The organism is Sulfitobacter sp. 1A13679 (assembly GCF_043557115.1).
Classification (GTDB): Bacteria; Pseudomonadota; Alphaproteobacteria; order Rhodobacterales; family Rhodobacteraceae; genus Sulfitobacter; species Sulfitobacter faviae.
Genome location: NZ_JBIFFO010000015.1, coordinates 54,261 through 107,271, shown reverse-complemented (window position 1 = coordinate 107,271; position 53,011 = coordinate 54,261). Strand labels below are relative to the sequence as shown.

The window sequence follows — 53,011 nt, the reverse complement described above, 5'->3', positions numbered from 1 at the left end:
GGCGGCCAGCGCTTCTGGCTCTACCGCGAGGGCGTGATCCACGATGGCCGCGGGGCCGAGCCGCGCTGGTTCCTGCACGGGATGTTCGCCTGATGCCGCAGCAGGAGGGACATAAGCGCCGCACCTTGGGCGAGGACGGTTTCGCCGCCCCCGCCCGCGCAGAATATGTGGAGTTCGGGCTGGCCAGTTGCTTTTCCTTCCTGCGCGCCGCCTCGGACGCCGTCGATCTGGTCGAGACGGCGCATCACCACGGCTACGACAGTCTCGGCATCGCGGATCACAACACGCTGGCGGGCGTGGTGCGGCTGCATGTAGAGGCCGAAAAGGCGCATATCCGCCCCCTGATCGGCGCGCGTCTGGTGCTGCTCTGCGGGACCGAGATCCTCGCCTACCCGCAGGACCGCGCCGCCTATGCGCGGCTCTCGACGCTTCTGTCGGCGGGCAAGATGCAATCGGTCGACGGCGAATGGCAGCAAAAGGGCGAGACCCATCTGACGCTGGAAATGCTAGCGCAACACGCCGAAGGGCTGCATCTGATCGTCATGCCGCCCGAAAACCTCGACGTCTTTGCCGCCGGCCTGCCGCGGCTGGTCAAGGCCCTGCCTGACATGCGCCATGTGGGCGCGAGCTTCCTCTACCGCGGCGATGATCGGGCGCGGATCAACCGGCTGGATGCACTGGCCCGCGCCCATGGGCTGAAGCTTCTCGCCACCAACGACGTGCTCTACCATGCCCGCCACCGGCGGCCCTTGCAGGACGTGATGGTGGCGATCCGCGAGGGCGTGATCGTGCCCAAGGCGGGCTACCTGCTGGCCGCCAATGCCGAGCGGCATCTGAAATCGCCCGAGGCGATGATGCGCCTCTTCGCCGACTGGCCCCATGCCATCGCCGAGACGCGCCGCCTTGCCGACCGGATCGAATTTCGCCTCACCGATCTGGCCTATGAATACCCGCATGAGATCGTCCCCGAGGGCCGCAGCCCGATGGAGGAACTGGCCCGCCTGACATGGGAAGGCGCCGCCCGGCGCTACCCCGAAGGCGTGCCCGAAGCGGTGAAAAAGACCATCGAGAAGGAATTCGCCCTGATCTCCTCCAAGAGGATCGCGCGTTATTTCCTGACCATCTACGACATCGTCCGCTTCGCCCGCGAGGAGGCCGAGCCGCCGATCCTCTGCCAAGGGCGCGGCTCGGCGGCCAATTCCGCCGTCTGTTTCTGCCTCGGCATCACCTCCGTCGATCCGGCGGTGCATGACCTGCTCTTCGAGCGGTTCCTCAGCGAGGAACGCGACGAGCCGCCCGATATCGACGTCGATTTCGAGCATGAGCGGCGCGAGGAAGTCATCCAGTACATGTACGGCAAATACGGCCGCCACCGCGCCGGGCTCTGCGCCACGGTGATCCACTACCGCCCGCGCTCGGCCATCCGCGAGGTCGGCAAGGCGATGGGGCTTTCCGAAGACGTGACCTCGAAACTCGCCGGCACCGTCTGGGGCAGTTTCGAGGGTGAGATGGATGATGCCCGCGCCCGCGAGGCGGGGCTGGACCTGTCGGACCCCTACCTGCGCATGGTGCTGAAACTCGCCTCCCAGATGATCGGCATGCCGCGGCACCTGAGCCAGCACGTCGGCGGCTTCATTCTGACCGAACGCCCCCTGACCGAGATCGTGCCCATCGGCAACGGCGCCATGCCCGAGCGCAGTTTCATCGAATGGGACAAGGACGACATCGACGCTTTGCAGATCTTCAAGGTCGATATCCTCGCGCTCGGCATGCTGACCTGCATCGCCAAGTGCTTCGACCTGATCGAGGCGCATTACGACCGCCCGCTGGAACTGGCCACGGTGCCGGTGGAGGATCACGAGGACGACGCCACGGGGCGACCGACCTACGACATGCTCTGCCGCGGCGACAGCCTTGGTGTCTTTCAGGTGGAAAGCCGCGCGCAGATGGCCATGCTGCCAAAACTGCGCCCCCGCGTCTTCTATGATCTGGTGATCGAAGTCGCCATCGTCCGCCCCGGCCCCATTCAGGGCGACATGGTCCACCCCTACCTGCGCCGCCGTCAGGGGTTGGAGAGCGTCGTCTACCCCGCCCCCGGCCCGGCCTATCCGCAGGACGAGTTGTTCAGCATCCTCAGCCGGACGCTGGGCGTGCCGATCTTTCAGGAACAGGCGATGAAAATCTCCATCGACGCGGCGCGGTTCTCCCCCGCCGAGGCCAACGAGCTGCGCAAGGCCATGGCCACCTTCCGCTCGCGCGGGACGATCGAGAAGCTGCAGGACAAGATGGTGGGCCGCATGACCAAACGCGGCTACGATCCGGTCTTCGCGCAGCGCTGTTTCGACCAGATCAAGGGCTTCGGCGAATACGGCTTTCCCGAGAGCCATGCCGCAAGCTTCGCCAAGCTGGTCTATGTCTCAAGTTGGATGAAATGCCACTACCCGGCGGCCTTTGCCTGCGCGCTCTTGAACTCGCAGCCGATGGGCTTCTACGCGCCGGCGCAGATCGTGCGCGACGCCCGCGAGCATCAGGTCGAGGTGCGCGATGTCGACGTGAACCTCTCGGACTGGAACTGCACGCTGGAGCCTTGTGGGGACGGTTTCGCCCTGCGGCTGGGGCTGCGCATGGTAGACGGGCTGCAGGAAAAGGCCGGCGCGCGGATCATGGACCGGCGCGACGCGCCTTACGCGGATGTCGAAGATCTCAAGACCCGCGCAGGCCTCGATGCCAAGGCGATCCGCCAGCTTGCCGCCGCCGACACGATGCGCAGCATGGGGATCGACCGGCGCCAAGCGCTCTGGCAGGCCCAAGGGCTGCGCGACGCGCCCGCCTTGCCGATCTTCGACCATGTCGAAGCCTCGGCCCGCGGCCCGGAGCCGGAGGTGCATCTGCCGGTGATGCCGAAGGCCGAGCAGGTGGTCGCCGATTACCAGACGCTGCGCCTGTCGCTGAAGGCGCATCCGATGTCCTTCTACCGCGGGAGCCTCGCCGCGCAGGGGTTCTCCTCGGCCCGGGACCTTTCGCGCATGGGCCACGGGCGGCGGGTAAAGCTGGCGGGGCTGGTGCTGGTGCGCCAGAAACCCGGCAGCGCCAAGGGGGTCTGTTTCATCACGCTGGAGGATGAGTTTGGCGTCGCCAACCTCGTGATCTGGCCAAACATGTTCAAGCTCTACCGCCCCACGATCATGTCGTCGCGGCTTCTGGTCGTGGAGGGGCGCGTGCAGACCGACGGGCGGGTGATACACGTGGTGGCCGAGCGGCTTGAGAACCGCTCTGACCGGCTGGCGGCGCTGTCGGAGGCACCGATGCCCGGCATCACGACGCGCGGCGATCACCCGACCCATCCGCTGCCCGGTCAGGTGGCCATGCACGGCCACCCGCGCGATGCCAAGGTGATCCCCAAATCGCGGGATTTTCATTAACAAATCCTCATGCAATGCATGAGATACGCGCCGCAACTAAATGATATAAAACGCAAACCAATAAATAAACGATCCCCTGTTGACCCTATGAACGCCCCTCGCTAGCCTGCCGGAAATCCGTTGGGGTGCCGCAAGGCTGAGAGGTGAAAACCGACCCATCGAACCTGATCCGGGTCGTACCGGCGTAGGGAACGGAAGCAAGCATCAGCCCCATCTGGGCGCTCGTTTACCCCGTATCTCCATGCCCTCGACCCATCTAACGAATGGGGGGCCGAATGGCGTTTCAAGCACTGACGATTGCGGGCTCCGACAGCGGCGGCGGAGCGGGGATTCAGGCCGATCTCAAGACCTTTAGCGCGCTTGGCGTCTATGGGGCCAGCGTGCTCACCGCCGTAACCGCCCAGAACACCCGCGCCGTCACCGCGGTCGCCATGATCGCTCCTGCGATGATCCGCGCGCAGATGGCGGCGGTCTTTGACGATCTGGCCATCGGCGCGGTTAAGATCGGCATGTTGGGCGACCCGGCCACGATCTCCGCCGTGGCCGAGGGGTTGGCAGACTGCCCCGCGCCCGTTGTGCTCGACCCGGTGATGGTGGCGAAATCCGGCGATGCGCTGCTCTCTGCCGAAGCGGTGGAAACCCTGCGCGACCGGATGCTGCCCCGCGCCCATGTGCTGACACCGAACCTGCCCGAGGCCGCACGGCTGCTGGACACAGAAGAAGCCACCGACGAGGCCACCATGCTCGTGCAGGGCCGCGCGCTGCTGTCGCTCGGCCCCCGCGCGGTGCTGATGAAGGGCGGCCATGGCAAGGGCGAGACCTGCGTCGATCTGCTGATTTCCGAGGCCGACACCCTCCGCCTTTCCGCGCCCCGCCAGCAGACGGCGAACACCCACGGCACCGGCTGCACGCTCTCTGCCGCCATTGCCGCCGGTCTGGCGCGGGGCCAGCCGCTGCCGCAGGCGGTGGAGGCCGCCCATAGCTATCTGCAACGCGCCATTGCCGCGGCGGACGCCCTCAACATCGGCCATGGCCACGGGCCGGTCCATCATTTTCACGGCGTTTGGCCCCATGAGTGATGTCACCATCATCGGCGCGGGCGTGGCAGGGCTTTGGGCCGCGCGGGCCTGTCTGGCGCAGGGGCTGCGGGCCCGGCTCGTCGACCGCAAAGGCCCACCCGGGCCGCATGGCTGTTCGTGGTGGGCGGGCGGCATGCTCGCCCCCTTTTGCGAAGGCGCGCTGAGCGAGCCTGCTGTGGTGACCCATGGGCGGCGTGCCGCGGCGCTATGGGGGGAGATCACGGAAGTCACCCATCGGGGCACGCTGGTCCTCGCCCCCGAGCGGGACCGCGCGGAATTGCAGCGTTTCGCCGCCCGCACCGAAGGCCACAGCGACTGCGACGCCGAAGCCATCGCGGCCTGTGAGCCGGACCTCGCCGGGCGCCATCGCCGCGGGTTGTTCTTTGCCGAGGAAGCGCATCTGAACCCGCGCCAAGCGCTGCAAGACCTGACCCATGCGCTGGCCGCCGAGGGCGTGACGGTTGAGACCACGGCCCTCACCCCTTCGGAGGTCACAGGCCCGGTGATCGACTGCCGCGGCATGGTGGCCCGCGACGCTCTGCCCGGTTTGCGTGCCGTGCGCGGCGAGATGATCCTGCTGCGCGCCCCTGATGTCACCCTCACCCGCCCGATCCGCCTGCTGCACCCGCGCCACCCGCTTTACGTCGTGCCGCGCGGGCAAGGCATCTACATGCTGGGCGCGACCCAGATCGAAAGCGCCAGCCGCAGCGGCATGACCGCCCGCTCGGCGCTGGAACTGCTCTCAGCCGCCTATGCGCTCGACCCGCGCTTTGCCGAGGGCGAGATCATCGAGATGGGCGCCGACCTGCGCCCGGCTTTCGCCGACAACCTGCCCGGCATCGTACAGCGCGGGGCGGTGCTGCATCTGAACGGATTGTTCCGGCACGGCTTTCTCATGGCGCCCGCCTTGGCCGAACAGGCCGCGGGCTTTCTGGCAACAGCGACAACGGGGGATTTATTCCGTGAAGATTGAAGTGAACGGCGAGACGCGTGAGGTCGCGGCCTCCCAGCTTGACGCGGCATTGGCAGAGCTGGGCTGGGGCGAGGCAAAAGTCGCCACCGCCCTCAACGGCAGTTTCGTTCCCGCAGGCGCGCGGGGCGAGACCATGCTGAGCGACGGCGACCGGCTCGAAGTGCTCAGCGCCATGCAGGGGGGCTGAGTGATGCGCGATTTCTACGGCACCACCCTGCCCCTGCCGCTGATGCTGGGCACCGCGCGCTACCCCTCGCCCGCGGTGATGGAGGCCGCCTTTCGCCAAAGCGCCGCGCCGGTCGCCACGGTTTCGCTGCGCCGCGAACAAGGCGCGGGACAGGCGTTTTGGGACATGGTGCGCGGCTTGGGCGTGCATCTGCTGCCCAACACCGCCGGCTGCCATTCGGCGCGCGAGGCGATCACCACGGCGCAGATGGCGCGGGAGTATTTCGGCACCAATTGGATCAAGCTCGAGGTCATCGGCCATGCCGACACGCTGCAACCTGACCCCTTCGGGCTGGTCGAGGCTGCCGAGGCGCTCTGCGCCGATGGGTTCGAGGTCTTCCCCTATACCACCGAGGATCAGGTGCTGGCCGCGCGGCTGGTCGATGCGGGCTGCCGGGTGCTGATGCCATGGGGCGCGCCGATTGGCTCGGGGCTGGGGCTGAACAACCTGCACGGGCTGCGCAGCCTGCGGGCGGCCTTTCCCGATGTGGCGATGGTGATCGATGCAGGTCTCGGCCTGCCCAGCCATGCGGCACAGGCGTTGGAGATGGGGTTCGACGCGGTACTGCTGAACACCGCCGTGGCCGAGGCCGCAGACCCCGCCGCCATGGCCGAAGCCTTTGCACTGGCCTGCCGCGCGGGCGCGCTTGCCGCCGCCTCCGGCCCCATGGGCCAGCGCGACATGGCCGTGCCCTCCACCCCCGTGATCGGAAAGGCTTGGCTATGAGCTTGCCGCGTTTCTACCCCGTCTTCGATAGTGCCGCATGGGTCGCGCGGGCCGTGCCCCTGGGCGTGAAGCTGGTGCAACTGCGCGTCAAGGACGCGCCCGAAGAGGTGCTGCGGGCCGAGATCATCACCGCGCTCAACCTCTGCCGCCAGCACGGCGCACTGCTGGTGGTGAATGACCACTGGCAACTGGCGATTGAACTGGGGGCCGATTGGCTGCATCTGGGGCAAGAGGATTTGGACAGTGCCGACATCCCCGCGATCCGCGCCGCCGGGCTGAAACTGGGCCTGTCGACCCATGACCATGCCGAGCTTGACCGCGCGCTGGCCCTCGCCCCCGATTACATCGCCCTCGGCCCCGTCTATCCGACCATTCTGAAAAAGCTGAAATGGACCGAACAGGGCCTCGACCGTTTGACGGAATGGAAGGCGCGGATCGGGGATATCCCGCTTTGCGCCATTGGCGGCATGTCTGTCGCCCGCGCGCCGGGGGCCTTTGCCGCCGGGGCCGATACGGTGGCGGCGGTCACGGATATCACGCTGAACGCAGACCCCGAAGCGCGGATGCGCGAATGGCTCGAGGTGACGGCATGAGCCGCTATGTCCGCCAGACGGTTCTGCCGCAGGTCGGTGCCGAGGGGCAAGCGCGGCTCAAGGCGGCGCATGTGCTGGTCGTCGGGGCCGGAGCGCTGGCGATGCCTGTGCTGCAATATCTTGTCGGGGCCGGTGTCGGGCGGATCACATTGGTGGACGGCGATCAGGTGGCCTTGAGCAATCTGCACCGCCAACCGCTCTACCGGATGGACGGTATCGGCAGGCCCAAGGTTCGTGCCGCCGCCGAGGCGATGGCGGCGCTGAACCCCGAGGTGACGCTTATCCCGCGTGCCGAATGGCTCACCCCCGCCAATGCGCCCGCCCTGCTGGCGGACTGCGATATTGCGCTCGACTGCGCCGACACTTTCGCCGCCAGCCTGACCCTGTCGGACGAAGCCCGCGCGCAGGGCAAACCGCTAATTTCAGCCTCGGCCCTTGGGCTGTCGGGCTATGCCGGCGGTTTCTGCGGGGGTGCCCCCTCGCTCCGCGCTGTTTTCCCTGACCTGCCCCAGACGGCAGCGACATGTGACACGGCGGGGGTCTTGGGGCCCGTGGTCGGGATGATCGGCGCGGCACAGGCGCAGATGGCGCTCTCGGTCCTGCTGGGTCTCACGCCCTCCCCGCTGGGGCAACTCTTGATCTGGGACGCCGCGCAATGGCGCATGTCGGGCTTTCGTTTCGACAGCGCGCCCGAGACTGCGCGCGCCGCGGGTTTCATCGCCGAAAGCCAGATCACCCCGCGCGATATGGTCATCGACCTGCGCGCCGAAGCGCCCACGCCTTTCTCACCCCAAGCGCGCCATGTCCCGCCCGAGGCGCTGCCGGACTTGCCGTTGCCAGCCGATGCACCCCGCATCGTGCTTGCCTGCCGCACCGGCCTACGCGCGCATCACGCGGCCAACACCCTCCGCCCCCGCTGGCCGGGCGAGATCGCCCTGCTCGCCCTCCCGGGCGCCTGACCCTTTTCCCGCATAAACGATATATTGGAGACCCTTCGTGAAAAACATCCTCGCCCCCCTTGCCCTGACGCTGATCGCGGCCCCGGCCTTGGCCCAAGACAAGATGACCGTCATGCTCGACTGGTTCGTGAACCCCGATCACGGGCCGATCATTCTAGCGCAGGAAAAGGGCTATTTCACCGATGCGGGGCTGGAGGTCGAACTCGTCTCCCCCGCCGACCCGAATGAGCCGCCGCGCATGGTGGCGGCGGGCCGGGTCGATCTTGCGGTCTCCTATCAACCGGAACTGCATCTCGCCCAGCGCGAGGGGTTGGACCTGCGCCGTGTGGGCACGCTGGTCGAAACCCCGCTCACCTGCCTCGTGGTCCGCGCCGACGGGCCGGTGCAGGAGATGGCGGACCTGAAGGGCCGAAAGGTGGGTTTCGCCGTGGCCGGCGTGCAAGAGATGCTGCTGGATGCGATGCTGAGCCACAATGGCGTGGCGCCTGCCGAGGTCGAGCAAATCAACATCGGCTGGTCAATCTCGCCCGCGCTAATGTCGGGACAAGTCGACGGGGTGATCGGCGCCTTCCGCAATTTCGAACTGAACCAAATGGAAATCGAAGGCCATGAAGGCCGCTGTTTCTATCCCGAAGCCGAAGGCGTCCCCGCCTATGACGAGTTGATCTATGTCGCCCATGCCGAAGAGATGGACCGCGGCATGATTGCCCGCTTTCTGCGCGCGACCGAACGCGCGGCCGCCGATATCGTCAACGATCCGGCGGCCAGCGGAGAGGTTTTCTTTGCCTCCGATGCCGAGTTGCGCAACGAGTTGAACACCCGCGCATGGGAAGACACATGGCCGCGCTTCGCCACCCGCCCCGCCGCGGTGGACCACGGGCGCTATGACCGGTTCGAGACCTTCATGCAGGAAAGCGGCGTGGTGGAAACCGTGATCCCCGCCGCCGATCTGGTGGTCGACGTCACAGCGCAGGCGAAACCATGACGGCGCCCGATTATGGCAAGGCCTTCGCAGCTTGGCGCGATGGTGCCGGAGAGTCATGGCGGGCCTATACCCGCCATGACTTTGTCGAACAGCTGGGCGACGGCAATCTGCCACAGGCCAGCTATCTGCATTACCTGCGGCAGGACTATGTTTTCCTGATTCACTTCGCCCGCGCTTGGGCCCTTGCCGCGGCCAAGGCGGAAACGCTGGATGAAATGGCCGCCGCGAGTGCAACGGTCCATGCGCTCGTGCATGTGGAGATGCCCCTCCATGTGGAAACCTGCGCAGGCCATGGCATCGACCGCGCCTCGCTTGAGGCCACGGCAGAGGCTCCCGGCAACCTCGCCTATACGCGCTATGTTCTGGAAGCGGGCTATTCCGGGGACTTCCTTGACCTGATGGCCGCCCTCGCCCCCTGCGTACTGGGCTATGGTGAGATTGGGTTGGCCCTGCGGGGCAATGACGGCCCCTATGCCGATTGGTGCGCGGTCTATGGCGGCGAGGAGTATCAAGCACTGTGCCGCGATGTCGGAGCGCTGATCGACGGCGCGCTAGAGCGGCGTCTGGGTGCGGATTGGCAAACCCTGCCCCGAGCCAAGACCTTGCAAGAGCGTTTCAACACGGCCACGGCGCTAGAGGTCGGCTTTTGGGACATGGCCCTGTCGCCCGCGGCAGCATGACCGCCCCTGCGGTGCATCTATCGGGCGCGCTTCACGGCGCTGCGGGCCCTTTGATCGACCATTTTGATCTTACCCTCAAGGCCGGGCAATGGAACGTCTTGCTCGGCCCCTCGGGTGTGGGGAAAACGTCGCTGCTGCGTCTGCTTGCGGGTCTGCCCACTGTGGCCCGGCTGGAGGGCCGTATTGCCGCCGATGACGACCGTCCCCTCGCCGCCCGCGTCGCGATGATGGCGCAGGACGATCAACTTCTGCCTTGGGCCAGCGCGGTTGAGAATGTCACCATCCCCGCCCGGCTGCGCGGAGAACGGGCGGACCCTGCCCGCGCCGCAGCGCTTTTGGCCGAGGTCGGGCTTCGCGCGGAGCTGCGCCGCAAACCTGCCCAGCTTTCCGCCGGTCAGCGCCAGCGCGTCACCCTTGCCCGCACGCTGTATGAAGACCGCCCCGTGGTCTTGCTGGACGAACCGTTCTCGGCCCTCGATGTGGTAACCCGCCTTAAAATGCAGGATCTAGCGGCGCGGCTGCTTTGTGGGCGAACCGTCGTGTTGATCACCCATGACCCGGCGGAGGCCCTGAGGCTCGCCGATTACGCTTGGATCGTGAGCCGCCATGGGGCCGCCCCCTGCCCCCTGCCCAAAACGCCGCCACCACGCCGGATCGACGCCCCCGAGACCCTCGCCGCTCAAGCCGATCTGCTGCGCCGCATGGGGCTGGCCTCACCCGCGCAGGTCGCCTGATGGTATCTACGCTGCATAAATTATGGCGCGGCATGGTCTGCTTCGCGCTCGCCGTCGCGATATGGCAGCTTGTCGTCATCCTCAGCGGCGTGCCGCGTTTCATCCTGCCAGGGCCTTGGCTTGTCTTGCAGGCGCTGGGCGGGAATGCCGCGCTGCTCTGGCAAAATGCGCTATGGTCGGCGGGCAATCTTGCGCTGGGCCTAAGTTTAGGCATTTTCCTCGGCATTGAGACCGCGCTGTTGCTGACCCTCTCGCGCCGCGCGCGCTGGCTGCTGCGCCCGATGCTGGTGGTGGCTCAGGCCGTGCCTGTCTTCGCCCTCGCCCCGGTCATCACCCTTTGGCTTGGCTACGGGATGCCCTCCAAGATCGTAACCATCGCGCTGGTCACCTATTTTCCCATCGCCTCGGCCCTCTTCGACCGGCTGATGGCGCTGCCCCCGGGCCTGCGCGATCTGGCGCATCTCTCGGGCGCCAACCGCTGGCGCGAAACACTGCTGCTGCGCCTGCCCCACGCCGTGCCGGGGCTGATCTCGGGCCTGCGGTTGGCCGTGGTCTACGGCCCCCTTGCGGTGCTGATCGGCGAATGGGTCGGCTCATCCCGCGGTCTGGGGCATCTGATGCTGATGGCCAATGGCCGCGGCCAAACCGCGCTCATGTTTGCGGCCCTGATCGTGCTCGCGGCGCTGTCGCTGCTGCTTTGGTCCGCGGTCGAAGCGCTCGCCCGCTGGACGGCACGCCGGTTTTAGGTGCCTTGGAACCCCATGGTCAGCGTGATGCCCTGATGCCGCACGGCATGGTAATCCGCGCCCCAGCGTCCAAGGATATCCGGTCACAGCCAAAGTTATCGGCTATGTGAAATGGATAATCGATGAAACCGACCCCATCGGGCGCGGGTTCACCATCACCTAAAAGCAAAGACGTGAAAATTGGCCGCCGGAAGATTACGCATGCCCCTCTCGAATTTCTTGGTCAGTTCAACGACAGCTGCGCGACACATTCGGCTCCGCGGCAACGTATCTCTCCCCCTTCTTCGATGCAGAGCTTTTTGATCGCGATATTGCTGCGTAAGAAGTTCACATCCACCGTCTCAATATTTCTCGCACGCGCTTCGGCCAGACCACGATGGAAGAGCCTCCGGCCATAGCCGCGCCCTTGATAAGCGTCCTCAACCGAAAGCCCGATCTCCGCATGGGTGCTGTCGATGCAATGAAGCTCCAGTATCGCACGCAAAGCATCATCGCATTCGACGCCGAGCGTCAGGTCGGGGTTGGAGCCCCGAACCACGCGCAGCAAGGCATCATCGTTAAGCTGGCCCATGAATCTCAGCTCTCGCGAGGCGGGGCTAAGTCTTTGGTAATGTTCGCATAGGGTCTGCTTTAGAAGCGGGAGGGGAACGGAAAGAGGTTCTGGAACGGCGGTGTGCATGATGTCTCCAATCTCAATTCCAAGATGGGAGTCCGATCCGCCCGGAGTAGATATCGAACAGGGCAGGAGAAATGCGCTGCTTGCATAGGTTGCCGGCACGTTTGCTAATCCAGCCTGTGGCGCGCGCCGCGAGAATAACGCGCTGCTGCCCTCGCCATCCTGTCGTCCTTCGTGCAGTTCCGGGAAACCGCAGGCGCGGCGTGCATCAATCCCTCGACGGCCTATACCGCCCCCTCCGCTTCCGCACTCAGCCGCTGCGCTGCCCCGCCGGGGGCGGCACCCAAGACGGCGATCCAGCGGTAGAAGATCGGTGTCAGAAAGAGCGTAAAAACCTTAGCAAAGCCCAAGCCGCCGACGATCACCCAACGGACGGCAATGCGCAATTTTTCCGTCCGAATTGATCCAGCGCAAAGACCGCAGAACGGCGGCCACCTAAACCGGTGCCATGGAACAGATACAGATGCTCGAGGCTCTCGGCCTCTTCGACGCGCGCGTGCCGCGCTACACCTCCTATCCCACCGCGGCGGCCTTCACCCCCGCGGTCGGCGCCGCGTTTCAGCGCTCAGCGCTTGGCGCGTTGGACCCCGGCGCGCCGGTCTCGGTCTATGTCCACATCCCCTTTTGCGAGCGGCTGTGCTATTTCTGCGCCTGCCACACGCAGGGCACCAAGACGCTCAGCCCTGTCGAGCGCTATATCGAAGCTCTTGAGGCCGAGCTTGAGCTTCTGCGCGCCGCGATGCCTGCGGGCATGCGGATGGGGCGGATGCATTGGGGTGGCGGGACACCGACCATCCTACCGCCTACCCTCATCGAACGCCTGAACCGCGCCCTTCATCAGATCTTCACCCCGACCGAGGATTTCGAGTTCTCCGTCGAGATCGACCCCACCCAGATCGACCCCGCCAAAATCGCCGCCCTGCGCGCCGCGGGCCTCACACGGGCCTCTATCGGCATTCAGGATTTCGACCCTGAGGTGCAGCAGGCCATCGGGCGCCTCCAGTCCTTCGAGGTCACGCGCCGCTGTGTCGACCAGTTGCGCGCCGAAGGGGTCACCTCGCTCAATACTGACTTGGTTTACGGTCTGCCTCATCAGACTATGGCGCGGCTGGAGGATACGATTGACAAGACCCTGTCCCTTGCCCCGGATCGCGTGGCGCTTTTCGGCTATGCGCATGTGCCATGGGTCGCGAAACGGCAGAAACTCATCCGCGAGGCGACACTGCCCGACGCGGTCGCACGCTATCACTTCGCCGAGAAGGCCGCGGCACGCTTTGCCGCTTCGGGCATGGAGGCAATCGGCATCGATCATTTCGCCACGCCGCAGGATGGGCTGACCCAAGCAAAAAACAACCGCCGCCTGCGCCGGAATTTCCAAGGCTACACCGATGACAATTGCCAAACCTTGATCGGCCTCGGCGCCTCGTCAATCTCGCGTTTTCCGGGGGGCTACGTACAGAACGCCCCCGCGACGGCGGCCTACACCGCGCGCATCGCCGATGGCGACTTGCCCGGTACGCGCGGCTACGCCTTGGACGATACGGACCGCCTGACCGCGCGGGCGATCGAATGTCTGATGTGCGACTTTACCCTTGACCTGAACGCCTTGGCAGAAACCTTCGGCGCGCGGGCCTTCGATCTCGCGCCCGAGTTGAAGGCCATCGCGACCCGCTTCACGCCATTCGTGCGCTTGTCCGGAACGCGCCTCGACATCCTGCCCGAAGGTCGCGCCCTGACCCGCATGATCGCATCACTGCTGGACCGAGAAGTGCCGGAGGGCATGCGCTATTCGCAAGCTTCCTGAGCTTTATCCGGCCCGCCCGAGGCGCGGGCTGTTCGGACACTGACAAGCCGACGGCAGACCGATCGGCGCGCGCCTCGCCGACCGTGGCGGACCGCTGTGACCCTTGGGAACAAAGCGAGCGCGGGCCGGTTTCTTCCCAGTATTGGATTGGGAAAGAAAATGTCTTCATCGAAATCGAAGGACGAAATCTGGGACGAGTGGCGCGATCTGGTCAACATGGCACCGGCGGAGCTGGCGGACTGGCTGGAGACCGAGGACTCCAAGTCTGTGGGCGACAGCGGAAGCGGTGAAAGCACCGGGCACAAGTCCGGCCGCCGGATCGTCAAGATCAAACGCACCAACAAGGACGACCTGACCGACGATCAGTGGGATCACATGGCGACCGTCGTTGGCTATATCAAACGGCATCTCTCCCAAGGCGGGCCGAAGGATGACGTTAAAGACTCGAAATGGCGCTATTCGCTGATGAACTGGGGCCATGATCCTCTGAAGGGCGATAGCTGACGAACTGCGTCTTGCCCGAGTGATAAGGGTATGGACCTTTGATCGGGCTTCGACCTTGGCGGAGGAGCGCAGACAGTTGCGCTTCTTCGCAACTCAAGCGTCGATATCTCTCGCCCCCTATGGTCTCCGATCCGCGCATCGCAGAACTGGTTTCGGGACGCAGCGAACCTGCCGCCTCTGCCCTCTTCGCCCCCGCGAGGCCGAAACGGCCCACCGTATTGCTCTGCAAGAGCCACCAAACAGCGAAACCCCATTCTCGACAATGCCGTAGTGTGCTGCCACAAAGTCACCCAAAGGCAGTCCCGCACATGTTTCGCCGGGAGAACGTTGGCCTTGCGCTTGGAGGAGGAAAAACCATGAATGCGTTGAGACAAACTATTTGCGCGGCACTGGCCCTAGGGCTTGTGGGGGGCGCCGCAAGCGCCGAGACCCGTGTGACCTATAAGTCGGCCAAATCGGGCTCGTCCTACTATCAAATGGGCGTGGAGCTTGCCGAAGCCATGAAAGCGGGCAGCGGCGGAGACATCTCGGTTACCGTGGAAGAGAGCCAAGGATCGGTTCAGAACGTCATGGAAGTCCGCGCGCGCGGGGCCGACTATGTCTTCACCACCCCGCCCTCGCTCGTTGGTCTGGCCCAGAACGGCAAGGCCATGTTCGAAGGCAAGACCGCACCTGCTTTCGATGAGATTCGCGCGCTCTTCCCGATCCCATCGCTGACCATGCATTTCGTGATGTCTCGGGACAGCGGCGCCACCGCGCTCGCGGATTTGGAAGGCAAGAGCATCCTGCTGGGCAAAGGGTCTTTCGGCGCGACCGAAGGCGCGAAGTATCTGGATATGTTCGGGCTGGCAGACAGTGTGGAGATCGCGGATGCGGAATTGAGCAACGCCGTGGCCGCTTTGAAGAACGGGCAGATTGACGGCTTTGTCACCGCGGGTTCATTCCCGGCGCCAAATGTCGTCGAAGCCGCCGCTTCCACCCCCGTTACCGTTGTCCCGTTGTCGGACGAGCAGATCACCCAATCCAAACGGACCCGCATTGTCATTCCGGCGGGCACCTATGCGGGCCAAGAACAGGATGTGACCACAACGTCCCTGCCCGTCGCCGCTTTCACGACAACCAAGATGGACGATGAAACGGCTTATCAGCTGACAAAGACCTATTGGGAAAACAAGGCCAAGATGGCCGATACTTCGCCTTGGTGGGGCAATGTCACGCCTAAGTTGATGGCCAATATCACCACTGAACTGCACCCCGGCGCGCTGCGCTATTACGAAGAAGCTGGGATCGCGACAGAGACCTCGCAATAAAAGGACGCGCGGCGCGGGTTTTCCGCGCCGCGCTTGCCCAGCCAAAGCCGGACCCCCATAGATGACAAACCTCCCCGAAAGCCGATTGGCGGCGAGTTTCTGGATCGCGCTGGCCATCGCGCTGGTTGGCTATCACTTGGCTCTGGTGTTTTCGGGTCTGGTGCCGAACCTGATCAGCAGGCCGCTGCATATGGCCTTCATCCTGCCCTTCGCATTGGTCTTTGACGCGCAGACCCCGCTGCGCCGGATCACTGGCAGCATCTTGGCCGCATTGGGCATCGCCGCAGCGCTTTGGGTGGCCTTCAACAGTGATGCGCTTGGCGATCAATACGGGTTCATCGAAAGCAACTTCCAGCTCGCCGTGTCGGTAACGCTGCTCTTGGTGGTGCTGGAAACGGCGCGGCGCGTGATCGGTTGGCCCTTGCCACTGGTTGCGGCACTCGCCCTGCTCTACGGCCTGTTCGGGCAGCATATTCCCGGCGAGTTCGGCCATTCCGGCACGCCGATCGAAAGCTATTTCGGAACACTAACCATCGCCGAGGGCGGCATCTGGGGAACGCTCACCGGTGTCTCCGTCTCTGTCGTGGCGATCTTTGTCATCTTCGGCGCTGTTCTGAACGCTGGCGAAGCGGGGCAAGGCTTCATGAATGTCGCCGCCGCCGCCGCGGGGCGGCTGAAAGGCGGCGCGGCGAAGGTTTCTGTTTTGTCGTCGGCGCTCTTTGGGTCGATCTCTGGCTCAGCCTCCGCAAATGTCGCTTCCACCGGCGCGATCACCCTGCCCGCGATGACCAAGCTTGGCTACCCCAAACGCCTCGCCGCCGCGGTCGAGGCCGTGGCCTCCTCGGGCGGACAGATCATGCCGCCCCTGATGGGCGCAGGCGCTTTCGTGATGGTCGAACTGACCGGCGTGCCCTACACTGGCATCATGGCTGCCGCCGCGCTTCCGGCGGTGCTTTACTTTGTGGCGGTCTGGGTTGGCATCAACGCCTACGCGCAGCGCTTCGCCCTCAAAGGGATCGCAGAAGCGGATCGCCCTGCAATGCGCGACGTGGTTGTCACATCGCTCTTCTTTCTCGTCCCCTTCTCGGTCCTGCTATGGGGGATGTTCGTCGCGCAGTTCACGCCGGAATATGCGGCGGCTATGGCGATCCTCGCAGCGGCGCTGCTCTTGTTCTTCAACGCGCAGCTCACTTTCGAGCCGCGCCAGATCGCCACGCGAATGGCAAGTGCAGTTCTCAATGCCGCGCGGCAGGTTGCCCTGATCGCCTCCATCATCCTTTGCGCCTCAATCATCATCGGTGTGCTGTCGATCACCGGGCTTGGCGTAAAAATCACCTCTCTCATTCTGGCGGGGTCCGGGGGGCTTCTTTGGCCGTCCCTGCTGCTCACGGCGCTTGCCTGCCTCATCCTGGGCATGGAGGTGCCCACCACGGCGGCCTATGTGATTTGCGTCTCCGTCGCCGGGCCTGCGCTCATTGAACTGGGTCTTTCGCCGCTTCAAGCGCATCTCTTTGTCTTTTGGTTCGCGCTTCTCTCGACAATCACGCCCCCGGTCTGCGGCGCTGTTTTTATCGCCGCGGGAATGATTGGCGAGAATTGGTTGAAGGTCGCTCTGACAGCGATGGCGCTTGGCATTGGGCTCTACATCATCCCGCTGGGCATGGTCGCGAACCAGGATATGCTGACCCTTTCGGACACCCCATTGGCAGCTCTCTTGGCGGCTGGTCGTGTCGCATTGGGGCTGACCCTGCTTTCATACGGTTTGATCGGCGCACGACGCCCCTTGCCGACGCTCGCGCTTTGCGCAGGTGGGCTGGCTGTTGTGTTTTCTGGCCTGTGGATTTGAGCGCGCGGCGTTAGAACAGGCGATTAGTCATGTTGATGGTTGGCAGCAGACGCGCGAATTAATTTGGGCTCTATTGGAGGCGTGACCTGCGCCTGAACTTTCATCCAGCCGCGCCCGGAGCCCGATTAGTCTTTACACCAGATGGTGCAGCTTGAGCGAGTCAGGGTTCGCCGTAATCAACCGGGGTCAGGTAGCCCAATGCCGAATGCCGGCGTTCAAACATGGTCTCATTAAGCAATTCACCCCGCTTCCCTCCGTTGATACTCTCTAAGGAAGCCGTTCTGTATCCGCTAGCCGGGCGCGATATAGCGCCATGCGACCCTTTGGTCTGATCAGTTATCTTGGCGCCAAATACTCATCTCTTAGGAGCCTCTTGTGCAGCTTCCCCGTCTCTGTCCGGGGCAACCTCTTGCGGAACTCGATACTCCGTGGGCATTTGATCGAAGACAGCTTTGTTCGGCAAAATTCAAACAAGGCGTCACGCAGTTCATCTGAAGCGTCGACATCTGGCAGCAACTGCACGACAGCATGAACAGCTTCACCAAAATCCTCATGTGGAATGCCGATAACGGCTGCGTCGAGCACGGCCGGATGGTTTAGCAGCGTATCTTCAGTCTCTTGCGGATAAACGTTCACTCCGCCCGAAATGATCATGAAAGATTTGCGATCCGTCAGGTAAAGATAACCTTCCGCGTCGACCCGACCGATATCCCCGAGGGTTGTCCAGCCTTTTTCATTAGTGGCACGCCGGGTTTTTTCCGGGTCTTTATGATAAGCGAACTGATGGCCATTCTCGAAAAAAATCTCTCCTTCTTGTCCAACTGGAAGCTCTTCTCCAGTCTCGCCGCAGATATGGATGACCCCCAGTTTGGCCCGGCCCACTGAACCGGGATGCCCCCGCCACTCACGGCTTGTTATCGCAGTGAAACCGTTATTCTCCGTACCAGCATAATACTCGTGGATAATATCCCCCCACCACGCCAGCATCTCGTGCTTGACCTCAATCGGACAGGGAGCCGCGGCATGTACAGCCATCTGCATGGAGGAAAGGTCGTATTTCTCACGTACCTCCTGAGGTAGTTTCAACAGGCGCACGAACATGGTTGGCACCCATTGGCTGTGGGTAATGCGATGTTCTTCAATAAGTCTTAGCGCCTCTTCGGCGTCAAAGCGGTCCATGACAACCGCAGTACCACCCGATTTGATCGTGACCATTGAGTGGCGTAATGGGGCTGCATGGTAAAGCGGCGCAGTGGACAGGTATCGGGTATCCGGCCCGTAGCCGAAAAGATCGGTTAGCAGATCGACCAGCATCGTGCGCGTGCCAAGCGGCGCGGGTTCCAACGGCCATTTAATACCTTTTGGCCGCCCCGTCGTACCTGAGGAATAGAGCATATCAAGCCCTTGGGCCTCGTCTGGGATTGGCGTGGTTGGCTGTTCCGCGACGCCGTGATCCCAACTTGGCAGGCCCTCCGCCCCCCCGCCTACGACGCGCACAGCGAAGGCTTTGCCAAAATCCGTCTGTAGTTTTGCAACTACTCCCGCAAACCGATCGCTTGTAATTAGCAGCTGAGCATCGCAATCGTTGAGGATATAGGCGATCTCTTCCGGCCCCAGATGGGTACTGATGGTCGTGTAATACACGCCGGCACGATCTGCCGCGAAACAGACCTCCAGCATTTCGCGACGGTTCTCCATCAGAATGGCAATATGCGCACCCGTTTCGATGCCCGTAGCGCGCAACAGATGCGCGCCTTGATTGGCCCGGGCTTCGAGCGCAGCAAAGCTGACACTTTCGCCGGTGGCGGCCATGACGAAGGCTGCCTTGTCCGCCGGATGGTGGCGAGGCTGCCAAGAAGTATCAATGTCGGACATGTTAGAACTCGATGAGGGTTTTGCCAAAGTGGCCGCCGGCGCGTAAATGCGTTAGGGCCTCTTTCAGTTGATCGAACTTGAAGGTCTCTCCCAGAACGGGACGCATGTTATGCTGGGCCATGGCGCGCAGCATCGCTTCAAACCCGTCGCGGTGGCCCACGGTGACGCCTTGGAGGCGGACCTGCCGGGCGACAATCGGACCCAGCGAGGCTTCGATGTTCAGCCCCGAAAGCACCCCAATCATGGACAACGTCCCGCCCGGCCGCACGGCCCTCAGAGACAGAGGCAATGTTTTCGCGCCGCCCAATTCGATAATGTTGTCATAGCCACCGCGGTCGGCGGTGATGGGTCGGCTGGCACGAGCCCAATCTTCTTCGCTGCGGTAATTGATTGTCGCGTCTGCGCCCATTTCAGTGACTTTGGCGAGTTTGTCATCGCTGGAGGAAATTACAGTGACATGCGCCCCCTGCATCTTGGCAAAGGCCAAGGCGAAGAGCGCGACACTGCCGGTGCCTTGGACCAGCAATTTGTCCCCGGCGCGGGTTTGGCCGTGGGTGATGACCGCGCTCCATGCCGTGAGCGCGGCGCAGGGCAACGTCGCCGCTTCGGCGTCGGTCAGGTAGTCAGGAACCTTGACCACCCCTTCTGCAGATAGGCAGATGCGGTCGGCCATAACCCCGTCCAGCGGCCCCCCCAAGGCTGACGCAAAGCGCTCAGGGCTTGGCGCGCCCGCGGTCCAGTTTTGGAAATAGGTCGGGCAGACACGGTCCCCCACGGCCACACGGGTCACACCCAGCCCTACTTCGACAACTTCACCCACACCGTCGGACACCGGGATCAAGGGCAGTTCACCCGTCGCTCGGCCATAGCCCCGTTCGGGCACGATCAGATCGCGTGAGTTGAGCGACGCCATCCGCATCTCGACAATGACCTTTCCCGGTCCGCAGCTTGGGTCATTGCGCTCTGTCAGTGTGAGGTTGTCGAATCCCCAGTCGCCTTCAATCTGGAATACACGCATGGTTCAGCTCTCTTTCCGGGCGGTCAAACGCGCCACCCTGTCTTTGAGGATATTTGTTGCCCCATCGGTGAAGCCCGCCATCTGTGCGGCGGCGATGTGGCGGGTAAAGGGGTGCTCCGGGCGCAAGCCTTCGGCCCCCATCAGTTGCAAAAGTCTTGGCAGTTGGGTCTGCGCACAGGAGACCGAACTGATCTTAGCCTCAGCAGCCGCAAGTTGCGCATCCGCGCCTTGTGACACCTTTTCGACGGCCTGCTCCGTAGCGCGACGGGCCTGCATCAAGGCGGTTTGCGCGGCCTCGAACTCTGTCTGCCAGCGTGGAATGGCATTCAGCGGCTTACCGAAGCTGCAACGTTTAGCGCCATAGGTCGCAGCACTATCCAGTGCTGCTTGCACCAAGCCGTTGCACATTGCGGCAACATAGGTCCGCGCGGCATTGATCTCTTTCAGGATCGCTTTGAAAGCTGTGCCGGGTGCAGCGAGCATGGCTTCATGTGGGAGTTTAACCCCCGAAAGGTAAAACCCACCGGTGCCCAGACTGGTCTGCGAAAAGGCACTGTCGATGGCATAACGGGTGACACCCGGCGCATTCAGATCAACGAGGAAGGCTGCGATGCCATCGCTGTCGCCCACCTCTGCGCATTGCGCATAGACGATCGAAAGCCCCGCCTGCCGCCCGTTGATGATCCAAGCTTTTTCCCCCTCGAGCTCCCAGCCGCCCGCAACCTGCCGCGCGGTGGTGCGAATGGCAGCAAAATCGCTGCCGGTGCCGGGTTCGGTCAAAGCGGTGCAGGCGTGCATCCGGCCAGAAAGCAGGTCGGGCAGATATTGTGCGGCGGCATCCTGTCCTACTTCACAGAGCCTGAGGGCAATGTTGTGCGTATTGACCAGAGACATCGCGAAACCGAAATCTGCTCCGGCCAACACCTCCAAAGCTGCAGCGCGGGTGGCAAAGCCGAAGCCCCTGCCTCCCATTTTCTCTGGCACCTCGATACCCAGAAGCCCCAAAGCGGCGGCCTCATGGTAAAGCGCGGGCTCCGGCGCGGCCCCGATGGACCATGCCGCCGCCTCCGCGGCAACACGTCCCTTGGCGAAATGCGCGACCTGATCCAGAAAAGCTTGGCTCATGTCCGGCCCCGACGTTTTTCCATCAGGTCGCGGGCGATACCGGCAATGCCGCGCGGCATGAAGATCGTCGCCAGTACCAGCACCAGCCCGTAGAGGATCAGCCGGAAACTATCGGCAAAGCGCAGATATTCAGGCAGGAAGACCACGAAGAACGCGCCGATGATTGGCCCGGCAATGGTGCCCGATCCGCCGATGATGACCGCGAGGATTGCATCGAGCGACTGCGCAATGCCGAAGATCTCAGGATTGATGAAGCTTTGGTAATGCGCATAGATCGCACCGGCGAGGCCCGCGAACATCGCGGAGGTCACGAAGGCAAAGAGCTTGTATTTCCAAGCCGCGATACCAACCGCGCCGACGAGGTCTTCGTTCTGGCGGATCGCTACGAGGATTTGCCCGATACGCGACCGCACGATCAGTGCCGCCAACCCCGTCATCAATGCCGCGATGATCAGTACGAAGTAGTAATACGTCTCCCGGTCGCGCCAATTGAACAGTGCATCTTTGCCACCGGGCTTCGGGATGCCGGTGATGCCTGCCTCGCCTTGGGTAAGCTCGTGGAGGTTCATCAGGACGATGAAAATCACCATGTTGAACGCCAGCGTGACGATGGCGAAGTAGTGCCCTTTGACCCGCAAGCTGGGGTAGCCTGTCAGCAGCGCGAAGAAGGCAGTAACGAAGGGCGCGAGGATGATCGTCAGCCAGACTGGCAGATCAAAGTGCATGCCCATCAGCGCCGTCGAATAAGCCCCAATCCCCATGAAGCCGGCCTGCACGATGGAAACATAGCCGGTGTAGCCTTGGATCAAGTTCTGCCCTTGCGCTGCGATGACCCAGATCAAGGCCAACACGCTCAGGTGGATATAGTATTTCACAGAGATGAGCTGCGGCAACAATACGAAGCCAACCAGTGCCAGCCCATAAAGGATGAAGGTGCGATTACGAGCCATTATGCTTTCCCCATCAGGCCTTGAGGCCGGAACAACAGAACGCCGATCATCACCACGAATGCGATCACGTCCTTATAAGCGGATGAAATGAAACCGGCGGCGAGTGCCTCGGTGATGCCGAGCACGAGCCCCCCAACAACGGCGCCCGGGATCGACCCCAGACCGCCCAAGATGAGCACGGCAAAGCCCTTAACCACCAAGCCTTCGCCGATGCCCGGCGCAATCGCAAAAAGCGATCCGACCATGACCCCGGCGCAAACACCGAGCGCTGTGGAGATCGCAAAGACCACCAGCGGGATCGTCTTGACGTTGACCCCCATAAGGATCGCAGCGTCGCGGTTCTCGGCCACGGCGCGGATCGCTTGGCCCGTTTTGGTGCGTTCGACAAACACTGTCATTGCGGCGATCAAAAGCGCGGCGGCAAGGATCACATAGAGCCGCAGCTCGGGAATGGTGACACCGCCGATGTTGAAGACGCGGGAGAAGTCGGTCGGGATGACGACTTGCTCATGCCCAAAGAGTTCGAGATTGATCCCCTCAACCATCATGGTCAGTCCAAGCGCCACGATAAAGGCGTTGATGTGATTGGCATCTCGTACCGGGCGATAGGCCAGAAGTTCGATCAATACGCCAAGGGCAAGCCCGACCAAAAGCGCAATCAGGATCGCCAGTAGCAAGGGTATGCCCCAACTGGTGACGAAAAAGAACGTAAGATAGCCCCCGAACATAGAGACCGATCCATGGGCAAAATGCGCGATGCCGAGGATTCCGAAAACCGTGGTCAGCCCCAGTGCGATCAGCACATAGACACCCCCGATGGCGATGCCGTTAATAATCTGTTGAAGTACCTCAACCATGCCGCACCCTGCGAATTAAAGAAGATAGAAGAATGGGGCGCAGGAAACCTGCCCGCGCCCCGCCCGGGGAGGGATCAGTCGTCCAACGTGCTCAGGAATGCTGAATACGCGGCGGCGTCAGACGGCAGGTCTTGCACAAAGACCCAGTTGCCGCCCTGCCACTGGAAAGCGCCATTGGAGGTATAGGCCTGCCCGTTTTCATCGAACATTTTGTCATCGACAGGCAGGTATTGCATGACGACCTCATCAGGCACCGCAATCTCGCGCAGCGCTTCGGCCACGGCTTCGGTGTCCTCTACGGTGCCAGCAGCCTCGATGGCGTCCTTCAAAGCATAGGTTTGGTCATAGGAATAAGGTGAGCTTGGTGAGGGCGCGATGCCGTACTCTTCGGTATAGTTGGCGTGGTAGGCCTTGCCGTTTTCAGATGCCGAAAGCAGCGTCAACTCTGTCGGGCGCAGGTCCCAAACGCCTTCCATCTGCTCCGAAGTGGCCACACGGGTAAACTGCTCTTCGCTACCGGAGGTGAAACCATAGCGCGGCACGTCGATGCCAAGCTCGACTGCCTGACGGTAGATAAAGGCTGCTGGCTCAACATAGCCGACGACAAGGATCGCGTCAGGCTCTTGGCCGCGGATTTTGGTCAACTGCGGAGACATGTCGCGGTCTTTCAGACCAAATGCCTCCCGGCTCACGATCTCTCCGCCCGCTTTTTCCAACTCCTTTTCAAAGGCGTCGACGTAGCTGGCGTAGAACCCCACATCCAGCGCGCCCAAGACGGCAACCCGCTTGTGGCCCTTTTCGGCGACAAAGGTACCAGCCGCCGCACCAGTATAATCTGCTGGTGGACGCGTGCGCGTGAGGTTCGGGATTTCGCGGGTCGTGATCGACCGCTCAGCGGCATTGCCCACGAGCATCACCGCATCTTCATATTCGATGAAAGATGCCACCGCCCCGGTCGCACCCGAGCAGCAGAAACCAAGAATATACTTAACGCCATCTCGGTCGATCAGTTTGCGTACGGCGTTGGAGGCCTCGGTCGGGTTGGCCTTGTCGTCATAGGCGATGACGTTGAGCATGTAGGTGTCTTCGCCCACCTTGATCCCGCCACTGGCGTTAATCTCTTTCGCGGCCAGTTTCACCGCATTGGTCTGCGGCAGTCCGTAAACGGCCCCGCCCCCGGTCAGCGCATCGCTAACCCCGATGTCGAGCGTCTTTTCCTCGGCCCATGCGGCACCCGCCGTCATGACCATTGCAGCTGTTATTGCTGTCAGTCTCATGTTCTGTCTCCTCCCAGAAACGTTGGTATCAGTGGCCCAGATACGCCTTTGCGACATCTGGATGTGATTGCAGCTCCGCGCCCGTCCCGCTCAGCACGATCTCTCCGGCTTCGAAAAGATAGGCCCGGTCGGCAAGCCGCAGCGCCATGGCCGAGTTCTGCTCGACCAGCAGGATGGTTTTCCCCATCTCTTTGACCCTCGCGATAGTCTCCCCCACCTCCGCGACGATTTTCGGGGCGAGCCCCAACGATGGCTCATCAAAGATGCAGAGCTTGGGCCGCGCCATAAGCGCCCGGCCAATGGCCAACATCTCCTGCTCACCCCCCGACAACGTGCCCGCCGCCTGGCTGGCGCGGTCGCGCAGGATAGGAAACATGTCCATCATCTCTTCAACATCGGATGCCTGCTCTGCATCCTTACGCGGATAGGCTCCCATCCTGAGGTTCTGCAGCGTTGTCATTTGCGGAAAGACCTGACGCCCTTCGGGACACATGGTGATCCCCGCTTTGACGATGGAGTGGCCGCTTTGGTTGGTGATATCTTGGCCCTCGAACTCAATGGTTCCTGCAGTAGCCGGAACCAGCCCGCAGATCGCCTTGAGCGTAGAAGACTTGCCCGCGCCATTCGCGCCAATCAGCGCGACGCATTCGCCCTGATTGACCTGCAAGTCGATGCCGTGGATGACTTCGATCGCGCCGTAGCTGACGCGGAGGTTGGATACGTTCAACATGTCAAGCCGCCTCGCCGAGATATGCGTCAATGACGACTGGATTGTTGCGGATTTCCTCAGGTGTGCCCTCGGCGATCTTTTGGCCAAAGTTGAGCACGACGATCCGATCGCAGACCTCCATGATCAGCGCCATGTGGTGTTCGATCACCAGCACAGAAGTCCCCAAATCGCGGATCTTCTTGATCAGGTCGCTTAAGCTCTTGCGCTCATGCGAGACCAGCCCGGCGGCGGGTTCATCCAGCAAGATCACTTTGGGATTTGAAGCCAGTGCCGTTGCGATCATCAGGAAGCGTTGTTGGGCCGAACTAATGGTGCCCACGCGGTGATCCTGTACCGGCGCAAGGTCAGTGATCTCGAGGATCCGGTCGACACGCGCGGCCAGTTCCTCTTCCTCGCTGGATTTCCGGCCCATGCCGAATACAGACGCCAGCGGATGCGACGTGCGCGTTACGTTGCAGCCCAGCACGATATGGTCGCGTACCGTGAATTCCGTGAATGTACTGGCTGTCTGAAAGGTCCGCGACAGACCCTTCGCCACACGATCATATTCAGGCAGATTATCGATCTTGGCGCCGGCCAAGCTAATTGCGCCGGATGTGATTGGGAACAACCCCGCCAGACTGTTCACAGTGGTCGACTTTCCGGAACCGTTCGGTCCAATCAAGCCGAGGATTTGCGCCTCGTTCACATTAAAGGACAGGTCTCGGATCGCATGCACGCCGCCAAACGACTTGCACAGAGATTCGACCCTCAAAACAGGTGTCGCCATCATATACTCCCCTCCCCGCTCCTCCTGCGGTTCGAGAAGCGTAGCGACGCCCCATGGCGCAAATCAAATTCAAAGATTCCGCTTGGATATCTAATTTTTAGATGGTTAGGTCTCGAAAGGGCGAAGACTTCGGAGGAGTTCGGCACCGTGAAACCGATCAGGAATATCAATTCTGTACAGGTGTTTAGCCTCACCGCCGAGACTCGGAATGTCACCCGCGCCGCGCAACTCTTGAACATCGGCCAAAGCTCAGTGAGCTATCACATTAAAAAATTGGAATCGGATCTTGGCTACCGGCTCTTCCACCGCACCGGACAAGGGCTGACCCTCACGGACGAGGGCGTCGAGCTTGCGCAGCATGTTGGGCGGGGGCTTGAGATGATCCAAACGGGCCTTGAACAGTTATCAATACGGGCCGGCGCGATCCGTATCGCGCTCTTGCCGATGTTTTCCAGCCGCTGGTTGTCGTCAGAGTTGGGTGACTTGATCGAACAATATCCTGACGTGCGCCTATCCATGCACAACCACAACAATAACTATGCCTATATGCCCGAGCCCGGGAGCTTTGCGGACATCGGCATTCAATGGGGAAAGGGCGACTGGAATGGCTTTGAAGTCCACCCCCTTTGGCCCGAAAAGATGGCATTGGTCTGCAGCCCTGAGTATCTAGAAAGACATCCGATCACCGAACCAAAGGATGTAACAGGCTGCACCCTATTGCATGTAGACGATACCGGGATGTGGGAAGAATGGTTCGACTTGAACGGGATGAAGATGGTCCATAGCCAGCCGCAAATGATGCTTGAAGATCGTCATTTTCAGCTCAGCTCGACCATCAATGGTTTAGGGGTATCTCTTTTTGCCTCCTGGCTAGTGCAGGAGGAGTTGGAAAGTGGTGCGTTGGTTAGTCCTTTCTGCCGAGATTTCGAAACATCATATGCTTATCATCTTATCCTGCCGCGCTTGAAAGCTTCATCCCCTGCAGCGCTGCGGTTCCGTGATTGGCTTCTTGAAAACCGTTCCAAGGCAGATCGGTTACTGTTGTCACCTTCAGAAGCGTAATTGCGTGATAGCGCAAAGGCGCATCGGCTTGTCGCTGAAATACAGCTCCTTCTGAGAGCCAGGCAGGGCCATTCCCAAAATACCACATTCCGTACCAGTCAGTGGAAGGATTGAGGCGCGTCCGAAAGAAACACAAGAGAAACGATAGGCAGCTATATTTCTCTGCAACCACTACAACAGGTCGCCGAACGCGGCCCATTCAAATCAAATAGGAATGCATGGTGGCGGAGGAGGTGGGATTCGAACCCACGGTACGCTCTCACGCACGCCGGTTTTCAAGACCGGTGCATTCGACCACTCTGCCACTCCTCCGCAGCACGCTCCTCCTAGAGCGCCGGGATCGATTCGGCAAACGCACATTTTCGCGGCCAGCCCCCCGCACCCCTTTGGGGAAATTCGCCGATCTGCCCTGCGCGGTCTTTTCAAGCGCTGCCCGGTCGGGTTACTCTGCGCCAAAGCCCCTTTCAGAGGGGCGCAGGGCGTGCCGATCCAACGGCGCGACATTCTCGCGGGACATGGGTCGCGGCGCGCGACGACAGCAGGCAAGGACATCAAGGGCATGAGCAGGGACAATCAACCGTTGCGCATCAAGAAAAGCCGCGCGGCGGGCTTGGGCGTGGGCATTCTGGCAGTTGGTTTGCTGGCCGGTTGCGAGGGTGGCGATTTCAAACTCCCTTTCGGTGCAAACGAAGGCGCCAGCGCGCCGCGCAGCACCTCGACCAAATTGGTGGAACGTGATGTCGAAGCACCTGAGGTCTTCTCAGCCACGGACGAGGGTCTTTGGGACGGGCGCCCCTCGCTCGGCGGGGTCTGGGTGGCGCATCCGGACGTCACCGAACCTGAACGCGTGATTGTGCGCAATGAGGCGAACGGCAAATTCGTCATCGGTGCCCTGTTCCGGCGTGAGCGCGAATTGCCCGGACCCAAACTGCAGATCTCTTCGGATGCCGCCGCTGCGCTTGGCATTCTGGCGGGCGCCCCGACGCCGCTGAATGTGACCGCCCTGCGCCGCGAGGAAAGCGCCGCCCCGGAAGAGAGCTTTGAGGCCGAGAATAGCGGTGACGCTGCAGCTACTCTTGCCAGCCCTGCCCCTGTCACCGCCACGGCGCTGGCCCCTGCGGCAACGGCCAGCACCGCTGCCCCTGCCACCGCGAGCGCCAAACCGGCAGCCAAACCGCCCGCCCCTGCGGCCCCGAAACCGGCGCGCCCGGCGGCTGGTGCGAAACTGTCCAAACCCTACGTGCAACTGGGCATCTTCAGCGTGGAGGCCAATGCCACCCGCACCGCCAAACAGATGCGCGGCGCGGGCATGGTGCCCACCGTCAAGCAAAGCGCGATCAACAACAAACCCTTCTGGCGCGTGGTGATCGGCCCCGCCACCAGCAAATCCGAACTCGATACCCTTCTCAAGAAGGTCAAGGCCGAGGGCTTTACCGACGCCTACGCCGTGTCGAACTGACAAACCGGAGGAAATGCTTCCTATGATCCGCCTTTTTGCCGCCGCCGTGGCGCTGGTGCTGACGCTCCAGCCCGCCGCCGCCTTCGATACCCGCGCCACCGCCGCCTATGTGTTGGACCAGACCACCGGCACCGTGCTGCTGGCCAAGAACGCGGATGAGCCGCTGCCGCCCGCCTCCATGTCCAAGCTGATGACGCTCTACATGGCCTTCGAGGCCGTGGAGCGTGGCAAGCAGAACGGCGGGCTCGATTTGGTTGAGAAACTGCCCGTGTCCGAACATGCCATGTCCTATGGCGGCTCGACCATGTTCCTCGACACCACCGACCGTGTCTCGGTCGAAGACCTGATCCGCGGGATCATCGTGCTGTCAGGCAATGACGCCAGCGCCGTGATTGCCGAAGCGCTCAGCCCCGATGGTACCGAATACGGTTTCGCCCGGCTGATGACGCAGCGCGCGCAGCAGATGGGGATGACCAATTCCACCTTCGCCAATTCCAACGGCTGGCCGCAGGCGGGGCATCTGATGTCGGTGCGCGACCTTGGTCTGCTGGCCAACCGCATCATCACCGATTTCCCGCAGTTCTACCCGCTTTTTGCAGAGCGTGAGTTCGCCTTCGATGGCCGTGCGCCGCAGAACAAGACCAACCGCAACCCGCTTTTGGGTCTGGGCATCGGCGCAGATGGCCTGAAAACCGGGCACACCAATGAGGCGGGCTATGGGCTGGTTGGCTCGGCCAAACAGGGCGACCGCCGGGTGATCTTTGTCCTTTCGGGCCTCGACAGCGCTGCCGCCCGCGCGCAGGAGGCTGAATCGGTGGTCAACTGGGCCTTCCGCCAGTTCACGCAGCGCGATCTGGGCGAAGCGGGCACCCGCATCGCCGAAGCCCCAGTGGCCCTTGGCACGACCCAATCGGTCGGGCTTGAGCTGAAGGACGATCTGTCCATGCTTGTGCCCGTCACCGGCGGGGATGAGGTCGAGGCCGAGGTGATCTACACCGGACCGTTCCAAGCGCCGATCAGCAAGGGCGATGAATTGGGCGAACTGGTGGTCGACCGCGGCGAATTGCCCGCCATGCGCGTGCCGCTGGTGGCCTCCGCCTCCATCGCGCCGGGCGGGTTCATGGTCAAGATGACCGCCGCCGCGCTACACCTGATGAACCGCCTCAACGCAGGCCCGCAGGCGGCCCCCACCGTGGAAGCGGAAGCTTCGTGACCAGCGCAGAGAAGGCCCGCGCGCCGGGCCTCTTCGTCACCTTCGAAGGCATCGACGGATCCGGCAAATCCACCCAAGCGCGGCTTTTGGCGGATCATCTGACGGCACAGGGCCATGACGTGGTGCTGACCCGCGAACCGGGCGGCAGCCCGGGGGCCGAGGAAATCCGCGCGCTCGTCTTGCAGGGTGATCCCGACCGCTGGTCGGCGCAAACGGAAATCCTGCTCTTCACCGCCGCGCGCCGCGATCATCTGGAACGCACCATTCGCCCCGCGCTCGCCGCCGGAAAGGTCGTGATCTGCGACCGTTTCGCCGATAGCACGCGGATGTATCAGGGCCTTTCGCGCGGCGATCTGCGGCAGATGGTCGATGACCTGCACGCGCTGATGATCGGGGTGGAGCCTGACCTGACCCTCTTGATCGACATGGATCCGGCCCATGGCCTTGAACGCGCCCTCTCGCGCCAGACGGCAGAGGAGCGGTTCGAGGATTTCGGCGTCGAGCTTCAGGCCAAGATGCGGGCGGGCTTTCTGAGCCTTGCCGAGGAGTTCAGCGACCGCTTCCATGTGATCGACGGGGGCCGCGATATCGACAGCGTGGCCCGCGACGTGACCGCCTGCGTGACCGCGCGATTGAGCTGATCCACGCGCCCTGCCCGCTTCCCTCTGCGGCGAAACATGCTAGACCGAGGCCATGACAGACGACGCCCCCCAGCCAGACCGTGTGGAAGGTGCCCGCCACCCGCGCGACACGCCGAAACTGATCGGCCAAAGCACCGCCGAGGCTGCCTTTCTCGACGCTTTCAACAGCGGCAAATTGCATCACGCATGGATGCTGACCGGACCGCGCGGGGTGGGCAAGGCGACGCTCGCATGGCGCATCGCACGGTTCCTTCTGGCGACCCCCGACCCGGATGGCGGGATGTTCGACCTGCCCCCGGCTGAAACGCTTGAGATTGACCCAGAACACCCCGTCGCCCGCCGTGTGGCCGCCGGGGCCGAAGCGGGGCTGAAATCCGTCACCCGCACGCTGAACCCCGACACCAAGAAGATGCGCAAGCAGATCGTCGTTGATGACATCCGCGCGCTGAACGGCTTCTTCCAGATGTCCGCCGCCGATGGGGGCCGCCGCGTGGTTATCATCGACGACGCGGATGAGATGAACCCCAATGCCGCCAACGCGCTCCTGAAGATGCTGGAAGAGCCGCCGGAGCGCGCCGTCCTGCTGCTGCTCAGCCACCAGCCCTCCAGCCTGCTGCCCACGATCCGCTCGCGCTGCCGCACTCTACGCCTCGGCACGCTCGACGCGGGCCAGATGGCCGAGGCGCTGGACGGCTCGGGCGTGGAGGTCGAAGACGATCCCGCCGCCCTGGCCGAGCTTTCCGGCGGGTCGGTCGGCGGGGCGCTGCGCCTGTCGTTGATGGGCGGGGTCAAAACCTATGCCGATCTCGTCGGCCTGATCTCTTCGCTGCCGCAACTTGACCGGGGCCGCGCTATCAAGCTGGCCGAAGCCGCAGCACAGCGCGGGGGGGAGGCGAAACTCGACCTCCTCTTTACTCTGCTGGACCTGCTGCTGGTGCGTCTGGCCCGCACCGGCGCCACCGGTGCGCCGCCCGCGCAGCCCGCCTGCGCCGATGAGATCGCCGTGCTGCAACGCCTTTCGCCCAGCCCCGCACAGGGGCGCGCATGGGCCGATGCGGCGCAGCAGATATCCGACCGCGCCCGTCACGGGCTGGCGGTGAACCTTGACCCTGCCGCGCTGGTCCTAGATACCCTGCGGCAGATAGGCCAGACGGCGCCAATATAGCCGAAAGGACAGCATGACCGACACGCCCCAGATCACCGACAGCCACTGCCACCTCGATTTCGAGAGCCTGCAAGAAGACCTGCCTGGCGTCATCGCCCGCGCGGCGGAGGCTGGCGTCACCCGCATGGTCACCATCTGCACCCGGCTAAAGAACGAGCCCAGCGTGCGCGCCATTGCCGAGGCGCATGAGCCGGTGTTCTACGCCGCAGGCACCCATCCGATGTCCGCCGCGGAAGAGCCGATGGCTACGGTCGACGAACTTCTCGCCCTGACCCAGCACCCCAAAATGGTCGGCATCGGTGAGACCGGCCTCGACTACCACTACACCGCCGAGAGTGCCGAGGTGCAAAAGACATCCCTGCGGATCCATATTGCGGCGGCGCGGGAAAGTGGCCTGCCGCTGATTATCCACGCCCGCGATGCGGATGACGACATGGCCCGCATCCTGCGCGAGGAACATGCGAATGGCGCCTATAGCTGCGTCATGCATTGCTTCTCCTCCTCCGCTGAACTGGCCCGTGCCGCGCTCGATCTGGGGTTCTACCTATCGATGTCCGGCATCACCGCTTTTCCCAAATCGCAGGATCTGCGCGATATTTTCGCCGCCGCCCCGCTCGACCGTATTCTGGTGGAAACCGACGCGCCCTATCTCGCCCCGCCACCGCATCGCGGCAAACCGAATGAACCTGCCTTTACCGCCCATACCGCCCGCCGCGCGGCTGAGACCTTTGGCCTCGACAACGCCGATTTCGCGGCCCGCACGCAGGAGAATTTCGAGCGTCTCTTCGCGAAAGCCGCCGCTTGGGAGCCTGCGCGCTGATGGCCGACCTGCGGGTGACCATATTGGGCTGCGGCTCCTCCGGCGGGGTTCCGCGGATCGGCGGCCATTGGGGCGCTTGCGACCCGAATGAGCCCAAGAACGCCCGCCGCCGCTGCTCGATCCTTGTGGAGCGGGTGACGGAGGCAGGCACCACCACCGTCTTAATCGACACCTCCCCCGACATGCGCAGCCAGCTGTTGGACGCAGGCATCGGGCGGCTCGATGCGGTGATCTACACCCATTCCCACGCGGATCACGTTCACGGGCTGGACGATTTGCGCATGGTGGTGATGAACATGCGCGCGCGGCTGCCGGTCTGGGCCGATGCGCCCACGCGGGACGCGCTGATCGAACGGTTTGGCTATGCCTTCGTGCAGCCCGAATGGTCAAGCTATCCCCCCATCCTCGACATGCATGAGATCACCGGCGAGGTCAGCATCGACGGCCCGGGTGGCATGCTGAAATTCGCGCCCTTCACCGTCACCCATGGCAATATCGACGCACTCGGTTTTCGCTTTGACGATATCGTCTATCTGCCCGATGTCTCAGCCATCCCCGAGGACTGCTGGCCGATGATGGACAACCTGCGCTGCTGGATCGTCGACGCCCTGCGGCGGGAGCCGCATCCGACCCATAGCCATCTGGCGCAGACCCTTGGCTGGATCGACCGGGTGGCGCCGCAGACGGCGGTCCTGACCAATATGCACAACGACCTTGATTACCACACCGTCGCCGCAGAGACGCCGGATCACATTCAACCGGCCTATGACGGGCTGACCCTTCATTTCCCCCTTCCCCATTCAGACTAGGCAGCGCCGGGCGCGGGCCTGAGGGTCAGCGCCCCCGCCGCACCCCATAAGGCTCCTTTTAAGTGCAAACTCTTTTAGACGTCATTCTGCCGGTCTTTCTGGTCATCGGCTTTGGTTATGTTGCGGTCTGGCGCGGGCTCTTCCCCGTCTCTGGCATCGACGGGGTGATGAAATTCACCCAGAACTTCGCGATCCCCTGCCTTCTGTTCCAAGCCATCGCCCGCATTGACCTATCAAGCAGCTATGACCCGCGCCTTCTGGGCAGTTTCTACGGCGGCGCGGCGCTGTGTTTCGCGCTTGGCATCCTTGGCGCGCGGCTCTTGTTCCGCCGCGATTGGGAAGACAGCGTGGCGATCGGGTTTTGCTGCCTGTTCTCGAACTCGATCCTGCTGGGCCTCCCGATCACCGAACGCGCTTACGGGCCCGAGGCGCTGGCCGGGAACTATGCGATCCTGTCGTTCCACGCGCCCTTTTGCTACGGTTTGGGCATCACGGTGATGGAATTCGTGCGCAACCGCGGGCAATCGGGCCTGTCGCTACTGCGCAACGTGAGCCGGGCGATGTTTCGCAACGCGCTGGTTCTGGCGATCCTCGGGGGCTTTGCCGTTAACCTCAGCGGTCTTCCGATCCCCGGCGTGGTGGATGACGCGCTGTCGCTCATCGTCCGCGCCGCCCTGCCCGCCGCGCTCTTCGCGCTTGGCGGCGTGCTGCTGCAATACAAGCCCGAAGGCGACATGAAAGCGATCCTCATGGTCTGCGCCATCGCCCTTTTGGTGCACCCCGCGCTGGTCTGGAGCTTTGGCACCATGCTGTCGCTGCCGCAGGCCGGTTTCCGGTCCGGCGTGCTGACCGCGGCCATGGCACCGGGGTTCAACGCCTATATTTTCGCCAATATGTACGGCCGCGCGCGCCGTGTGGCGGCCAGCTCCGTGCTGATCGCGACGGGCAGTTCGATCCTGACGGTATGGCTTTGGCTCACGGTGCTGGGCTAAGCGAGTCACGCGCGAAAAGCCTGCGATATCTTTGATTTACCGGGTAAAGTGGTGCGGGTGAAGGGACTCGAACCCCCACGCCAAAGGCGCCAGAACCTAAATCTGGTGCGTCTACCAATTCCGCCACACCCGCACTGCACCAACCGGTGCCCGCGCTGATTAGCAAACCCGCGCGGCAGATGCGAGAGCAAAAAAGCACAAGACATTAACCGGATGTTTGCATATGGTTGGTGATACCTGAGGCAGGTACAATAGAAAGAGACGCCCATGAAACCGAATACGGTCGGGTGCGTAGGCGGCAAAGATCGCCATGGGGGGCAGTTTTCCCCTTTCGCTGCGCTGGACACCGGTCTTGTGCAGGGCGCCCTTATTTTGACGCTGGATGGTGAAATCCCGGTTGAGTATCTCTCGGTCGGGGATCGTGTCATTACGCGCGACAGTGGCTTTGCAAAAATCCTTCATATTCAACGCACGACCCGCAGTGTGCGGCGCATCGCGCTGGCGGCGGGATCGCTGGGCCACACGCGGCCCGAACGCGACGTCGCCCTCGCCGGGGATCAGATGGTGCTGGTACGCGATTGGCGCGCGCGGGCCCTTTTCAATTCCGAACGCGCCTTGGTCGCGGCGCGGGCCTTGGTCGACGATGAATTCATCACCGATCTGGGGGAGGAAGAAACGACCCTGATCCAGATATTCTGCGACGGCCCGCATGTGATCTACGCCGATGGGCTGGAGCTTGGCACCGCCGATGCCGCCCGCGCCCGCGGCGCGGTGTTGCACGCGGCCTAAACCCCCAAGTCCCGCAACACCTGCGGCATCAGGTCGGGCAGGTCTTCGGCGATCAGCCCCGGCCCATGCAGCAGCGCTGCCTCGGCATGTATCCATGCCGCGGTGGAGGCTGCTTCGACCGGGGCGTTCCCCCGCGCAAGCAGCCCGGTGATAAGCCCCGCCAAGACATCGCCCGCCCCTGCAGTGGCCAGCCAAGGGGTCGCACGGTCTTGGGTCGCGCTATGGCGCCGCACTTCTCCACCGGGCGTCGCGATGATCGTTTCCGGCCCTTTCAACAGGATCACGCAGCCGAACCGCGCGGCAGCCTCGCGCGTGGCCTGCGCCTTGGCCCCCTCCTCCTCGGCCTTTGCCGCCTCGGCGAAATCCGGGGCCAGCCGAGCAAACTCCCCCATATGGGGCGTCAGAACGCAGCCTTCATGCAAGGCGTCGCGCAGGTCGGCATCTCGCGACAGCAGGGTGATCGCATCGGCGTCCAAGACGATATGCGGCGCGGCGAGGGCTGCTTTGACAAGCCCCGGTGCGCGCGCGCCCAATCCCAAGGCGGGCCCGAGGCAGAGCGCGTTGATCCGGCTGTCTTCGAGCGTTTCGGACAATGCCGCGCCATCCGGTATCCGCTGCAGCATGACCGCCGTGAGTTGCATCGCCGCTTCAAGCTGCGCGGCGGGCGGCACGCCCAAGGTCACGGCCCCTGCCCCGATCCGCAGCGCCCCGCGCGCCGCCATACGCGCGGCCCCGGTCTGACCCGGCCCGCCGGATAGGACGAGCGCATGGCCGTGGTCATATTTATGCCCCGGCTCTTTGCGCAGTAAATCGACGTTCAGGCTCTCGCGGGTGATCTCGGAAATACGCATGTAAGGGGATCTAGCAACTGGCGCCCAAAGGTACAGCCCGGAGCCGATTCACCAATGCTCATTTTTTAGGCACGTTGCGCAAATTATCAGCGGCCCTTGGCAAATGCATCCGCCGCGCCATGTTACCCCCTGCCCGGCGCTGGACGTTACGCGGGCGGGATGCTCTGTCGAAACCAGAGCATAAATGCGCGGGAATTGTCAGGGGATTACCATGAAAAAGATCGAAGCCATCATCAAGCCGTTCAAACTCGACGAAGTCAAAGAAGCCCTTCAAGACGTGGGTGTTCAAGGTCTGAGTGTGATTGAAGTGAAAGGCTTCGGCCGCCAGAAAGGCCACACCGAGCTCTATCGCGGTGCGGAATATGTTGTAGATTTCCTTCCCAAAGTGAAGGTCGAAGTGGTATTGGATGACGATCAGGTCGATGCCGCTATCGAGGCCATCGTCGACGCCGCCAAGACGGAGAAAATCGGTGACGGCAAAATCTTCGTTTCCCCTGTTGAACAAACAATTCGCATCCGTACCGGTGAATCCGGTTCAGACGCGCTTTGACAACGGCCCTCGGGCCCAGACTACGAATAGACCATAAAGGACCTACACGATGGATACCCAGGAATTCCTGAGCAAAATCAAAGATGAAGGCATCGAATATGTCGACATCCGCTTTACCGACACCCGCGGCGCCTTGCAGCACGTTACCATCGTGAGCGATCTGGTCGACGAAGACTTCCTCGAAGAAGGCTTCATGTTCGACGGCTCCTCCATCGCAGGTTGGAAAAGCATCGAAGCCTCCGACATGAAGCTGATGCCCGACGTCAGCACCGCCTATGTTGACCCCTTCTATGCCGAAACCACGATCTGCCTGCACTGCTCCATCGTTGAGCCCGATACCGGCGAAAGCTATGAGCGTGACCCCCGTGGCACCGCTGAAAAGGCCGAAGCCTATCTGCGTTCCTCCGGCATTGGCGACAACGCCTACTTTGGCCCCGAGGCTGAGTTCTTCCTCTTTGACAACGTGAAATTCTCGAACGAAGTCAACAAGGTATCCTACGAAGTTGACGCATCCGACGGCTCGTGGAACACCGACACCGACTATGAGATGGGCAACATGGGCCACCGCCCGGGCCTCAAAGGCGGCTACTTCCCGGTGAACCCGGTGGACGAAGCGCAAGACCTGCGCGCCGAGATGCTCTCGACCATGAAGCGCCTTGGCATGAAGGTCGACAAGCACCACCACGAGGTTGCCTCCTGCCAGCACGAGCTGGGTCTGATCTTTGGTGAGTTGACCAAACAGGCGGATGAAATCCAGAAGTACAAATATGTGATCCACAACGTGGCCCACGCCTATGGCAAATCGGCGACCTTCATGCCGAAGCCGGTCTTTGGCGACAACGGCTCGGGCATGCACGTGAACATGTCGATCTGGAAAGACGGCAAGCCGCTGTTTGCGGGCGACAAATATGCCGACCTCAGCCAAGAAGCGCTGTGGTTCATCGGCGGCATTCTGGCCCACGCCAAATCGCTCAACGCCTTCACCAACCCGACGACCAACAGCTACAAGCGTCTGATCCCGGGTTTCGAAGCGCCCGTTCTGCGCGCCTACTCCGCGCGTAACCGTTCGGGCTGCGTGCGTATCCCGTGGACCGAAAGCCCCAAAGCCAAGCGCGTTGAGGCCCGCTTCCCCGATCCGGCGGCGAACCCCTATCTGGCATTCTCCGCCCTACTGATGGCCGGCCTTGACGGCATCAAGAACAAGATCGACCCGGGCGAGGCGATGGACAAGAACCTCTATGACCTGCCCGCGGAAGAGCTGGCGGACATCCCGACAGTGGCCGGTTCGCTGCGCGAGGCGCTGGACGAGCTGTCCAACGACATGGACTATCTGCTGGCCGGTGACGTGTTCACCCGCGACCAGATCGAAGGCTATATCGGGTTGAAGATGGAAGAGGTTCTGAAGTTCGAACAGACCCCGCACCCCGTTGAATTCGGCATGTACTACAGCTGCTGACGCGACGTTCGTCCCCACGGGACGGTGAGAGAAATTCGAAAGGGCGCGGTTCATTCCGCGCCCTTTTGCATGGCACCCCGCGGAACAGAGCCTGCCCTACCGCGTTGGCTTGGCAGAGCAGCAAGAAAAGGGGTGCGCATCATGGCCGAGGATTCAACGGCGCTGACGGATGTTGTCGATGAGTTGAAAGACGCGTCCAAGGGGAAAGACACCGTTGAAGTTGGCCAGTTGATCAACGCGCTTGACCAACGCGGCTATGGCCCCGCCCTTGCCGTGCTGCCGCTGATGGAGCTTACCCCCCTTGGCGGCATCCCCGGCTTTCCCACTGCGCTGGCCATTCTGGTGGGGCTCCTCGCCCTGCGGATGCTGCTGGGGTATGAGCATTTCTGGGCCCCCAACTGGCTGCGCAAGCGCACATTGGATACCGACAAGGTGCTGAAATCCGTCGAATGGCTGCGGCCCGTCTCGCAATGGATCGACGACAAGCTACAGGCCCGGCTGTCGCGCATCGCAGGCGCCACCGGTCAAAAGGTTGCCTGTGTCGTCATCCTTTGCCTGTGCTTTGCCGTTCCCCCGCTTGAGGTTGTACCCTTCGCCACCTCCGCGCCGATGATCGTGATTTCCATCTTCGGGCTGGCGCTGCTCTATCGCGACGGTCTGCTGATGCTGCTGGGCTTTGTCGGCGCCGGGATCGCGGCTTTTGCAGGTGCCTCCTATTTTCTGGGCGGCTGACCGCCCCGCGCCGCATCATTGCCACAAAAGGGCCATAGCGCCCAAGCAATCTTAACCACGACCCTGCAGAGGAAACGGATAAGATGGCGATTTCCACGACGACATTTAATGAACGGCTGCTGCGCATCGAACAGCGCGCCAAACGCGCCGACAACAAACACCGCCGCGCCAAGCGTAGCCGCAAAGGGCTGATGTTTATGGTTACAGTCGGCTTGCTATTCGGCGGGGCGAGCTTTGCTCAGGACAGCGCACCACAGGTCAACGTCTGGGCGGGCACCGCCATGGAATATATCCGCGCCCTTCTGCCACGCTGACGGCCAAAGATTTCTCTTTCCTTTGCCAACCTAGTTGAACCGTTGCTTATATGGGCTAACCTTTGCTCGGCACACAGACGCAGAGGGTCAATCTCATGTTCAAAACACTTTTCATCACCACCGCGGCCATCTGCACCTTCATGGCCGCGCCGACTTTGGCCGCGCAATGCGGCAATACGGCCAATGGCTTTGAGGCATGGAAAGGCGCTTTCGCCCAAGAGGCCCGCGCCGCAGGCGTCGGCCAGCGCGGCTTGGACGCATTGGCAAGCGCGCGCTACGCCAATGGCACCATCGCCGCCGACCGGAATCAGAAATCCTTCAAATACTCCCTGTCCAAGTTCATGCAGGTGCGCGGCGCGGATACGATCGTGGCCCAAGGCCGCAAACGCAAAGCGCGCAATGCCGGACTCTATAACGCGCTTGAGCAGCGCTATGGCGTGCCTGCGGGGGTCTTGCTGGCGATCCACGGGATGGAGACGGGCTTTGGCGGCTTTATGGGCAATAGCGCTGTCGTCTCGGCCATCACCACGCTGGCCTATGACTGCCGCCGCTCCGACTTTTTCGTGCCCCATGCCATTGGCGCGCTGAAACTGGTCGACCGCGGCGCCATCACCTCCAACACCCAAGGCGCGAAACATGGTGAGCTGGGTCACACGCAATTCCTGCCCGGCAACGCGCTGCGCTATGGCGTTGACGGCAATGGCGACGGTCGGGTCGATTTCTACAATCAGGTCGACGCACTGGCCTCTACCGCCAATTTCCTGCGCCAGAAAGGCTGGCAGCCGGGGGCGGGCTATCAAGAGGGACAGCCGAACTTCCGCGTGATCCAAGCGTGGAACGCGGCGGGCGTGTACCAAAAGGCCATCGCCATCATGGCCAGCCGCATCGACGGCTAACAGCCCACTTAAACTATGTTAAGCGGCGGCGCGTCCCAATCGGGGCGCGCCGCTTGCGTTTGTGGGCTCGGCGGGCTTCTGCGCCCGTTTAATTCCTATAGGCCAAAGGGTTCCCAGCATTCTTTTGCCCCGGCGGGGGAACCGCCCGCGGCGTCAGTCGTTGGACTGTAGATAAGATAATTGCTGCAGACGAATGGAGGGACCCATGCACGGAATTTTCTACCTCATCGGCCTGATCGTGGTCGTTCTCGCGATCCTGAATCTCGTATTTTAAAGGAGGTTACCATGCCCGACAACAACACCACACAGACCCAAAGCGCCGCTGCCAAAGAGCAGGCGACCGCTGCAAAAGACAAAGCTGCCGCCGCCGCGAGCAACGCCGCTGAATCCGCCAAGGCACAGGCCCGCGACGTGGCCGACACCGTATCCGCCGAAGCGACCAACTATGCCTACCAAGCGCGCGACACCGCCGCTGACGAGGTCAAAGGCGTGGCCTCTGCCCTGCGCACCGCAGCTGATGAGCTGCGCAGCGGCTCCCCGCAGGAGCGCAGCTTTAGCCAGCTGGCCGACGGCCTTGCCGATGTCTCTGACAGCATGCGCGACAAGGACTTGGGCGAAATGATGGGCGACCTGAACGGTTTCGCCAAGCGCAACCCGATGGTCTTCCTCGGTGGCGCTGCCCTTTTGGGCTTCGTGGCAACCCGTTTCGCCAAAGCCTCCAGCGATCGGCCTCAGGGCGGCTACGGCGGCACCGGCGTCGAATATGACGACGACGACCGCATCGACCGCCCCATGACCGGCACGCCGCCCACCGGTGCTGCCAGCACCGTGCCCGGCCGCACCGCCGCTCAGCCGACAACTCAGCCTGCCGCGCCCAATGTCGTTACAGGAGATAAAGTATGACCACCGAAAGCAACAAATCCGCCGGGAGCCTGCTGACCGAAGCCCTCTCCCACGTCAGTTCGCTGATGCGCAAAGAGGTCGATCTGGCCCGCGCCGAAGTGAATGAGAACCTGAAACATGCGGGCGTGGCTATTGGCCTGATCGTCGGCGCCGTAGTTGTGGCCCTGACTGCACTGAACGTGTTGAGCGCCGCCCTCGTGGCCGCCCTGACCGAAGCTGGCATCGCCGCCGGTTGGTCTGCCGTGATCGTCGGCGTTCTTCTGGCCATCGTCGCCTATGTGATGATCCAGAAAGGCACCAATGATCTGAAACTCAGCAGCCTTGCGCCCACCCGCACCGCCAAAAACGTCAAGCGTGACGCAGAGACCATGAAGGAGGTCTACGATGACAAATGACTCCAGAAACCCCGAAGAAATTGAACGCGAGATTGAACGGGAGCGCGCCGGTCTGGCCGATACGCTGGACGACTTGCAAGACCGCTTTTCGGTCGAAGGCATCGCGCGTCAGTTCTCTGACCAGTTCCGCGAGCATGGCGGCGACTGGGGTCGCTCCATCTCTGACGCGGCCAAGCGCAACCCGGTCGCATTGGCGCTGACAGGTGCGGGCCTTGCGTGGATGATGTTCGGCAGCGGCAACAACCGTGACCGCCGAGGCTACGAAGGTCTGGACCGCGATCGCGCACATCCCGTGCCGGTGCCGGTGACCAATACCGAAAACCGCCCCGCCGTGCGCGACGCGCGCCGTTCCTCTGCCCCCGCGAGCGCCTATGCCACCAGCTATGGCTCCGAACGCGGCGCTGCCGATGATGTGCCCGCTTGGGCCCGTGACGTGCATCACGAGGATGATGATGGCCGCGGCTTCGGCGATCGTGCCCGCTCTGCCGCAGGCAGCGTGAAAGGGGCCGCAGGCTCCGCCGCGAGCGGTGTCTCCGGTGCCGCAGGCTCTGCCGCTGGCAGCATCAAGGGCGCTGCAAGCTCGGCCGCCGGTCGTGCCCGCTCTGCCGGGTCATCGGTCGCCAGCGGTGCCCGCTACGCCCGTGACCGCGCGTCCTATGGCGCAAGCTCTGCCGTGGACAGCATCCGCAGCACCGCCAGCGGCGCCGCCCATAGCGTGCGTGACAGCGCCAATGCCGCCAACGAGCGTGCCTATGCCCTGCGCGACCGTCTGTCGGAAGGCACCGAGAACATGACCGCTGAAGCGCGTGAGCGCATCGTGATGGCCCGTGCCCGCGCTGTGGATGCGTGGAACGCCAGCGGCCGCTATGCCCGTCAGGGCGGTGAGCGTGCCTCGGACATGTTCGAAGAGCATCCGATGGTCGCCGGTGCGCTGGCCCTCGCAGTGGGTGCCGCAATCGGCGCCGCCCTGCCCCGCAGCCGCACCGAAGACGCCTATATGGGCGAGCACAGCGATGCGCTCTTTAACGAAGCCGAGCGTATTTACGCGGAAGAGCGTGACAAGCTGGGCAAGGTCGCCAAGGCCGCGACGGATGAGGCAGGCAAGGTCTTGAAAGAGACCAAAGACAACGCCGATGCCGCCGCCGATGAAGAGACCGCCGCCGATGCCGCCGTGAAAAAGGCAAAGGAAAGCGGTCAGCGCGTCGCGGACGCCGCTAAAAGCGAAGCTGACAAGCAAAAGCTCGGCGACGTGAAGAGCTAAGCCAAGCCACGCCCGCTCCCGACCTCGGGGGCGGGCATATTTTACGATACGAATTCAACGTCAAAGGACCAGATATGGCGCGCGGACGGAAAGCGGAAACGCCGATGGAGATACCGGCCCCCGGATGGAAAGACATCCTGTTGCGGGTCAAGGATGAGATCGCCGCCGATCACGTGTCGCTTGTCGCCGCTGGTGTCGCCTTTTACGCGCTGCTGGCGATTTTCCCTGCCGTGACCGCCTTGATGGCCCTCGCCGGATTGGTGATGGAGCCCGCGCAGGTCACCGCGCAGCTTGAATCCCTTACCAACCTCATTCCCGAAGAAGCCGCCAATATCATCCTCGGCCAAGCCGTCGCCGTGACCGGGTCGGAAGAGACGGGTCTGGGCTGGGCCTTCTTGATCGGTCTGGCACTCGCGCTCTACTCCGCGTCCAAGGGCGTGGGCAGTCTGATGGAGGGTCTAAACGTCGCCTATGACGAGGATGAGACCCGCGGTTTCGTCTCCAAACTGATCTGGACACTTGGCCTCACCCTCATGTTGATCGGCGTGCTGCTCTTGGGCCTTGCGGCCACGTTGGCTGTGCCCGCTGTGGTCGCCTTTCTCGCCCTACCCGATTGGGTCGAGACGCTGCTCACCTACGGCAGTTGGGTGTTGCTGGCCGCACTTACCGCGCTCGCACTGGCCGTGCTTTACCGCTACGGCCCCGCCCGCGACGATGCGGAGTGGAAATGGCTCACCCCCGGCTCCATCATCGCCTGCATCTTGTGGATCGTCGCCTCCATCGGGTTTTCGATCTACGTCAGCAACTTCGGCAGCTACAATGAAAGTTTCGGCAGCATGGCCGGGGCGATCATCCTGCTGATGTGGCTTTGGATCTCGGCCTTCATCGTGCTTCTGGGGGCTGAGTTCAACTCCGAGATGGAGGCCCAGACCCGCAAGGACAGCACCACCGGCCCGGATGAGCCGATGGGCCAACGCGACGCGGTCAAAGCCGATAAGCTGGGCCGCGCGAAGGGCAAATAGGAGAGTTCTCATGGCACCGCGCGCACTTTGGAAAGGTCAACTTCGCCTCTCGCTGGTGTCCATCCCGGTCGAGATATTCTCGGCCACCAAGACCAGTTCCAAAGTCTCTTTTCGGCAAATTCACAAGCCCTCGGGCAAGCGGGTCCGCTATGAGAAATCCGTGCCTGGCATCGGCCCGGTCAAGGCCGAGGATATTGTCAAAGGCTATGAGGTCGGCAGCGACGAATATATCCTCCTCGACCCTGATGAGGTGGATGAGATCAAGCTGGAGACGAAAAAGACTTTCGAGTTGGTGCAATTCGTCGATGCCTGCGAAATCTCTCCGCTCTATTTTGACAAACCCTATTACATCACCGCTTCCGACGATCTGGCCCAAGACGCCTACCGCGTGGTGCGCGATGCGCTGCGCCAATCCGGCAAGGTTGGGTTGGGGCAGGTCACCATGCGCGGCAAGGAATATCTGGCCTGCGTCAAACCCTGCGGAGACGGGCTGTTGATGGAAACGCTGCACTACGCTGATGAACTGCGCGAGGCGGATCAGATTTTCACCGATATCGAGGACGACAAGACCGACAATGAACTGCTCGATGTCGCGACCTCGCTGATCGACAAGAAAACCGCGCCTTTCGACGCCTCAGCCTATACAGACAAATATGCCGAAGCGATGCAAAAGCTGTTGGATGCCAAGGTAAAGAACAAGAAGACCCCGCGCGTGCAGACCGGAGATGACAGCGCCACTGAGGGCGAGAATGTGATCGACCTCATGAACGCGCTGAAAGAGAGCCTGAAAGAAGCGGGCGGCGGGAAATCCAGCGCCAAGAAAAAGGCGCCGCGTAAGAAAGCCTCGTGATGGCCAAATCCCCAGACAGGCTGGCCAGCTACAACGCCAAACGTGATTTCGAGGCGACAGCGGAGCCGCGCGGCCAGATCGGCGGCGGCGCGGGGCAAAGCTTTGTCGTTCAGAAACACGATGCCACCCGCCTGCACTATGATTTTCGCCTTGAATGGGAGGGGGTGCTGCTAAGTTGGGCCGTCACCAAAGGCCCCTCCCCCGATCCGTCGGAAAAACGTCTTGCCGTGCGGACGGAGGACCATCCGCTTGACTATGGCGGCTTTGAGGGGACGATCCCCAAGGGGCAATATGGCGGCGGTACGGTCATGCTTTGGGACCGGGGCACATGGATGCCGCAGGGCGATGTGGCCAAGGGGCTGAAAGACGGCAAGCTCAAGTTCACGCTGCAAGGCCAGCACATGCAGGGCGGTTGGACGCTGGTGCGGATGCGGGGCCGGGAAAAACGCGAGAATTGGCTGCTGATCAAAGAGCGCGACGATTATGCCCGCGATCGGCCCGATGGGCTAACCAAAGGCACCGCCCGGTCGATCACCACGGGCCGCACCATGGCCGAGATCGCCAAAGACGCCCCCGCCAAAAAGGTCGCCGACCCGCGCCCCAAGCGCAAAGGCAAGAACCCCGCTTTCGTCAAACCCCAGCTTGCCACCCTTGTTGCCGATGCGCCCGAGGGCGACGGCTGGATGCATGAGACGAAGTTCGACGGCTACCGCTGTCTGGTGTCCCTGGGCAAGAAAGGCACGCGGCTTTTCACCCGCTCCGGCAAGGATTGGACCGATAAGTTCGGCGCGCTCGGAGCCGCCTTTGATCCGCTGCCCTGCGACCGGGCGCTGTTGGACGGAGAGGTCATGGCGGCCAAGATCAACGGCTCGGCCTTCTCTTCGCTGCAAAAGGCGCTGAAAGAGGGACATCCGCTGGTCTTTTACGCCTTCGATCTGCTGTCGCTCGACGGTGAGGATTTTCGCGACGCACCGCAGATGGACCGCCGTGCGCGTCTGGCGCAGTTGCTATCCGGCGTGCCCGCAGGCGGGCCGCTGCGGCTGAGCGAGCATGTCATCGGCCATGGTCCCGAAGTCTTCGACCGCGCCTGCAAAGCCGGAGCTGAGGGGATCATCTCCAAACGCGTTGACGCGCCCTATACTGGCAGGCGCAGCAAAAGCTGGCTCAAGGTCAAATGCACCCGGCGGCAGGAATTCATCATCATCGGCTATTCCCCCTCCGACAAAAAGGGCCGGGCCTTTGCCTCGCTCCTGCTGGGCAGCCATGAGGGCGGCGAAATACGCTACAAGGGCCGCGTCGGCACGGGGTTCTCTGAGGAGGGCATGGCCGACCTCGCCCGCGCCATGACCGCCCGCAAGACCCCGCCCGCGAGCGATGTGCCAACGGAGGTGGCGCGCGATGCCAAATGGGTCCGCGCCGATCTGGTGGCCGAGGTCGATTTTGCCGAGTTTACCGCCGATGGCGTGATCCGGCACGGCAGTTTTCTGGGCCTGCGCGAGGATAAGGACGCGGGCAGCGTGACCTTGGAGGAACCGCAAGAGGAGCCTAAAATGGATAGCGACAGCAAGATCGGCGGCGTGCAGATCAGCAACGCCGACCGCAGAGTCTTCCCCGATGCGGGCTGCACCAAAGGTGATGTGGCACGGCATTACGAACGTGTCGGGGCGCGGATGATCGACCTCATGGGCCACCGCCCGCTGTCACTCTTTCGCTGCCCTTCGGGGATTGACGGGCAATGTTTCTTTCAAAAACACGACAGCGGCGGGATGCCCGACGCGCTGTCGCGCGTCTCGATCGAGGAAAGCGATGGCGACGCGGCGGATTACCTCTATGCCACGCGCCCCGAAAGCCTGATCGCGGCAGCGCAGATGGGCAGTTTGGAATATCACATCTGGGGCGCGCGGGTGGATCGGCTGAACCGCCCCGACCGGCTGGTCTTTGACCTCGACCCCGATGAAGGGTTGGACTGGGCCGATGTTCGCGCGGCAGCGTTTGAGCTGCGCGATGCGCTGGCGGCCCTCGGCCTGCAATCGGGGGCCATTGTCACCGGCGGCAAGGGCGTGCATGTCTGGCTGGCCCTGCGCCGCACGCGCGGTTGGGAGACGGTCAAACTTTTCGCCAAGACCTTTGCGCATGTCATGGCCGCGCAAGACCCCGACCGCTATGTCGCGACCATGTCCAAGGCCAAGCGCAAGGGCCGGATTTTCATCGACTGGCTGCGCAATGAACGCGGTGCCACGGCCATCGCGCCCTACTCCCTTCGCGCGCGTCCCGGTGCGCCGGTTGCCGTGCCGGTGACTTGGGAGGAATTAGAGGCGCTCGACAGCGCGAATGGCTTCCACATAGGCGATATGGCCGCGCGGCTGGATCAGCCCTGCCCGGCGCTGGCGGTGCAGGAGGATCTGCAATCGCTGACCGATGGGGTGATCGATAAGTTGCAGGAATGGTCTGAAACGTGAGGCAAGATTGGCCGCGAGGGTGCGCGGCCAATTTCGTTTCACTGCCCGAGCGCTTGGCCCAGATCGGCACCAAGGTCTTCGACATCCTCGATCCCGACCGACAGGCGCAACAGCCCTTCGGGGATCCCGGTATGCGGCTCGATCGTGTGGCGATGCTCGACAAGGCTTTCCACCCCGCCGAGCGAGGTCGCGCGGTGGAACAGCTGCAACCGCCCCGCCGCTTTCAACGCCGCCTCGGCCCCGCCTTTGACGACAAAGGACAAGAGCCCGCCATAGCCCCCGCGCATCTGCTGCGCGGCCAGCGCATGGCCGGGGTGGTCCGGCAGGCCGGGGTACATAACCTGTTCCACCTGCGGATGATCCGACAGGAACTCGGCTAAGGCCATGGCATTGCGTGACATTTCGCGCATCCTGAGCGGCAGGGTCCGCATCCCACGCGCAAGCAGCCACGCCTCCATCGGGCCGATCACCGCGCCCGCCTCGTTCCGGTCATCGCGGATCATCTGCCAGCGCGGTGCTTCTGCGTCCTTGGTGGCCAGCGAACCTGCCAGAACGTCGGAATGGCCGTTGATCCCCTTGGTCGCCGAATGCATCACGATATCCGCGCCATGCTCCAACGGGTGGCTCAGCACCGGCGAGGCTGCTGTGCTGTCGACCACCAGCGTCGCGCCCACTTCATGCGCGGCGGCGGCGGCCCCGGCAATATCGGTGATCCGCAGCCATGGGTTCGAGGGCGTCTCGATCAGGCAGAGGTCAGGCTTTTCGGCGCGGCACAGGGCGGCAAAGGCATCAAGGTCGCTTGCCTCCACCTCATGCAGCGCGATCTGCCGCCGGGCGCAGAAATCGCGGATCCATTTCGTCGTGCCCCAGTAAATCTGGCTCTGCACCACCACGCTCGCCCCATTGGGCACGGTGCGAAAGACCGCCGCGATGGCCGCCATGCCCGAGGGGAAGATCAGCGTCTCGTCGGCCCCTTCGAGCGCGTTGAGCAGACGCTCCGCCACGCGGGTGTTTTCGTTATGCGAGCGCAGATAGACGTTGTCAGGATTGACCAGATCGTAATTCTCGTCCCGCAGATAGGTGGTGGCGAATTGCACCGGCGGCACCACCCCGCCTGACGCGGGATCGACGGCGCCCGCGGCTTGGGCCGCGATGGTGGCAGGGTGCAGGTTCGGTTTGGGGGGCTGGGCCAAGATATGTCTCCGACAGGGGTTTTGCACAAGTCGTATACAAAGCAACAACCGGGGGCAAATGCGATCACGCGCAGTGCTTTCGCGTCACGCTTGGGTGAGCGCGCGGCCCCGGCCCTTGATCCGCCCGCTAGAGATGTCACCTTTAGGCCAAGCAAATTGGAGAGCCTCATGGCAATCGAACGCATCACTTTTCCCGGCCCGGGCGGCACGGAACTCTCCGCACGGTTGGACATGCCGGAGGGGCCGCATTTAGCGACCGCGCTTTTCGCGCATTGTTTCACCTGCGGCAAAGACATCCCCGCCGCGCGGCGCATCGCGGGTCGTTTGGCGGCGATGGGGATTGCGGTGCTGCGCTTTGACTTCACCGGGCTGGGGCATTCAGAGGGCGATTTCGAAGAGACGTCGTTCTCGTCCAACGTCGATGATCTGCTCGCCGCTTGCCGCTATCTGTCGGGCCGTGACATGGCCCCCGCCCTTTTGATCGGCCATTCACTGGGCGGCGCGGCGGTTCTAAAAGCCGCCGCACAACTGCCCCATGTCAGCGCCGTCGCCACGCTCGGCGCGCCTTTCGATCCGGCCCATGTGACCCATAACTTTGCCGAGAGCCTGCCCGAGATTTCGGAAAATGGGAGCGCCGAGGTCAATCTCGGCGGGCGGCCCTTTACCATCAGTCAGGGGTTCATCGACGATCTGCAGGGGGCCACGCTCGCCCCCGATATCGCTGGGCTGAAAGCCGCGCTGCTGGTGATGCACGCGCCGCGCGATGAGATCGTCAGCATCGACAACGCCGGACAGATTTTCATGGCCGCGAAACACCCCAAAAGCTTCGTGACCCTCGACGACGCCGACCACCTGATCACCCGCCCACGCGATGCCGAATATGCGGCAGAGATCATCGCCACATGGGCGGATCGCTACATGTCGTTGAAATCCCCCGCCCCGCCCCCCGGCGCGCCCGAAGGCATCGTGCGCGTTACCGAAGCGGATGCCGATGGGTTCTTGCAAGATGTGAACGCAGGCCCGCATCACCACGTGCTGGCGGATGAGCCGCGGGCCTATGGCGGCACCAACCGCGGCATGTCGCCCTATGGGTTTTTGTCTGCCGGATTGGGGGCTTGCACCTCGATGACCATCCGCATGTATGCCCGGCGCAAGGGCTGGCCGCTCGACGGCGTGAGCGTGGATGTCTGCCACGACAAAGTGCACGCGCAGGACGCATGCACCGGCGCGGCAGAGAAGATCGACATTTGGCGGCGGCGTATCCGGCTGGAGGGGAAATTGAGCGAGGAGCAGCGGCAGCGGTTGTTGGAGATCGCGGATAAATGCCCGGTGCATCGGACGCTGGAGCGGAGTTCGACGGTGGTGACCGAACTGCTTTAGCTACAACAGGTTTACCATCCCGTCCCAGAATCAAGCCGCAGGCGCCGAGCCATCGTCACCCTCCCCCCTCAGACTTGTCCTTAACCCCAAGTCAGTCTATGCCGCCCTTGACCCATCCCCTGTCCTAAAAAGGTGCGCGCATGATCCCCCGCTACTCCCGTCCCGATATGGTTGCCGTCTGGTCGCCGGAAACGAAATTCCGCATCTGGTTCGAGATCGAGGCCCATGCCTGCGACGCCATGGCCGATCTGGGCACCATCCCGCGCGAAAACGCCGACGCCGTGTGGAAAGCCAAAGACGTCGAGTTCGACGTGGCCCGCATCGACGAGATCGAAGCCGTGACCAAACATGACGTCATCGCCTTCCTCACCCATCTGGCCGAACATGTCGGCAGCGATGAGGCGCGTTTCGTGCATCAGGGGATGACCTCCTCCGACGTGCTCGACACTTGTTTCAACGTGCAACTGACCCGTGCCGCCGACCTGCTGCTCGACGGTATGGACAAGCTGCTCGCCGCGCTGAAGAAACGCGCGCTTGAGCATAAAGACACCGTGCGCGTGGGCCGCAGCCACGGCATCCACGCAGAACCCACCACCATGGGCCTCACCTTTGCCCGTTTCTATGCCGAGATGGACCGCAACCGCGCCCGCCTCGTCGCCGCGCGTGAGGAGATTGCCACCGGTGCGATCTCGGGCGCTGTCGGCACTTTCGCCAATATCGACCCGCGCGTCGAAGAGCATGTCTGTGAGAAATTGGGCCTCAACCCCGAGCCGATCTCGACCCAAGTCATCCCGCGCGACCGTCATGCGATGTTCTTTGCCACGCTCGGCGTCATCGCCAGCAGCATCGAAAACGTCGCGATCGAGATTCGCCATATGCAGCGTACCGAGGTGCTGGAAGGGGCGGAATTCTTCTCCATGGGGCAAAAAGGCTCCTCGGCCATGCCGCATAAGAAGAACCCGGTGTTGACCGAGAACCTGACTGGGCTTGCCCGCCTCGTGCGCATGTCGGTGATCCCGGCGATGGAAAACGTGGCGCTTTGGCACGAGCGCGACATCTCGCATTCCTCTGTCGAGCGCGGTATCGGGCCCGATGCCACCGTGACGCTGGACTTCGCCCTGCACCGTCTGGCGGGCGTCGTCGACAAGATGCTGATCTTCCCCGACAACATGCTGGAGAACATGAACAAATTCCCCGGCCTTGTGATGAGCCAGCGGGTGCTTCTGGCCCTGACCCAAGCGGGTGTGAGCCGCGAAGATGCCTATTCCATGGTCCAGCGCAATGCCCTGAAAGTCTGGGAAGAACGTCTCGATTTCCGCGAATTGCTGCTGGCCGATGAAGAGGTCGTCGCGGCCCTTGGCGAAGATGGCATCAACGAGAAATTCGACATGGGCTACCACACCAAACATGTCGACACGATCTTCAAACGCGTCTTCGGCGAATAACGCGCGGATCGTAACGCTTTGAGATTGGCGCGGGTGGGTGTACCCTATCCGCGCCTGTCAAAGGAGCAAACGACATGAAACTCGCACTGACACTCGGCGCCCTCATGGCGCTCACGGCCCCCTCCCTCGCCCTCGCCTTAGGCTGCGTCCATGACAAACAGGTCATGACCTGTGCGGAGGGTATGAAACTCGACATTAGCAGCGGCACCTGCGTGCCGGACGCCACCGCCTAAGCTTTCCACCGGCGGCAAAGTACAATGCCCCCTGCCCGGGCCTCTGACGGCTAACCCCGGCCTATGCGCCCGGCATGGCTTGTTGCGCGCTTCCGCGCAGGCTATGTCAGGAAAAGTTTAACAGCCTGTCAGAGCCCATGTCGGACCCAGCCACCAAAGTCAAAAAGCCCTACCCCTTCGGTCGCCGGGCCCGGCATTACCTAAGTAACCTGCTGATCGTCGGCATCATCCGCACGGCTTTGGCCCTGCCATATAAGACGCGGGTCGGCTTTGTCGGCGGATTGGTGCAGCATATTCTGGCCCCGCTCGCGGGCTACCGCCGCCGTGCGCTGGACAATCTTGAGCATGTCTGGCCCGAGATGCCGCTTGCCCGGCGTGAGGAGATTGCCACCCGCTGCCTCAACAATCTCGGGCGGTCTTTTATCGAGAATTACTCTGCCGAGGACTTTCCCAAACGCATGGCCAAGGTGGCCCCACAGGGGCCGGGCATGGCGGCGCTGGAAGAGGCCAACCGCACGGGCCAGCCGGTGATCCTCGTGACCGGTCATTACGGCAATTACGAAGCGGCGCGGGCCTCTCTCGTGGCGCGGGGCTATGACATCGGCGGGCTCTACCGCGAGATGAAAAACCCTTATTTCAACGCGCATTACGTCAAAACACTCGAAGCCTTCGGTGGGCCGGTGTTTCCGCAAGGGCGGCGCGGCACGGCGGGCTTCGTGCGGCATCTGAAACAAGGCGGGCGGCTGGTGCTGCTGTTCGACCAACATGTCATCCGCGCGCCGATCCTCGACTTTATCGGCAAGCCTGCCCGCACCGCCATCTCGGCGGCGGAACTGGCGCTGCGCTATGACGCGTTGCTGATCCCCTTTTACGGCATTCGTCAGGACGATGGCGTCAGCTTTGACGTGGTGCTCGAAGCGCCGGTGCCGCATAGCGATCCGATGACCATGACGCAGGCGCTAAACGACAGTCTGACCGCGCAGGTCACCAAGACGCCGGAACAGTGGTTCTGGGTGCACCGCCGCTGGCGGCCCCACGAAACCTAAGGGCGCGCCTTACTTGGCTCGCGCGGCGGCAAGGATCGCCCCCGGCCCGCCCTGCTCTTTGCGCTGAACGATGACCACGACGGGCAGATCGCCCTCGGCCTCGGCACGCAGCGACAGCGGCGCCGCCCCGTCCCAGTCCGCCAAGACCTGCCAGCCCTGCACCACGTTGCTGTGCTCCATGACATGGCCCGCGTTCTCACCCCGGGTGACCTTGGTCCGCTCCATCGGGGAATAGCGCAGCATGTGGATCTGGATCGGCCCCACGCCTTTGGCCAGGGGGTCTGCCGTGATCTTAACCGCTGCACCTGACCGCGCGACCGTCAGGGCCACCTGCGGCGCGGCCTCTGCATGACGTTCGACCGCGTCCATCAGTTTCATCGGTTTCGCGCCGACGATATCGGTCTGCCCCTGCACGATCAGCTCAGGCGTATAAACGCTGCGCCGCCCGCCGACAGCGGCATAGCCGCGCTGACGCTCGGCATGGGCCGGATCGCCAAAGGGATCCTCCCAGCCGATGTAATCCCAGTAATCCACATGCAGGGCGAGCGCGATGATATCCTCCCGCTCGGCCAATTCGGCGAGCATCGCATCGGCATCGGGGCAAGAGGAACAGCCCTGAGAGGTAAAGAGTTCGACCACCACAGGCTGCTCCTGCTGAGCCTGCAATGGCGCGGCCAGCAGGGAAAATGCGGCAAGGACGGGAAAAATCAGGGGCTTCATAAAATTCCAGACGGATCAATATCGCGGTGATGGGTTTGGTCTAACGGCTGGGAGGGTAAAATACCAATCAACCTTTGTTGAAACGGCCGTTAGCGCCCACAGCCGCATGCTGCGCATGATGCCCCCTTTGAAGTCGGTACACAATGGTATACAAAATCGCGCGAAACCGCCTGATAACAGTTGAACCGCCGCGCCCGTAGTGGCATTGAGACGGCAATCTAGCCACCCATCAGACCCCGAAGGGAGCCCGCCATGACAATCCAAGTCGGTCACGACAGTGCCAAGACACGGAAAACCCTCTCCGTTGGCAGCCAGAACGTCGCCTATTACTCCATCCCCGCCGCCGAAGCGGCTGGTCTGGGCGACTTCTCCAAACTGCCAGCGGCGTTGAAAGTCGTTCTGGAAAACATGCTGCGTTTTGAAGACGGCAAGACCGTCACGCAAGACGACATCAAGGCTTTTGCCGAATGGGCGACCAAGGGCGGCAAGAA

The 53,011-nt window shown here is 62.8% G+C and carries 53 protein-coding genes, 2 tRNA genes and 1 riboswitch (1 of these 56 running past the window's edge); of the genes, 40 read left to right on the top strand and 15 right to left on the bottom strand.

Annotated features, from left to right (window positions below; genetic code table 11):
* Positions 1 to 92: 92 nt before the first annotated feature.
* The 11 genes from ACGYLA_RS13140 to ACGYLA_RS13090 all read left to right on the top strand — a co-directional run bounded on the left by ACGYLA_RS13140 (position 93) and on the right by ACGYLA_RS13090 (position 11,123).
* On the top strand, positions 93 to 3,422 hold the full coding sequence (locus tag ACGYLA_RS13140; RefSeq protein ID WP_394433023.1) for an error-prone DNA polymerase: 3,330 nt from the start codon (positions 93 to 95) through the stop codon (positions 3,420 to 3,422).
* Between the two features lie 111 nt (positions 3,423 to 3,533).
* A riboswitch (TPP riboswitch) is annotated at positions 3,534 to 3,630 on the top strand.
* Positions 3,631 to 3,697: 67 nt separating this feature from the next.
* Complete coding sequence (gene thiD / locus ACGYLA_RS13135; protein WP_394433021.1) at positions 3,698 to 4,501, top strand: bifunctional hydroxymethylpyrimidine kinase/phosphomethylpyrimidine kinase; 804 nt, start codon at positions 3,698 to 3,700, stop codon at positions 4,499 to 4,501.
* Positions 4,494 to 5,474, top strand: coding sequence for an FAD-dependent oxidoreductase (locus ACGYLA_RS13130; RefSeq protein ID WP_394433019.1), 981 nt, complete (start codon positions 4,494 to 4,496; stop codon positions 5,472 to 5,474). Before thiD ends, ACGYLA_RS13130 begins: the two co-directional genes overlap by 8 nt.
* Positions 5,464 to 5,661 carry a sulfur carrier protein ThiS gene (gene thiS / locus ACGYLA_RS13125; RefSeq protein ID WP_394433017.1) on the top strand — a complete coding sequence of 66 codons (198 nt, stop codon included), beginning with the start codon at positions 5,464 to 5,466 and terminating at the stop codon, positions 5,659 to 5,661. The genes ACGYLA_RS13130 and thiS overlap by 11 nt, the downstream gene beginning before the upstream one ends.
* Before the next feature lie 3 nt (positions 5,662 to 5,664).
* On the top strand, positions 5,665 to 6,426 hold the full coding sequence (locus ACGYLA_RS13120) for a thiazole synthase (RefSeq protein WP_394433015.1): 762 nt from the start codon (positions 5,665 to 5,667) through the stop codon (positions 6,424 to 6,426).
* Complete coding sequence (locus ACGYLA_RS13115) at positions 6,423 to 7,019, top strand: thiamine phosphate synthase (protein ID WP_394433013.1); 597 nt, start codon at positions 6,423 to 6,425, stop codon at positions 7,017 to 7,019. Before ACGYLA_RS13120 ends, ACGYLA_RS13115 begins: the two co-directional genes overlap by 4 nt.
* On the top strand, positions 7,016 to 7,978 hold the full coding sequence (locus ACGYLA_RS13110) for a ThiF family adenylyltransferase (protein ID WP_394433011.1): 963 nt from the start codon (positions 7,016 to 7,018) through the stop codon (positions 7,976 to 7,978). Before ACGYLA_RS13115 ends, ACGYLA_RS13110 begins: the two co-directional genes overlap by 4 nt.
* Positions 7,979 to 8,015: 37 nt before the next feature.
* Positions 8,016 to 8,963 carry an ABC transporter substrate-binding protein gene (locus ACGYLA_RS13105; protein ID WP_394433009.1) on the top strand — a complete coding sequence of 316 codons (948 nt, stop codon included), beginning with the start codon at positions 8,016 to 8,018 and terminating at the stop codon, positions 8,961 to 8,963.
* Positions 8,960 to 9,643 carry a TenA family protein gene (locus ACGYLA_RS13100; RefSeq protein WP_394433007.1) on the top strand — a complete coding sequence of 228 codons (684 nt, stop codon included), beginning with the start codon at positions 8,960 to 8,962 and terminating at the stop codon, positions 9,641 to 9,643. Before ACGYLA_RS13105 ends, ACGYLA_RS13100 begins: the two co-directional genes overlap by 4 nt.
* A complete protein-coding gene (locus tag ACGYLA_RS13095; protein WP_394433005.1) occupies positions 9,640 to 10,377 on the top strand; it encodes an ABC transporter ATP-binding protein in 738 nt (245 codons plus the stop codon). Before ACGYLA_RS13100 ends, ACGYLA_RS13095 begins: the two co-directional genes overlap by 4 nt.
* The gene (locus ACGYLA_RS13090) at positions 10,377 to 11,123 is read left to right on the top strand and encodes an ABC transporter permease (protein WP_394433003.1); all 747 of its coding nucleotides are present in this window, start codon (positions 10,377 to 10,379) and stop codon (positions 11,121 to 11,123) included. The genes ACGYLA_RS13095 and ACGYLA_RS13090 overlap by 1 nt, the downstream gene beginning before the upstream one ends.
* A 223-nt stretch (positions 11,124 to 11,346) precedes the next feature.
* On the opposite strand, the gene ACGYLA_RS13085 is transcribed toward ACGYLA_RS13090, so the two are convergent.
* Positions 11,347 to 11,694 (bottom strand): GNAT family N-acetyltransferase, encoded by a 348-nt coding sequence (locus ACGYLA_RS13085; protein ID WP_209218687.1) that lies wholly within the window; start codon positions 11,692 to 11,694, stop codon positions 11,347 to 11,349.
* Positions 11,695 to 12,023: 329 nt separating this feature from the next.
* A complete protein-coding gene (locus ACGYLA_RS13080; protein WP_394433001.1) occupies positions 12,024 to 12,185 on the bottom strand; it encodes a hypothetical protein in 162 nt (53 codons plus the stop codon).
* 62 nt (positions 12,186 to 12,247) lie between these two features.
* Here ACGYLA_RS13080 and hemN point away from each other — a divergent pair, with 62 nt between their 5' ends.
* From hemN to ACGYLA_RS13060, 4 genes are all read left to right on the top strand, one after another.
* A complete protein-coding gene (gene hemN / locus ACGYLA_RS13075) occupies positions 12,248 to 13,603 on the top strand; it encodes an oxygen-independent coproporphyrinogen III oxidase (RefSeq protein ID WP_394432999.1) in 1,356 nt (451 codons plus the stop codon).
* A gap of 159 nt (positions 13,604 to 13,762) precedes the next feature.
* Positions 13,763 to 14,107 (top strand): DUF3140 domain-containing protein, encoded by a 345-nt coding sequence (locus tag ACGYLA_RS13070; protein ID WP_394432997.1) that lies wholly within the window; start codon positions 13,763 to 13,765, stop codon positions 14,105 to 14,107.
* A 356-nt stretch (positions 14,108 to 14,463) separates the two neighbouring features.
* A complete protein-coding gene (locus tag ACGYLA_RS13065) occupies positions 14,464 to 15,417 on the top strand; it encodes a TAXI family TRAP transporter solute-binding subunit (RefSeq protein WP_394432995.1) in 954 nt (317 codons plus the stop codon).
* A gap of 61 nt (positions 15,418 to 15,478) precedes the next feature.
* Positions 15,479 to 17,263 (top strand): TRAP transporter permease, encoded by a 1,785-nt coding sequence (locus ACGYLA_RS13060; protein WP_394432993.1) that lies wholly within the window; start codon positions 15,479 to 15,481, stop codon positions 17,261 to 17,263.
* A gap of 336 nt (positions 17,264 to 17,599) precedes the next feature.
* Here the strand turns inward: ACGYLA_RS13060 and ACGYLA_RS13055 are convergent, their stop codons facing one another.
* From ACGYLA_RS13055 to ACGYLA_RS13020, 8 genes are all read right to left on the bottom strand, one after another.
* Positions 17,600 to 19,138 carry an acyl-CoA synthetase gene (locus tag ACGYLA_RS13055; RefSeq protein ID WP_394432991.1) on the bottom strand — a complete coding sequence of 513 codons (1,539 nt, stop codon included), beginning with the start codon at positions 19,136 to 19,138 and terminating at the stop codon, positions 17,600 to 17,602.
* A 1-nt stretch (position 19,139) separates the two neighbouring features.
* Positions 19,140 to 20,156: an NAD(P)-dependent alcohol dehydrogenase gene (locus tag ACGYLA_RS13050; protein ID WP_394432989.1), complete on the bottom strand. Its 1,017-nt coding sequence runs from the start codon at positions 20,154 to 20,156 to the stop codon at positions 19,140 to 19,142.
* Positions 20,157 to 20,159: 3 nt separating this feature from the next.
* Complete coding sequence (locus tag ACGYLA_RS13045; RefSeq protein ID WP_394432987.1) at positions 20,160 to 21,281, bottom strand: acyl-CoA dehydrogenase family protein; 1,122 nt, start codon at positions 21,279 to 21,281, stop codon at positions 20,160 to 20,162.
* The gene (locus ACGYLA_RS13040) at positions 21,278 to 22,231 is read right to left on the bottom strand and encodes a branched-chain amino acid ABC transporter permease (protein ID WP_394432985.1); all 954 of its coding nucleotides are present in this window, start codon (positions 22,229 to 22,231) and stop codon (positions 21,278 to 21,280) included. The genes ACGYLA_RS13045 and ACGYLA_RS13040 overlap by 4 nt, the downstream gene beginning before the upstream one ends.
* On the bottom strand, positions 22,231 to 23,088 hold the full coding sequence (locus tag ACGYLA_RS13035; RefSeq protein WP_322329523.1) for a branched-chain amino acid ABC transporter permease: 858 nt from the start codon (positions 23,086 to 23,088) through the stop codon (positions 22,231 to 22,233). The genes ACGYLA_RS13040 and ACGYLA_RS13035 overlap by 1 nt, the downstream gene beginning before the upstream one ends.
* 74 nt (positions 23,089 to 23,162) lie before the next feature.
* Entirely contained in the window at positions 23,163 to 24,365 is a 1,203-nt protein-coding gene (locus tag ACGYLA_RS13030) for an ABC transporter substrate-binding protein (RefSeq protein ID WP_394432983.1), read from the bottom strand.
* A 28-nt stretch (positions 24,366 to 24,393) separates the two neighbouring features.
* Positions 24,394 to 25,095 (bottom strand): ABC transporter ATP-binding protein, encoded by a 702-nt coding sequence (locus tag ACGYLA_RS13025; protein ID WP_394432981.1) that lies wholly within the window; start codon positions 25,093 to 25,095, stop codon positions 24,394 to 24,396.
* Between the two features lies 1 nt (position 25,096).
* Positions 25,097 to 25,867 (bottom strand): ABC transporter ATP-binding protein, encoded by a 771-nt coding sequence (locus tag ACGYLA_RS13020; protein ID WP_394432979.1) that lies wholly within the window; start codon positions 25,865 to 25,867, stop codon positions 25,097 to 25,099.
* 144 nt (positions 25,868 to 26,011) lie between these two features.
* On the opposite strand from ACGYLA_RS13020, the gene ACGYLA_RS13015 reads away from it, so the two are divergent.
* On the top strand, positions 26,012 to 26,926 hold the full coding sequence (locus tag ACGYLA_RS13015; RefSeq protein ID WP_394432977.1) for a LysR family transcriptional regulator: 915 nt from the start codon (positions 26,012 to 26,014) through the stop codon (positions 26,924 to 26,926).
* Between the two features lie 222 nt (positions 26,927 to 27,148).
* Here ACGYLA_RS13015 and ACGYLA_RS13010 read toward each other — a convergent pair.
* Positions 27,149 to 27,238: transfer RNA gene (locus ACGYLA_RS13010), tRNA-Ser, on the bottom strand.
* A gap of 247 nt (positions 27,239 to 27,485) precedes the next feature.
* Here ACGYLA_RS13010 and ACGYLA_RS13005 point away from each other — a divergent pair.
* The 7 genes from ACGYLA_RS13005 (at position 27,486) to ACGYLA_RS12975 (ending at position 34,025) form a co-directional block, all read left to right on the top strand.
* Positions 27,486 to 28,385 carry an SPOR domain-containing protein gene (locus tag ACGYLA_RS13005; RefSeq protein ID WP_394432975.1) on the top strand — a complete coding sequence of 300 codons (900 nt, stop codon included), beginning with the start codon at positions 27,486 to 27,488 and terminating at the stop codon, positions 28,383 to 28,385.
* Between the two features lie 22 nt (positions 28,386 to 28,407).
* Positions 28,408 to 29,598 carry a D-alanyl-D-alanine carboxypeptidase family protein gene (locus tag ACGYLA_RS13000; RefSeq protein WP_394408803.1) on the top strand — a complete coding sequence of 397 codons (1,191 nt, stop codon included), beginning with the start codon at positions 28,408 to 28,410 and terminating at the stop codon, positions 29,596 to 29,598.
* Positions 29,595 to 30,239, top strand: a complete 645-nt coding sequence (gene tmk, locus ACGYLA_RS12995; protein ID WP_394432973.1) for a dTMP kinase — start codon at positions 29,595 to 29,597, stop codon at positions 30,237 to 30,239. Before ACGYLA_RS13000 ends, tmk begins: the two co-directional genes overlap by 4 nt.
* A gap of 52 nt (positions 30,240 to 30,291) precedes the next feature.
* Positions 30,292 to 31,404, top strand: a complete 1,113-nt coding sequence (locus ACGYLA_RS12990; RefSeq protein WP_394432971.1) for a DNA polymerase III subunit delta' — start codon at positions 30,292 to 30,294, stop codon at positions 31,402 to 31,404.
* A 13-nt stretch (positions 31,405 to 31,417) separates the two neighbouring features.
* Positions 31,418 to 32,224, top strand: a complete 807-nt coding sequence (locus tag ACGYLA_RS12985) for a TatD family hydrolase (RefSeq protein ID WP_394432969.1) — start codon at positions 31,418 to 31,420, stop codon at positions 32,222 to 32,224.
* Positions 32,224 to 33,033, top strand: a complete 810-nt coding sequence (locus ACGYLA_RS12980) for an MBL fold metallo-hydrolase (protein ID WP_394432967.1) — start codon at positions 32,224 to 32,226, stop codon at positions 33,031 to 33,033. The genes ACGYLA_RS12985 and ACGYLA_RS12980 overlap by 1 nt, the downstream gene beginning before the upstream one ends.
* A 62-nt stretch (positions 33,034 to 33,095) precedes the next feature.
* Positions 33,096 to 34,025: an AEC family transporter gene (locus ACGYLA_RS12975; protein ID WP_067266328.1), complete on the top strand. Its 930-nt coding sequence runs from the start codon at positions 33,096 to 33,098 to the stop codon at positions 34,023 to 34,025.
* A 49-nt stretch (positions 34,026 to 34,074) separates the two neighbouring features.
* Here the strand turns inward: ACGYLA_RS12975 and ACGYLA_RS12970 are convergent.
* Positions 34,075 to 34,158: transfer RNA gene (locus ACGYLA_RS12970), tRNA-Leu, on the bottom strand.
* A gap of 134 nt (positions 34,159 to 34,292) precedes the next feature.
* Between ACGYLA_RS12970 and ACGYLA_RS12965 the strand changes: the two genes are divergently transcribed.
* On the top strand, positions 34,293 to 34,814 hold the full coding sequence (locus ACGYLA_RS12965) for a Hint domain-containing protein (RefSeq protein WP_067266333.1): 522 nt from the start codon (positions 34,293 to 34,295) through the stop codon (positions 34,812 to 34,814).
* Here the strand turns inward: ACGYLA_RS12965 and ACGYLA_RS12960 are convergent.
* Positions 34,811 to 35,665 carry an NAD(P)H-hydrate dehydratase gene (locus ACGYLA_RS12960; protein ID WP_394432965.1) on the bottom strand — a complete coding sequence of 285 codons (855 nt, stop codon included), beginning with the start codon at positions 35,663 to 35,665 and terminating at the stop codon, positions 34,811 to 34,813. The two genes, ACGYLA_RS12965 and ACGYLA_RS12960, sit on opposite strands and share 4 nt — an antisense overlap.
* Before the next feature lie 211 nt (positions 35,666 to 35,876).
* Between ACGYLA_RS12960 and ACGYLA_RS12955 the strand changes: the two genes are divergently transcribed.
* The 11 genes from ACGYLA_RS12955 (at position 35,877) to ligD (ending at position 46,503) form a co-directional block, all read left to right on the top strand.
* Positions 35,877 to 36,215 carry a P-II family nitrogen regulator gene (locus ACGYLA_RS12955; protein WP_067266338.1) on the top strand — a complete coding sequence of 113 codons (339 nt, stop codon included), beginning with the start codon at positions 35,877 to 35,879 and terminating at the stop codon, positions 36,213 to 36,215.
* Between the two features lie 49 nt (positions 36,216 to 36,264).
* Positions 36,265 to 37,671 carry a type I glutamate--ammonia ligase gene (gene glnA / locus ACGYLA_RS12950; RefSeq protein WP_168613076.1) on the top strand — a complete coding sequence of 469 codons (1,407 nt, stop codon included), beginning with the start codon at positions 36,265 to 36,267 and terminating at the stop codon, positions 37,669 to 37,671.
* A 141-nt stretch (positions 37,672 to 37,812) separates the two neighbouring features.
* A complete protein-coding gene (locus ACGYLA_RS12945; RefSeq protein WP_394432963.1) occupies positions 37,813 to 38,403 on the top strand; it encodes an exopolysaccharide biosynthesis protein in 591 nt (196 codons plus the stop codon).
* Between the two features lie 83 nt (positions 38,404 to 38,486).
* Positions 38,487 to 38,717 (top strand): hypothetical protein, encoded by a 231-nt coding sequence (locus ACGYLA_RS12940; RefSeq protein ID WP_394432961.1) that lies wholly within the window; start codon positions 38,487 to 38,489, stop codon positions 38,715 to 38,717.
* A gap of 95 nt (positions 38,718 to 38,812) precedes the next feature.
* Positions 38,813 to 39,613 (top strand): lytic transglycosylase domain-containing protein, encoded by an 801-nt coding sequence (locus ACGYLA_RS12935; RefSeq protein WP_394432959.1) that lies wholly within the window; start codon positions 38,813 to 38,815, stop codon positions 39,611 to 39,613.
* Between the two features lie 285 nt (positions 39,614 to 39,898).
* On the top strand, positions 39,899 to 40,516 hold the full coding sequence (locus ACGYLA_RS12930; protein WP_168613080.1) for a hypothetical protein: 618 nt from the start codon (positions 39,899 to 39,901) through the stop codon (positions 40,514 to 40,516).
* The gene (locus ACGYLA_RS12925; RefSeq protein ID WP_394408835.1) at positions 40,513 to 40,911 is read left to right on the top strand and encodes a phage holin family protein; all 399 of its coding nucleotides are present in this window, start codon (positions 40,513 to 40,515) and stop codon (positions 40,909 to 40,911) included. The genes ACGYLA_RS12930 and ACGYLA_RS12925 overlap by 4 nt, the downstream gene beginning before the upstream one ends.
* The gene (locus ACGYLA_RS12920; protein ID WP_394432957.1) at positions 40,901 to 42,172 is read left to right on the top strand and encodes a DUF3618 domain-containing protein; all 1,272 of its coding nucleotides are present in this window, start codon (positions 40,901 to 40,903) and stop codon (positions 42,170 to 42,172) included. The genes ACGYLA_RS12925 and ACGYLA_RS12920 overlap by 11 nt, the downstream gene beginning before the upstream one ends.
* Before the next feature lie 74 nt (positions 42,173 to 42,246).
* Positions 42,247 to 43,194 (top strand): YihY/virulence factor BrkB family protein, encoded by a 948-nt coding sequence (locus ACGYLA_RS12915; RefSeq protein WP_067266359.1) that lies wholly within the window; start codon positions 42,247 to 42,249, stop codon positions 43,192 to 43,194.
* Positions 43,195 to 43,204: 10 nt separating this feature from the next.
* The gene (locus ACGYLA_RS12910) at positions 43,205 to 44,044 is read left to right on the top strand and encodes a Ku protein (protein ID WP_394432955.1); all 840 of its coding nucleotides are present in this window, start codon (positions 43,205 to 43,207) and stop codon (positions 44,042 to 44,044) included.
* Positions 44,044 to 46,503, top strand: coding sequence for a DNA ligase D (gene ligD, locus ACGYLA_RS12905; RefSeq protein WP_394432953.1), 2,460 nt, complete (start codon positions 44,044 to 44,046; stop codon positions 46,501 to 46,503). The genes ACGYLA_RS12910 and ligD overlap by 1 nt, the downstream gene beginning before the upstream one ends.
* Positions 46,504 to 46,541: 38 nt before the next feature.
* Here the strand turns inward: ligD and ACGYLA_RS12900 are convergent, their stop codons facing one another.
* Complete coding sequence (locus ACGYLA_RS12900) at positions 46,542 to 47,696, bottom strand: trans-sulfuration enzyme family protein (RefSeq protein ID WP_394432951.1); 1,155 nt, start codon at positions 47,694 to 47,696, stop codon at positions 46,542 to 46,544.
* Between the two features lie 168 nt (positions 47,697 to 47,864).
* On the opposite strand from ACGYLA_RS12900, the gene ACGYLA_RS12895 reads away from it, so the two are divergent.
* From ACGYLA_RS12895 to ACGYLA_RS12880, 4 genes are all read left to right on the top strand, one after another.
* A complete protein-coding gene (locus tag ACGYLA_RS12895; protein WP_394432949.1) occupies positions 47,865 to 49,076 on the top strand; it encodes an alpha/beta fold hydrolase in 1,212 nt (403 codons plus the stop codon).
* A gap of 140 nt (positions 49,077 to 49,216) precedes the next feature.
* A complete protein-coding gene (gene purB, locus ACGYLA_RS12890) occupies positions 49,217 to 50,521 on the top strand; it encodes an adenylosuccinate lyase (protein ID WP_394432947.1) in 1,305 nt (434 codons plus the stop codon).
* A gap of 74 nt (positions 50,522 to 50,595) precedes the next feature.
* The gene (locus ACGYLA_RS12885; protein ID WP_394432945.1) at positions 50,596 to 50,754 is read left to right on the top strand and encodes a hypothetical protein; all 159 of its coding nucleotides are present in this window, start codon (positions 50,596 to 50,598) and stop codon (positions 50,752 to 50,754) included.
* Positions 50,755 to 50,891: 137 nt separating this feature from the next.
* Complete coding sequence (locus ACGYLA_RS12880; protein ID WP_394432943.1) at positions 50,892 to 51,800, top strand: lysophospholipid acyltransferase family protein; 909 nt, start codon at positions 50,892 to 50,894, stop codon at positions 51,798 to 51,800.
* A gap of 9 nt (positions 51,801 to 51,809) precedes the next feature.
* On the opposite strand, the gene ACGYLA_RS12875 is transcribed toward ACGYLA_RS12880, so the two are convergent.
* Positions 51,810 to 52,520, bottom strand: coding sequence for a DUF1223 domain-containing protein (locus ACGYLA_RS12875; protein ID WP_394432941.1), 711 nt, complete (start codon positions 52,518 to 52,520; stop codon positions 51,810 to 51,812).
* Positions 52,521 to 52,772: 252 nt separating this feature from the next.
* Between ACGYLA_RS12875 and acnA the strand changes: the two genes are divergently transcribed.
* Positions 52,773 to 53,011, top strand: partial view of an aconitate hydratase AcnA gene (gene acnA, locus ACGYLA_RS12870; RefSeq protein ID WP_394432939.1) — the 5' end (the start) only. The gene runs 2,536 nt beyond the window's last position; 239 of the gene's 2,775 nt are visible here — the first part of the coding sequence; its start codon is at positions 52,773 to 52,775; its stop codon lies off the right edge, out of view.

Excerpts from the sequence above, each read along its gene's own strand:
- ACGYLA_RS13140 (WP_394433023.1), top strand. The coding sequence starts at position 93 with ATGCCGCAGCAGGAGGGACATAAGCGCCGCACCTTGGGCGAGGACGGT.
- thiD (WP_394433021.1), top strand. The coding sequence starts at position 3,698 with ATGGCGTTTCAAGCACTGACGATTGCGGGCTCCGACAGCGGCGGCGGA.
- ACGYLA_RS13130 (WP_394433019.1), top strand. The coding sequence starts at position 4,494 with ATGAGTGATGTCACCATCATCGGCGCGGGCGTGGCAGGGCTTTGGGCC.
- ACGYLA_RS13120 (WP_394433015.1), top strand. The coding sequence starts at position 5,665 with ATGCGCGATTTCTACGGCACCACCCTGCCCCTGCCGCTGATGCTGGGC.
- ACGYLA_RS13115 (WP_394433013.1), top strand. The coding sequence starts at position 6,423 with ATGAGCTTGCCGCGTTTCTACCCCGTCTTCGATAGTGCCGCATGGGTC.
- ACGYLA_RS13110 (WP_394433011.1), top strand. The coding sequence starts at position 7,016 with ATGAGCCGCTATGTCCGCCAGACGGTTCTGCCGCAGGTCGGTGCCGAG.
- ACGYLA_RS13100 (WP_394433007.1), top strand. The coding sequence starts at position 8,960 with ATGACGGCGCCCGATTATGGCAAGGCCTTCGCAGCTTGGCGCGATGGT.
- ACGYLA_RS13095 (WP_394433005.1), top strand. The coding sequence starts at position 9,640 with ATGACCGCCCCTGCGGTGCATCTATCGGGCGCGCTTCACGGCGCTGCG.
- ACGYLA_RS13090 (WP_394433003.1), top strand. The coding sequence starts at position 10,377 with ATGGTATCTACGCTGCATAAATTATGGCGCGGCATGGTCTGCTTCGCG.
- ACGYLA_RS13085 (WP_209218687.1), bottom strand. The coding sequence starts at position 11,694 with ATGGGCCAGCTTAACGATGATGCCTTGCTGCGCGTGGTTCGGGGCTCC.
- hemN (WP_394432999.1), top strand. The coding sequence starts at position 12,248 with ATGGAACAGATACAGATGCTCGAGGCTCTCGGCCTCTTCGACGCGCGC.
- ACGYLA_RS13070 (WP_394432997.1), top strand. The coding sequence starts at position 13,763 with ATGTCTTCATCGAAATCGAAGGACGAAATCTGGGACGAGTGGCGCGAT.
- ACGYLA_RS13065 (WP_394432995.1), top strand. The coding sequence starts at position 14,464 with ATGAATGCGTTGAGACAAACTATTTGCGCGGCACTGGCCCTAGGGCTT.
- ACGYLA_RS13060 (WP_394432993.1), top strand. The coding sequence starts at position 15,479 with ATGACAAACCTCCCCGAAAGCCGATTGGCGGCGAGTTTCTGGATCGCG.
- ACGYLA_RS13055 (WP_394432991.1), bottom strand. The coding sequence starts at position 19,138 with ATGTCCGACATTGATACTTCTTGGCAGCCTCGCCACCATCCGGCGGAC.
- ACGYLA_RS13050 (WP_394432989.1), bottom strand. The coding sequence starts at position 20,156 with ATGCGTGTATTCCAGATTGAAGGCGACTGGGGATTCGACAACCTCACA.
- ACGYLA_RS13045 (WP_394432987.1), bottom strand. The coding sequence starts at position 21,281 with ATGAGCCAAGCTTTTCTGGATCAGGTCGCGCATTTCGCCAAGGGACGT.
- ACGYLA_RS13040 (WP_394432985.1), bottom strand. The coding sequence starts at position 22,231 with ATGGCTCGTAATCGCACCTTCATCCTTTATGGGCTGGCACTGGTTGGC.
- ACGYLA_RS13035 (WP_322329523.1), bottom strand. The coding sequence starts at position 23,088 with ATGGTTGAGGTACTTCAACAGATTATTAACGGCATCGCCATCGGGGGT.
- ACGYLA_RS13030 (WP_394432983.1), bottom strand. The coding sequence starts at position 24,365 with ATGAGACTGACAGCAATAACAGCTGCAATGGTCATGACGGCGGGTGCC.
- ACGYLA_RS13025 (WP_394432981.1), bottom strand. The coding sequence starts at position 25,095 with ATGTTGAACGTATCCAACCTCCGCGTCAGCTACGGCGCGATCGAAGTC.
- ACGYLA_RS13020 (WP_394432979.1), bottom strand. The coding sequence starts at position 25,867 with ATGATGGCGACACCTGTTTTGAGGGTCGAATCTCTGTGCAAGTCGTTT.
- ACGYLA_RS13005 (WP_394432975.1), top strand. The coding sequence starts at position 27,486 with ATGAGCAGGGACAATCAACCGTTGCGCATCAAGAAAAGCCGCGCGGCG.
- ACGYLA_RS13000 (WP_394408803.1), top strand. The coding sequence starts at position 28,408 with ATGATCCGCCTTTTTGCCGCCGCCGTGGCGCTGGTGCTGACGCTCCAG.
- ACGYLA_RS12990 (WP_394432971.1), top strand. The coding sequence starts at position 30,292 with ATGACAGACGACGCCCCCCAGCCAGACCGTGTGGAAGGTGCCCGCCAC.
- ACGYLA_RS12985 (WP_394432969.1), top strand. The coding sequence starts at position 31,418 with ATGACCGACACGCCCCAGATCACCGACAGCCACTGCCACCTCGATTTC.
- ACGYLA_RS12980 (WP_394432967.1), top strand. The coding sequence starts at position 32,224 with ATGGCCGACCTGCGGGTGACCATATTGGGCTGCGGCTCCTCCGGCGGG.
- ACGYLA_RS12965 (WP_067266333.1), top strand. The coding sequence starts at position 34,293 with ATGAAACCGAATACGGTCGGGTGCGTAGGCGGCAAAGATCGCCATGGG.
- ACGYLA_RS12960 (WP_394432965.1), bottom strand. The coding sequence starts at position 35,665 with ATGCGTATTTCCGAGATCACCCGCGAGAGCCTGAACGTCGATTTACTG.
- ACGYLA_RS12955 (WP_067266338.1), top strand. The coding sequence starts at position 35,877 with ATGAAAAAGATCGAAGCCATCATCAAGCCGTTCAAACTCGACGAAGTC.
- glnA (WP_168613076.1), top strand. The coding sequence starts at position 36,265 with ATGGATACCCAGGAATTCCTGAGCAAAATCAAAGATGAAGGCATCGAA.
- ACGYLA_RS12945 (WP_394432963.1), top strand. The coding sequence starts at position 37,813 with ATGGCCGAGGATTCAACGGCGCTGACGGATGTTGTCGATGAGTTGAAA.
- ACGYLA_RS12940 (WP_394432961.1), top strand. The coding sequence starts at position 38,487 with ATGGCGATTTCCACGACGACATTTAATGAACGGCTGCTGCGCATCGAA.
- ACGYLA_RS12935 (WP_394432959.1), top strand. The coding sequence starts at position 38,813 with ATGTTCAAAACACTTTTCATCACCACCGCGGCCATCTGCACCTTCATG.
- ACGYLA_RS12930 (WP_168613080.1), top strand. The coding sequence starts at position 39,899 with ATGCCCGACAACAACACCACACAGACCCAAAGCGCCGCTGCCAAAGAG.
- ACGYLA_RS12925 (WP_394408835.1), top strand. The coding sequence starts at position 40,513 with ATGACCACCGAAAGCAACAAATCCGCCGGGAGCCTGCTGACCGAAGCC.
- ACGYLA_RS12920 (WP_394432957.1), top strand. The coding sequence starts at position 40,901 with ATGACAAATGACTCCAGAAACCCCGAAGAAATTGAACGCGAGATTGAA.
- ACGYLA_RS12915 (WP_067266359.1), top strand. The coding sequence starts at position 42,247 with ATGGCGCGCGGACGGAAAGCGGAAACGCCGATGGAGATACCGGCCCCC.
- ACGYLA_RS12910 (WP_394432955.1), top strand. The coding sequence starts at position 43,205 with ATGGCACCGCGCGCACTTTGGAAAGGTCAACTTCGCCTCTCGCTGGTG.
- ligD (WP_394432953.1), top strand. The coding sequence starts at position 44,044 with ATGGCCAAATCCCCAGACAGGCTGGCCAGCTACAACGCCAAACGTGAT.
- ACGYLA_RS12895 (WP_394432949.1), top strand. The coding sequence starts at position 47,865 with ATGGCAATCGAACGCATCACTTTTCCCGGCCCGGGCGGCACGGAACTC.
- purB (WP_394432947.1), top strand. The coding sequence starts at position 49,217 with ATGATCCCCCGCTACTCCCGTCCCGATATGGTTGCCGTCTGGTCGCCG.
- ACGYLA_RS12885 (WP_394432945.1), top strand. The coding sequence starts at position 50,596 with ATGAAACTCGCACTGACACTCGGCGCCCTCATGGCGCTCACGGCCCCC.
- ACGYLA_RS12880 (WP_394432943.1), top strand. The coding sequence starts at position 50,892 with ATGTCGGACCCAGCCACCAAAGTCAAAAAGCCCTACCCCTTCGGTCGC.
- ACGYLA_RS12875 (WP_394432941.1), bottom strand. The coding sequence starts at position 52,520 with ATGAAGCCCCTGATTTTTCCCGTCCTTGCCGCATTTTCCCTGCTGGCC.